Origin of the sequence: Burkholderia sp. SIMBA_062, from assembly GCF_046534765.1 — a bacterium.
In the GTDB taxonomy this organism is placed as follows: domain Bacteria; phylum Pseudomonadota; class Gammaproteobacteria; order Burkholderiales; family Burkholderiaceae; genus Burkholderia; species Burkholderia ambifaria.
Genome location: NZ_JAWRYD010000001.1, coordinates 225,074 through 282,744, shown reverse-complemented (window position 1 = coordinate 282,744; position 57,671 = coordinate 225,074). Strand labels below are relative to the sequence as shown.

36 protein-coding genes (2 of these 36 running past the window's edge) are annotated in these 57,671 nt (G+C 67.4%); 16 read left to right on the top strand and 20 right to left on the bottom strand.

The annotated features are described in order from the left end of the window. The 4 genes from SB786_RS01270 to SB786_RS01255 form a co-directional block, all read right to left on the bottom strand. On the bottom strand, positions 1-169 hold the beginning of the coding sequence (locus SB786_RS01270) for a hypothetical protein (RefSeq protein ID WP_410725823.1). It extends 356 nt beyond the left edge of the window; the window shows 169 of its 525 coding nt (coding positions 1-169); its start codon is at positions 167-169; its stop codon lies beyond the left edge, outside the window. Positions 170-171: 2 nt separating this feature from the next. Next, positions 172-1,404 carry a hypothetical protein gene (locus SB786_RS01265; protein ID WP_410725822.1) on the bottom strand — a complete coding sequence of 411 codons (1,233 nt, stop codon included), beginning with the start codon at positions 1,402-1,404 and terminating at the stop codon, positions 172-174. A gap of 394 nt (positions 1,405-1,798) precedes the next feature. Next, positions 1,799-16,417: a LysM peptidoglycan-binding domain-containing protein gene (locus tag SB786_RS01260; protein WP_410725821.1), complete on the bottom strand. Its 14,619-nt coding sequence runs from the start codon at positions 16,415-16,417 to the stop codon at positions 1,799-1,801. A gap of 20 nt (positions 16,418-16,437) precedes the next feature. Continuing rightward, positions 16,438-16,761, bottom strand: coding sequence for a hypothetical protein (locus SB786_RS01255; protein ID WP_410725820.1), 324 nt, complete (start codon positions 16,759-16,761; stop codon positions 16,438-16,440). Positions 16,762-16,815: 54 nt separating this feature from the next. Here SB786_RS01255 and SB786_RS01250 point away from each other — a divergent pair, with 54 nt between their 5' ends. Then, positions 16,816-17,967 (top strand): tetratricopeptide repeat protein, encoded by a 1,152-nt coding sequence (locus SB786_RS01250; RefSeq protein WP_410725819.1) that lies wholly within the window; start codon positions 16,816-16,818, stop codon positions 17,965-17,967. 229 nt (positions 17,968-18,196) lie between these two features. Beyond that, the gene (locus tag SB786_RS01245; protein ID WP_410725818.1) at positions 18,197-19,837 is read left to right on the top strand and encodes an ABC-F family ATP-binding cassette domain-containing protein; all 1,641 of its coding nucleotides are present in this window, start codon (positions 18,197-18,199) and stop codon (positions 19,835-19,837) included. A gap of 7 nt (positions 19,838-19,844) precedes the next feature. On the opposite strand, the gene SB786_RS01240 is transcribed toward SB786_RS01245, so the two are convergent. The 3 genes from SB786_RS01240 to SB786_RS01230 form a co-directional block, all read right to left on the bottom strand. After that, the gene (locus tag SB786_RS01240) at positions 19,845-20,099 is read right to left on the bottom strand and encodes a DUF6429 family protein (RefSeq protein WP_410725817.1); all 255 of its coding nucleotides are present in this window, start codon (positions 20,097-20,099) and stop codon (positions 19,845-19,847) included. A 28-nt stretch (positions 20,100-20,127) separates the two neighbouring features. Beyond that, positions 20,128-21,912, bottom strand: coding sequence for an SWIM zinc finger domain-containing protein (locus SB786_RS01235; RefSeq protein ID WP_410725816.1), 1,785 nt, complete (start codon positions 21,910-21,912; stop codon positions 20,128-20,130). Positions 21,913-21,983: 71 nt separating this feature from the next. Then, positions 21,984-23,060, bottom strand: a complete 1,077-nt coding sequence (locus SB786_RS01230; protein ID WP_410725815.1) for an MBL fold metallo-hydrolase — start codon at positions 23,058-23,060, stop codon at positions 21,984-21,986. Between the two features lie 351 nt (positions 23,061-23,411). On the opposite strand from SB786_RS01230, the gene aceK reads away from it, so the two are divergent. The 9 genes from aceK to bioB all read left to right on the top strand — a co-directional run bounded on the left by aceK (position 23,412) and on the right by bioB (position 33,841). Beyond that, complete coding sequence (gene aceK, locus SB786_RS01225) at positions 23,412-25,232, top strand: bifunctional isocitrate dehydrogenase kinase/phosphatase (RefSeq protein ID WP_410725814.1); 1,821 nt, start codon at positions 23,412-23,414, stop codon at positions 25,230-25,232. Positions 25,233-25,300: 68 nt separating this feature from the next. Next, positions 25,301-26,071: a carbonate dehydratase gene (gene can / locus SB786_RS01220; protein WP_410725813.1), complete on the top strand. Its 771-nt coding sequence runs from the start codon at positions 25,301-25,303 to the stop codon at positions 26,069-26,071. Between the two features lie 134 nt (positions 26,072-26,205). Further along, positions 26,206-26,883, top strand: a complete 678-nt coding sequence (locus SB786_RS01215; RefSeq protein ID WP_410725812.1) for an SDR family oxidoreductase — start codon at positions 26,206-26,208, stop codon at positions 26,881-26,883. A 39-nt stretch (positions 26,884-26,922) separates the two neighbouring features. Beyond that, positions 26,923-27,360, top strand: coding sequence for a YchJ family protein (locus SB786_RS01210; RefSeq protein WP_410725811.1), 438 nt, complete (start codon positions 26,923-26,925; stop codon positions 27,358-27,360). Positions 27,361-27,467: 107 nt separating this feature from the next. Next, a complete protein-coding gene (locus tag SB786_RS01205) occupies positions 27,468-28,727 on the top strand; it encodes a dienelactone hydrolase family protein (protein WP_410725810.1) in 1,260 nt (419 codons plus the stop codon). 626 nt (positions 28,728-29,353) lie between these two features. Continuing rightward, positions 29,354-30,700 (top strand): adenosylmethionine--8-amino-7-oxononanoate transaminase, encoded by a 1,347-nt coding sequence (gene bioA / locus SB786_RS01200; protein ID WP_410725809.1) that lies wholly within the window; start codon positions 29,354-29,356, stop codon positions 30,698-30,700. Further along, positions 30,697-31,938 carry an 8-amino-7-oxononanoate synthase gene (bioF, locus tag SB786_RS01195; RefSeq protein ID WP_410725808.1) on the top strand — a complete coding sequence of 414 codons (1,242 nt, stop codon included), beginning with the start codon at positions 30,697-30,699 and terminating at the stop codon, positions 31,936-31,938. The genes bioA and bioF overlap by 4 nt, the downstream gene beginning before the upstream one ends. Positions 31,939-32,065: 127 nt before the next feature. Then, positions 32,066-32,785 carry a dethiobiotin synthase gene (bioD, locus tag SB786_RS01190; protein WP_410725807.1) on the top strand — a complete coding sequence of 240 codons (720 nt, stop codon included), beginning with the start codon at positions 32,066-32,068 and terminating at the stop codon, positions 32,783-32,785. A 36-nt stretch (positions 32,786-32,821) separates the two neighbouring features. Then, entirely contained in the window at positions 32,822-33,841 is a 1,020-nt protein-coding gene (bioB, locus tag SB786_RS01185; protein WP_410725806.1) for a biotin synthase BioB, read from the top strand. Between the two features lie 148 nt (positions 33,842-33,989). Here the strand turns inward: bioB and SB786_RS01180 are convergent, their stop codons facing one another. Both SB786_RS01180 and SB786_RS01175 read right to left on the bottom strand, forming a co-directional pair. After that, positions 33,990-34,715, bottom strand: coding sequence for a copper homeostasis protein CutC (locus tag SB786_RS01180; RefSeq protein WP_410725805.1), 726 nt, complete (start codon positions 34,713-34,715; stop codon positions 33,990-33,992). A 76-nt stretch (positions 34,716-34,791) separates the two neighbouring features. Continuing rightward, positions 34,792-36,078: an EAL domain-containing protein gene (locus SB786_RS01175; protein ID WP_410725804.1), complete on the bottom strand. Its 1,287-nt coding sequence runs from the start codon at positions 36,076-36,078 to the stop codon at positions 34,792-34,794. Between the two features lie 291 nt (positions 36,079-36,369). Here SB786_RS01175 and SB786_RS01170 point away from each other — a divergent pair, with 291 nt between their 5' ends. Next, positions 36,370-38,037 (top strand): Na+/H+ antiporter, encoded by a 1,668-nt coding sequence (locus SB786_RS01170; protein ID WP_410725803.1) that lies wholly within the window; start codon positions 36,370-36,372, stop codon positions 38,035-38,037. A gap of 289 nt (positions 38,038-38,326) precedes the next feature. Here SB786_RS01170 and SB786_RS01165 read toward each other — a convergent pair whose 3' ends face one another. Together SB786_RS01165 and SB786_RS01160 are read right to left on the bottom strand one after the other, a co-directional pair. Beyond that, a complete protein-coding gene (locus tag SB786_RS01165) occupies positions 38,327-41,908 on the bottom strand; it encodes an indolepyruvate ferredoxin oxidoreductase family protein (protein ID WP_410725802.1) in 3,582 nt (1,193 codons plus the stop codon). A gap of 2,150 nt (positions 41,909-44,058) precedes the next feature. Continuing rightward, on the bottom strand, positions 44,059-44,616 hold the full coding sequence (locus tag SB786_RS01160; RefSeq protein ID WP_410725801.1) for a sugar O-acetyltransferase: 558 nt from the start codon (positions 44,614-44,616) through the stop codon (positions 44,059-44,061). 444 nt (positions 44,617-45,060) lie between these two features. Here SB786_RS01160 and SB786_RS01155 point away from each other — a divergent pair, with 444 nt between their 5' ends. Continuing rightward, positions 45,061-45,675: a glutathione S-transferase family protein gene (locus SB786_RS01155; protein ID WP_410725800.1), complete on the top strand. Its 615-nt coding sequence runs from the start codon at positions 45,061-45,063 to the stop codon at positions 45,673-45,675. A gap of 89 nt (positions 45,676-45,764) precedes the next feature. On the opposite strand, the gene SB786_RS01150 is transcribed toward SB786_RS01155, so the two are convergent. Both SB786_RS01150 and SB786_RS01145 read right to left on the bottom strand, forming a co-directional pair. Next, the gene (locus tag SB786_RS01150; RefSeq protein ID WP_410725799.1) at positions 45,765-46,733 is read right to left on the bottom strand and encodes an ion channel; all 969 of its coding nucleotides are present in this window, start codon (positions 46,731-46,733) and stop codon (positions 45,765-45,767) included. Between the two features lie 213 nt (positions 46,734-46,946). After that, a complete protein-coding gene (locus SB786_RS01145; protein ID WP_410725798.1) occupies positions 46,947-47,966 on the bottom strand; it encodes a sulfate ABC transporter substrate-binding protein in 1,020 nt (339 codons plus the stop codon). A 453-nt stretch (positions 47,967-48,419) separates the two neighbouring features. On the opposite strand from SB786_RS01145, the gene dapA reads away from it, so the two are divergent. Continuing rightward, positions 48,420-49,313, top strand: a complete 894-nt coding sequence (gene dapA / locus SB786_RS01140; protein WP_410725797.1) for a 4-hydroxy-tetrahydrodipicolinate synthase — start codon at positions 48,420-48,422, stop codon at positions 49,311-49,313. Between the two features lie 52 nt (positions 49,314-49,365). On the opposite strand, the gene SB786_RS01135 is transcribed toward dapA, so the two are convergent. From SB786_RS01135 to SB786_RS01125, 3 genes are all read right to left on the bottom strand, one after another. Next, positions 49,366-49,746: a type II toxin-antitoxin system VapC family toxin gene (locus SB786_RS01135; RefSeq protein ID WP_410725796.1), complete on the bottom strand. Its 381-nt coding sequence runs from the start codon at positions 49,744-49,746 to the stop codon at positions 49,366-49,368. Further along, positions 49,746-49,955 carry a hypothetical protein gene (locus SB786_RS01130; protein ID WP_410725795.1) on the bottom strand — a complete coding sequence of 70 codons (210 nt, stop codon included), beginning with the start codon at positions 49,953-49,955 and terminating at the stop codon, positions 49,746-49,748. The genes SB786_RS01135 and SB786_RS01130 overlap by 1 nt, the downstream gene beginning before the upstream one ends. Before the next feature lie 122 nt (positions 49,956-50,077). After that, positions 50,078-51,124: a LysR substrate-binding domain-containing protein gene (locus SB786_RS01125; RefSeq protein ID WP_410725794.1), complete on the bottom strand. Its 1,047-nt coding sequence runs from the start codon at positions 51,122-51,124 to the stop codon at positions 50,078-50,080. 108 nt (positions 51,125-51,232) lie between these two features. Between SB786_RS01125 and SB786_RS01120 the strand changes: the two genes are divergently transcribed. Next, positions 51,233-52,525, top strand: coding sequence for an MFS transporter (locus SB786_RS01120; protein ID WP_410725793.1), 1,293 nt, complete (start codon positions 51,233-51,235; stop codon positions 52,523-52,525). 191 nt (positions 52,526-52,716) lie between these two features. Here SB786_RS01120 and SB786_RS01115 read toward each other — a convergent pair whose 3' ends face one another. Then, positions 52,717-53,355 carry a glutathione S-transferase family protein gene (locus tag SB786_RS01115; protein ID WP_410725792.1) on the bottom strand — a complete coding sequence of 213 codons (639 nt, stop codon included), beginning with the start codon at positions 53,353-53,355 and terminating at the stop codon, positions 52,717-52,719. Positions 53,356-53,466: 111 nt separating this feature from the next. On the opposite strand from SB786_RS01115, the gene SB786_RS01110 reads away from it, so the two are divergent. After that, positions 53,467-54,387, top strand: coding sequence for a LysR substrate-binding domain-containing protein (locus SB786_RS01110; protein WP_410725791.1), 921 nt, complete (start codon positions 53,467-53,469; stop codon positions 54,385-54,387). Positions 54,388-54,392: 5 nt separating this feature from the next. Here SB786_RS01110 and SB786_RS01105 read toward each other — a convergent pair whose 3' ends face one another. The 3 genes in view from SB786_RS01105 to SB786_RS01095 are tightly spaced (at most 18 nt apart) and all read right to left on the bottom strand, a layout consistent with a single transcriptional unit that may run on beyond the window. Continuing rightward, positions 54,393-56,627 carry a xanthine dehydrogenase family protein molybdopterin-binding subunit gene (locus SB786_RS01105; protein WP_410725790.1) on the bottom strand — a complete coding sequence of 745 codons (2,235 nt, stop codon included), beginning with the start codon at positions 56,625-56,627 and terminating at the stop codon, positions 54,393-54,395. After that, positions 56,624-57,625 (bottom strand): FAD binding domain-containing protein, encoded by a 1,002-nt coding sequence (locus SB786_RS01100; protein ID WP_410725789.1) that lies wholly within the window; start codon positions 57,623-57,625, stop codon positions 56,624-56,626. The genes SB786_RS01105 and SB786_RS01100 overlap by 4 nt, the downstream gene beginning before the upstream one ends. A gap of 18 nt (positions 57,626-57,643) precedes the next feature. Continuing rightward, a protein-coding gene (locus SB786_RS01095; protein WP_410725788.1) for a (2Fe-2S)-binding protein crosses the window boundary here: on the bottom strand, positions 57,644-57,671 show its 3' portion. It continues 728 nt past the right edge of the window; only the last 28 of its 756 coding nucleotides appear in the window; the start codon falls outside the window, past its right edge; it ends in the stop codon at positions 57,644-57,646.

The following is a 57,671-nucleotide window of genomic DNA, read 5'->3' as shown; positions in this document are numbered from 1 at the left end:
ACTTCGCCAATTTTTCCTGGTCGCCCTTTCGCCAAGAAACCTTCGGAATAATATCGAATACCACACCATACTCGGGATCATCTGACGGAAAATTCTCAAGAACCCAGTCAGATGCTTCATTCGGCGCCATGCGCCTCAGTCGCGCACAAATAGAATTGATACTTTCCATCATTACCTCGGTGCAAACGGATTGAATTGACCGAACAACTCGACGGGCAATCCCGCATTACCAATCATCGACGCAGGTGGCTGGTAATGCCCTGAACTATTTGTCCAATTCACAATAGATCCCCGGTTTGGCCCTGTATTATTTGCAAAACGGATAGATCCAGCGAAATCCACCTCTCCACCACCACTTAAACCCAAATATGTAGAGAAGTCTGGATTCAAATTTTGCCGCGCGATCCGGATCGATCCATCCGGCATAGTTACAAAATCATAGGATCCAGACGGAGTAATTTTATTGCCGCCAGGTCCTTGCAACCAATATCGACCGCTTTCATCTTGCACGAGTGCTCGAATAGGGCGTTGTGCGACCGCGGAATCTGTCGGTCGCAAATTAGTCAGGGTACCTCGTTCAGTTAGATTTGCTACGCCTATTGATCGAACATTTGGGCCTTCAATGACATATGACGATCCCCCTGTCCTGCCAAGGTAACTTTCCGCCATCTGAGCCAGATTCGGCCCAAACATCTCGCCGGCCGATCGCAACGCCCCCGGTGCCTTAACAACCAGCGGCGCGGCACTCAGTGCGATCTCCCACGGCCGTGTCGGCACCGCCCCAGGAATCATGTCGCCCAGAGCACGCTGTGCACCAGCCAGGCCACTGAGCCCGACAGCATCCAGCCCTTCGGCCATCATCGCGTTGCCGCGACGAACGGTATCGGCCAGGTGTTCCAGCGGTTGAATCGGCCGATCAAGCCACTGGCCGGCTCGGCTCAGCGGCGATTCTCCACCCCAGCCCCCGCGCCCAAGATCAAACCCGGCCGCATCGTCCGACCAGTCATTCGCACCGCGACCCAAATCGAATCCAACCAGACCGCTGCGAGTCGCTTCTGCTTGACGCGCGACCGCAGCGGCATGTTCGGCGCGCTGCTGAGCCAGCGCCCAATTAGCCGATCCCGCAAACTCCGAGCCGAGTCGCTGCTTCAGGGCTGCACCTTGTGCGCGCGAGGCGGCAAGCGCGTCACTTGCCAATTGACCGAACTGATCTTGGAGTCCGCCAACGAACACTTGCTCCCTAAGACCCGCCTCCAGTTGCAGGTTCCAGTTCGCGCGATTCGCAAACTGCTGTCCGGAATCGCCGCTATAGGCACGTACCGTGTCGACCGTCATTCCGTTGACGTCGCCACCGACACCATACAAAGCACTCGCGCCGGTTTTCCCAACGGAGCCGGCTTGCATCCGGTCTGCGACCATATTGCCAACCGTCGATGCCACCGCATCCGCTGCGATTACCCCGACATTCTTACCATTTCATCCTTACGTTGATGGCCAGTCTAAAGTCCCATTGATGGCGTGCAGATCACAATCAGATTCGCACGCCCCGTGAGGTACGTTCTCCACCGATTACCCAAGCCTCACGATTCGAACGCCCAACTCCTTCAACCTCGAGACGGCCGCATCATAAAGTTCCGGATCATTTATCGGAAGGTCGAATTCTCTCCCCTCTGAATTACGGTAGCAAATCATTTCCGAAACGGGAGTTATTTCAATGAAATAATTTTCGATAGTCAACCCTTTCGCAAACAAGAACTCATCAGCTTTTCCAACAGATTTTGCACTCATCATCTTTCCCTTACCGCGTCATCGGCGATTTACCAAAACCCGGATAGAAAATAGTGTTGTCAGTATTCCCCGGCCCCCAGAAAATTCTAGTAGGCAACGGTGTCGCATTAGGGTTGTTCGTCAACTCTCTAAAATATCTCGCGTTGACCATATTCATATCCTGTGTTGACGGCCACATCTGGAAGGCGTTTTCATTCGGGTGAACATGACCAATCAAGCGCGCATCTCTCGGAACCGGGCTCGTCCAAGCATCGCCGCTGTACAGCTTCTTAACGACGGCACCGTCCATACGCTCGGTCACCAAAGAAAACTCAACTCGTCTCCCTCCGAGAGTCGCTAGATCATAGACATCGCCAAAACGAACTGTGCGATCAGAAAGGATTACACCCTGCTCTCCGGGTAACGCCCCGGTTGTGCGCAATTCGGCCATTGTGGAGTGCGTACCCAAACCTTCGGTTCGCACAAAACGAGCGCTACCCGTACCGCCAGCCTGCGCAGCCATATCTACAGATGTGCCAACAGTGCTTTCGACGGTTCTCGCAAACGCTTGTCGAAGAGCACCGCCCCCTCCCATTAACGCTAGACCAGCCTCCCCAAATGCTTGCAGTTGCTTCGCAGCCGCCGTTCCGTAGCTGCCGTTACTCCATGCAGCACGTGCTGCATCAGCACTCTCGGCGCCAAGCAACTGATAACCGAAATTCTTGAAGCTTTGCGCCGCATCTCCAACGAGCTTTCCGGCATATGCCGCGCCAGGACTCGGATCCAGCACACCAGCATATCCGCCTCGGTAACCACGAATTGCAGCATCGAGAGGTATTTCACCAGCACCCGGACCAGCCACCAGAGCACCCGGCAACGCATCAGGGAACTGTGCGCTGAACGCCTGTCCGGCCAGCTGCGTCGGCGCTGCTGGCACGCCAATGCTCGGACCATACAAGGTCGATGCGCTGCTGTAACTTGTCGGCGTCGTGTCGACCAGACCACCATACGCACCATACAACATTGCGGCATTACTGTATGTCGACTCCGGCGCCACGAACCCACTGCCGGCGCCACCCAATCCACCCGGCAGAATCTGTCCGCCGACCGCTGCGATTGCGTCTTGCGTGCGTCGTGTTGTCGAGTCGACCGAGGCGGCCTGGACGTTACTCACGACCATGTTCCCCACGGTCGATGCCACAGCATCCGCCGCAATCGCCCCGACATTCCGCCCAAGGCTCCCGCCCCGCGCCAGCGTGCTCGCCGAACCGGCCGCGATTCCCGCGCCCGCCGTGCGGACCGCCGTATTGAACGTATCCGCCCGCAACGCTTCTCGCGCCATCGAGTCCCATGCATCACCGTATTGCAACTGCCCGATGGCCTGACTCGCTGCGTACCCCGCCCCCGACGCGATCGCGCTCGCCGCCACGCCCTTCCAGTCGAAACTATGCTGCAGCCCCGTCGCCACGCCGATACCCTGCGTCGCCACCGACCGTGCCGCGCCTTGCGCGATCGCCGACGGCAACGAGTTCACCGCTCCCAGCGCACCTCCCGCGCCAGCCGTCACGCCCGCGCCTACCGCACCCAGCGCCACGCCCTTCCAGTCGAACCCGCTCTGCGCGCCGCCCGCGATCATCACCCCTTGCGCCGCTGCCGCTCCCACCGCGCCGCCCACCGCCGACGCGCCAACACCCGCGAGGCCCGCTCCGCCCGTCAGCGCCGTACCACCCGCCGACATCATCGCGCTGAACGAGGCCCCCGCCGGCGCGGTCAACGCCCCCGCCGTGAACACCGTCGCCACCACCGCCACCACGATCGCGATCACCGGCAGGAACCCGCCGCATCCCCCGCCCCGACCCGGCGGCGGCGGCGGATCCGGCAGCGTCGGCCGCGTGTCGCCGATCGCCTGCCCCGGGTCGTACGGCTTGAACGTGCTCGCCGTGTTGTGCACGTTCGTCACCTTGTTCGGCACCGTCAGCGTCTGCCCCGCCTTCAGCCCGTCCGTGCTCTTCAAACCGTTCGCGTCCGCCAGCACGTACCACAGCGTCTCGTCCCCCCACAGCGACGACGCGATCGACTTCAACGTCTCGCCTTCCCGCACCGTCCATACGCCTGGACTCGTGCCCGGGTACACACCGTTGATCGTCATGAAGCTTTCGTCGAAATCGGCCGTACCGATCGGCGTGAACACCTTGTACTGACTGTCGCTTCCCTTCTGCAGCTTGCCGGCCAGCTCCTTGACGTAGTCAACCTGGTCAATGCCGTCGTTGCCCTGATTCCCAACCCGGTTGCCGTTCAGGTAGTAGTAGTTGTGCTTGCGTTCCCCCGCCGCCCCGACGATCCTCCCGTTGCCATCCACCCGCACGTTGACCAGTTCGTCGCGCCGCTGAACCTGCCCTCTCAGGTCCGTCCAGTACGTAAACGCGCGTGCGTTGCCAGGCTGGTTCCCGCCGTCGTCGTACGTCGATTTCAGGTTGCCGTTGACGTCGTAGTTGAACCACGACGATGCCGGCCGCCATCCCGGCGCATTCGGATTCGTGCCTTGCGCCGTGATCCTCGACTGCTTGGCGCCGTCCCACCATTCGTATTCGTAGACAAACGAACTCCGCGTGCCATTCGCGTTATCTGGCGTCACGTCGACCTTCGCCAAGGTGCCGTCCGTCATCCGCGTATAGTTCGTCGCGTTGCCTGCCACCCGGTCTCGTTCCGACAACAGGATGCTGTCCGCATCCCATGAGCGCGTGACCTCCGACACCACCTGCCCGCTGTCTGGACGTCGCTCCGCCACGCTGATCGCCCGCCCCAGCAGGTCGTTGATACGCTCCTGCGCCACCACGCCGTTGATGGACTGCGTCGCCAGGTAGCCGTTTGCATCGTATGTATACCGCTCGGTGCGGCCGTCCTTCGCGTAAACCGCCAGCACCCGCTCCCCCGCCGCGTTGTAGCCGAGCCGTATGCCTTCGCCGCCGGCCGCGCCCGGCACGATCGCCACGCCGGCGTCGTTCGGATCGACCGGACGTTCACCCGACAGGCTGCCCATCGTCACCGTGAAGCGGTTCAGCGCGTCATATTCGTACCAGTAATCCTGGTTCTTCTCGTGATATCCGACCATGTCGGTATAGGTCGCGAGCATCCGCCGGCGATTGCCGACCGCATCGTATTCGTACGCGACCTGATACGCGTTGTCCTTGATCGACACCACGCGGTTCAGCGCATCGTATTCGACGGCCGATTGCGCAAAGATGTACGAATCTCCAAAGTTCGTGAAGTACTCCGCGGTCCGATTGCCGTCGCCGTCGTATTCGTAGAGCGACTGCGTCTTCGTTGCGTTGTCGACGATCGAGCGCACCATGCCGTGCGAGTAGTACGTGTAATCGACGTCTTGCCCGCTCGACCCGGTTTGCTGCGTCAGCAGGCCGGCCCAGTTGTACGCATACAGGAACACTCGGCCACCGAGATCCACGTGCTTCGTCACCCGACCGAACAGATCTTTTTCGTCCACCATCGTCCGGCCGTTCGCGTCGGTCGTCGTCTTGACCCACCCGCCCGTCACCGACGTTCCGACGGAACGGATCGTACTCGCCCAGCGATAGTCGTAACGTACGTCTCGTCCTGCGGCGCTGACGGTCCGGATAATTCGGCCTTCGCTGTCGTAATAGGTCCGTTGTCGGCCGCCCAGCGCATCGACGCGGGCGATTCGATTGCCCGACGAGTCGTACTCGAAGCGCTCGATGCTGCGCCGACCATTCGTCAGTACCGGCCTCGCTATCTCGATGAGACGATTCTCCGCGTCGTACGCGTACTCGGTCCGGCGATTCAACTCGTCTGTCGACGTGCGCAAATTGCAAAGCCCGTCGTACTGGAACACTTTGCTGTACCCCATCGCGTCCCACGATTTCGCGATAGCAGGCTGCTGCTGCCCATAATTCCATTGCTGGGTGGACAGGTTGCCGTTCGCATCGCGCGTGCCGACGAGATTTCCAAGCAGGTCGTAGTAGAACTTCGTCTCGGGTGCAAGCTGGATTTGCGCGCCATTTGCCAACGTCACCTTGACGGTCGGCTCGCGCTTGAGGGTCAATGCCCCCATCGAGTTGTACGACAGATAGGTCCAGTTGCCTCGGCCATCCCGCTCGGCGGATACCTCCCGGAACGCGTTGTGCGACTGCATCCGGTCGATCGTCATGTCCTTCGCGGTCTGCTCGATCACGCCGACGATGTCGACGTTCGTAATCGGATTGTTGCGCGTGCCGGTCAGCAAATAACTCTGACGCTCGACCAGGACATTGCCGCCGGCGTCCTTGGCCAGATAGCGGTATTCGAATTCCGTGTGCGTCGGCAACGCCGACGCGTCGAACAGGAAACGGCCCTTGGCATCGAGCGTCAACGTCACTTCGGCAAACGGACGATCGTAGGCCTGATCCTTCACCGTGGATTGACGGTAGTACAGCGTAATCGTATTGACGTTCGGCAGCGGCAAGCCATCCGTTCCGGTCGGCTTGAACTCGAAAAGGCTGGGGCGCTCACTGCCCGTCAACGTGACCTGCGAATTGCCCGGCGTGCCGATGGTAATGTCGCCAGCCCCCATCGCGAGCGGCACGCCGGCCGAATCGTAGGCGGTGTATTTGATCGCATAGGTATACGAACCGGGCCGCGGTATCAGGCCTTCCGCCATCACATCCCACGCGAACTCGCCGTTGCCCAGGCGCGTGATGCGCGAGTAGCGCGTCACACCGTCCTGCACCCACGACACCACGAGGTAATCGGTGTCGGCGGGTTGCGAATGAAACACGATCGTCGACTTCAGATCGGCGAGAAAGCTGGTTGAGAGCGACGGCGCGCCGCTGCCGCCTGGCAGGCCGACCGACCCCATCACGACATCGAGCCTCTCGCCGGCTGCGTTGTACAGATCGAACGCCACGTCGAGGTTGCCGGCCCCGTAACCGGACAGATCGATTGCGAACGCACCGGTGACAGGATCGCGCACGACCGTGCGCTCCTCGCTCCAGGCGACGGTTCCCTGCTGGCGAATCTTCGCGACGATGTGATCGGCCAGATGCAGCGCGGAATCGCGCGCCGAATACAGATTCAAGGTTCGTGGCGAAGACCAGATATAACTGCCCGACGCATCAGCCAGGAACCCGGGGCGGCTGCTTTCCCGATCGGCGGGGATGGGCTCGGACGTCACGGATGCATTCCCACCCGGTTCGATGTGAACGCGATAACCATCGCGGCGCAGCAAAGTACCGGCCTCACGCCCGTCACTGCCGTCCGAAACAGCCATGAAGATCATTTCGTAGTCGCCAGCGGGCAGACTGCTCGAATCAACGCTGAACGAGTTGGGTTGACTGGCAGCGGCCTTTGGCAACTGCTGGAAAGTCGAGTTTGAGCCTGCCGGTCGATAGTAGAGTGCGCCTCGAGCGCGCTCCGGGAGCGAGTGCTGCGCAACCGTCAACAGATTGGTCGGAGTGTTCAGTTCGAAAAAGGCTTCGCCGTCTTTCCTCTGCGTTAGGACCACGTGATTGTTAACGGCAGTCAACATCGACACCGTTTGAGTAGTCGAACCAATCAGTTCAGGCGCCCCTTTTCCGCTCTTCGGCTTTGCATAGAGCTCTAGCGTGTATTTGAAGAACGCATCGTTAGTGAAGCGCATGAAGCCACGATTGACCTCGATCGTTGCCGAGCCGCCGCCATCAGAAGGCAACGCGACCGTAAAATTTCCCGTTTCAGGCTTATAGTCGGGCTTGCCCACCAGCCATGAGACACGCGCCTCGAGGTCATAAGCACCGTACGTCCCCTTGAGATCGGGCAATGCTAGGTCAATCGATTTGACGGTAAATCCGATCGCCAACCAGTTCCACGTTTCGGAAGCCCAGTTCAGCCCGACCATTGCCCGCTGAGGGAACGCAAACTGGCTCGTCGGAACACTGAGAAAGACGAGCGACTCACCCGTTCTGGTCGGCGCCAATTCCTGGCCCTCACGCGGCCATGCGAGCTTGACTTGCTGGTCCGTTGACCCGACCAATTCCGTACTGCCGCCACCGCTTTTAGGCGTGGCATAAATTTCCAGCTTGTATTTGAACTGACTCGCGGCGCTGGTTCTACGGATAAAGTCGAGCCCTAGAGGAATCTGTGCTAACCCGCCTTTTGGCGGAAGCATCGACGTCAGGCTGCCTGTCTGCGGAAAGTCACCGCCACTGTCCGTTATTTCCCACGACACGCGCGCTTCAAGGTTGTATTCGCCGGGAAGGTCCTGGAACCTAAGATCAATTGAGTCGACGGAAAAATGCAGATACAGCGGCGACCCATTCTGCGGTCTCCAATTCAGCGCAAGCGATACAGGGCCAAGGCCAGCCGTACCGCTCCCGATAATTGTTCCGGACTCGCTGGGCTGTACCGCCCCCACCACCGGCCGACTCTGCTTCTCGATCCATCCACTGATACTCAACTGCGTATTCGCAAACACCCCGCCGTCGATCGGAATATCGACCGGACTGAAACTGATGCGCGGCACGCTCCCCGACGTCTTCGGCTGGCGAATCTGGATGACCTGGTTACGGGCGTCGTAGCGCGTAAAGGTCTGCATCATGTCGACCTTCTGCAGCAGCTTCTCGAGATCATCCCCCGTCTCGATCACAAGCCCGCGCAAATCGGTCTCCATCGACTCGACCTTCAGCGTCGCATTGCCGTTGCGGTCATGCAGGAACAGCCGCGACACGCCATCGCCGAAATTCGAGCGCACGACCCATCCGGCATTGTTGTAATCCGCATATTCCTGCCATTCGCCATTCGCCCCGCCGCCGCCAGTCCGCCGCCCGACGACTTCGCCGAATGCGTTGTAGCGCTGCTCCCGTGACACGCCGCTCGTCAGCACGCCCCCACCCTTAGGATTGCGCGAACGCGTGATCCGCGACGTCTCGCGCTGCGCGGCGTCATAGCCGATTTCGGTTTCATCAAGCTGCTGCAGCCCGTCCGCATCCGCGCGCAGATAACCGACCAGCACCGTATTGCCCACCGCGTCGTAACCGAACCGCGTGGTCACGCCGAGCGCATTCGTCTTCGACGCAAGCCGCCCGCCTGCGCCATACGCATAGGTCGCGACCTGATCCGCGTCGCCGTGCTTCGTCTCCTTGACGACCTGGTTCAAGCCGTCGTATTCGAACGAAACGCGCGCACGCACCTGACGATTCAGATGATCGACGAACTGCGGCAAGGTCTGACTCGTCTGCCGTCCCAAAGCATCGTATGTGAAATCGAACTGGCTCCCGTTCGCGTCCGTCTTGCGCAGCAAATGGCCTTCGCCGTCGTAGGCATACCGCGTGGTCGATTCGGCCACGCCTTCGGTCAGCCTGCCGTTTCCGTCGACAGTCGCATGCTGAACACCTTGCCGCGTTTCGCTGGTCAGCCGCCCATTGGCATCCCACGTGTAGTGCGTAATCCGGTCGTCGGCGCTCGTCGGCCAGTTCGCCGCGAGCGTCTCGGCCAACGCAGGATTCGGCGCGATCGGATCAGGATAGCGCAACGCGAAACGCGTTTCCGTCAGCACCCGCCCCTCGGCGTCCCGCTCCCAACGAACTCCGTAGCCGGCGCCATCGACCTCGAGCATCTTGCCGCCCATTCGATCGTAGAAACTGAGCGTACGGTTACCGGCCGGATCGGTCTGTTCGATCAAGCGGCCCGCGCCGTCGTAGCGATAACGCGTGACGAGGTCGCTGCCGGTCGTGATGAAGTACTCGCCACGCTGCGTTTCGCCGGCCGACGGATCGAAATATCCGGTCGCCACGCCAAGCACGCGCGACTCGATCAGCCGGTTGTTCTCGTCGTAGCGGTAGCGGGTCTCGCGCACGCGGCTCGCGTCGACCGGAACCGGCGGCTCCGCGCCGTTCGTCGGCGCGACGGGATCGCCGAATACCTGCGCCGCGATCCGGTTGCCCGCCGCGTCATAGGCCCACCGCGTCAGCGTGCTGGTCGCGCTCACTTCGCCCGTCTTGCGATTGGCCGCGTCGTAGTACCAGGTCGTCGTATTGCCGTTCGCATCGGTTTGCCGGATCAGATTGCCACGCGCATCGTATGCGCGGGTTTCAACCGGCTCCACCGTGCGCGTCTCGCCCGACGCTATGCGAACGGTCACCTTGTCGCCTGTCTGGCGAATCAGACGGCCGAGCGCATCGTATTCGAAACGCGTGGTGCGCTGCTCGGCCAATTCGCCCGCCTCGATCGTCGCCGTGCGGCGACCGGCGGCGTCGTACAGGTGAAAATTCTGTACTGGACTGCCGTTGGACGTGACGGGCAGCGTCTCCAATATCAGCTGGCCGCGGTTGTCGTACCCATACCGGAAGACCGCGCCGACCTTGTTCTGATAGAGGATACGGTCGCCGAACCCGTTGTACCCGTAAACCTCGACTCCGCCTTCCGCGTCGGTCGATTTCACGAGCCGGTCGAGCTTGTCGTATTCGAGGAGCGTCACGGCTGCCGGCCGACCATCCTGCAGTCGCGACAGCACCGCGGAGGCATCGCCGTTCGAGGCAAGCGCCGACCAGTCGAGCGTCCCGCGCTCGAAGCGCGCGACGCGAACCGGCTGTCCCGACGCGCTGTATTCGGTCCGGACGGCCGCGCCATCCGGATTCACTTGCGCGACGACACGGCCAAGGCCGTCGTAAAACAGCCTGGCGGCCACGCCTTTCGTCACGCGCTCGACCGCATCGCCGAAAGCGTCGTAGGCAGTTCGATCCGCATGGCCGAGCGGATCCGTTGCCTCGATCAGCCGGCCGGCGGCATCGTAGCGATAACGGGTCGCGTACCGGCCGATCAGCGCATCGCGCTGCGCAGCCGTCAGTGCGGCAGCCGTCAACGCACGATCCTGCGCATCCACGTATCCGAGTGCCTTGCGCTGCGCGAGCGCCCAGTCGCTGTCGGATTCCGCGAGCTCGACGCCACGCGGATCGACGCGAGCAGTCAGGTTGCCGAGCGCGTCGTATCGATACTCGACCGCCGACGCTGCCGACGAGCCAAATGCGCGCACTTCGCGGATCATCCGCCCGGCCGCGTCGAAGCTTGTACGCGTCGACACCTGCTGGCCCGTGCCGGATGCACCGATCGTCTCCACCGCGCGGCCGAGCGCGTCCAGCACGTAGTGCGTCGTGACGCCCGCCGCGTCGATCACGTCCGTTACTCGGCCCGCTCCGTCATGGCGATATTCGGTCACCGCCGTCGCGGCGACCGAAGGTTTGGCGGGCAGCAGTCCTTCGATGACGCCAACCCGCATCGCGCGATCCGGTTCCACCGCCTCACCGTAGCGAATCGTCCTGCGCAGCAGCGCGCCGTCGTATTCGTGACGCGTCAGATAGCCTTCCGCGTCAATACTCTCCATCACCCGATTGGCATTGTCGTAGCGCCAACTCGCGATGCGCGTGTGGACGAATGGCTTTTCGTACTTTATCCATTCGATCATGTCGCTTTCAGTCGACTCGGCGAAGCCGACCATCACCATCCACGCACTACGCCCCACACTGACGCGCTCGAGCAGATTGCCGTTGGCGTCGAAGCAATGCTGCGTCACGTAGCCCTCTGGATCGATGACGAAGGCGGCCCGGTTCGCCGCGTCGTAAACCGTGCGCGTCACGCGACTCGCGCTGCGCGAATCGTTGACGCCGAGGTGCCGGAGGTCGTTGGTAATCACCGCGTCGGTCAACGGCCACGTCGCCTTGAGCACCGTGCCATGCCGGGCGGTAAAAACCGCGTTGCCGTTCTCGTCGTAACGGAATTCGGTCAACGCGCCGAGCGCATCGAACGTGTAGCGCACCCGCCCGTTGACGTCGTACACGTGGCGCGTCGTCCGGTCACGGCCTGGCGACACCGCGACACGCGACTCCAGATCGCCGATCGACAGCGTGGCGCCCACGCCGTCGAGCAATCCCGCGTTTGGCATCGCGTATGCGGTGCGTGCGACGACGCGCCCTTCCTCATCGACGCGGCTCAGCGCGATCGCGCCCGTCGGACCGATCTCGCAGATCTGCCGGTTCTCAGCATCGTAGCCGTAGCGCGTCACGCCGCCCGCCGCGTCGACCACCCGGTTCACGTTGCCGTTGCCGTCGTAGCCATACGCCGTTGCCAGCGCAAGCCCGTTCGGATCGACAACCGTACGGACCCGGCGATTCGCCGCATCGTACTCGTGGCGCGTGGCACGCGCACTCGCCGTACCCTCGCCTTCGGTCACCGTCAGCACGTTTCCGCTGCCATCGTATTCGAACGTGGTGCGCAGGTTGAGTCGCCCGTCTCCCGCATCGGTCACGACGGCAAGCTTGCGCCCGTTGAGGTCATATTCGGTCGTTGTCACGGCGCCCGACGGCTCCGTCGTCCGAATCATCTGCCCTTTCGCGTCGTACGCGTAGCACGTCACGAGATTCAGCCCGTCCGGATCGAGCGTCCGCGTCAGCGTGCGGCCCGCCGCATCGTATGAATAAGTCGTACGCACGCCGCGGCCGTCCACCGTCTCGATCAATTGACCGACCCGATCGTAGCGCTGCCGGGTAACGCCGGTGGCGGTTGTCGTGTCGGTCAACCGACCGTCGCGGTCGTACGCGTATCGCGTCGTGTATCCACGCCCGTCGGTCACCGCGATGGTCTGACCGAATTCATCGTAGAGGGTCGTGGTCTCGATCCCGTCGGGCATCGATACCGTAAGCTGGCGCTTGTCCGGCGCGTACGCGTAGCGCGTCGTCGCGCCGGTACGATCGGTGCGCGTCAGCACGTTGCCGAACGCATCGTAGGTCATCCGGTTCTGCCGCCCGAGGCCGTCGGCGACGACGACCGTGTTGCCGTTGCGATCGTATTCGCGACGCCGGACGACGCCGTTCGCATCGGTGGCTTCGATCTCGCGCCCGAAGGCATCGTATACGGCGCGCGTGACGAGATTCAGGCCGCCAGGATCGACGGTCATCCGTACCGCCCGCCCAAGCCGGTCGTAGCAGGTCGTGCGGATCGACCGCTCGCCCGCGGACCGCTGCTGGCGCGTGACGATCTCGTTGCCGAACGCGTCATAGGCCCGCCAGGTATGGACGGCCTGGGCGTCTGCGCTCCACGCCACGCGGCCCGCGCCGTCATATCCGAACATCGCGCGCGACACCCGATCGTTGCCGAGCGTGGCAACCGCCCGCCGTACGGCATCGGTCAAGATGCCGCCTCGCAACCGGTCGAGCGCATCGCCCTCCATGCGGTTCGCATACGCAAGCGTCTGCGTCACATTGCCGAGCGCGTCGTAGCGCTGCTCGGCCACCTCGCCAAGCGCATTGATCCGATGGGTCGCACGCCCGGTCGCATCGTAGAAGTAAAGGCTGCGATGGCCATCCGCATCCGTCGACGACGTCCGGTGCCCTGCCGCATCGTACGTGTAGTGCTCGGCCCAGGTTCGCCATACCGTGTCGACCTGCGAGTCGGTCGGCTTCGCACCCAGCGCAGCGAGCGCCGCAGCGCCCTCGCCGGACAACTGCGCGACCAACCGCCCCTGTACGTCGTAGCGGTAGTGCCGCGCACGATCGCCAGTCGTCTCGCTCGTCACGCGCCCGTCACTGTCGTACGTGTAGCGCGTCGTGGACGCGCCCCGCATCGTGCTCGTGGCGCGCTCGAGCAGGCGACCCATCGCGTCGTAACGGTATGTGGTGCGCTCCTGTTTCGTCGACGCGGCAAGCCAGCACTTTTCGGTCCCGGCGGCATCGAGCACATAGTTCTGGCCTTTCACGAACGGGCCCGACGGACGCCCGTTCGGCTTCGTGCCCGGCTGTGCGAAGGGCCGGTAGCCGAACATCGCGTTCTGGACCGTTGCCTCGTCCATGAACGAACCGAAGATGAACTCGACGCGATGCTCGGCGGCGGGCACGATGCCCGTAATGTCGACCGCGTAGCGTCGTGCGGTCGTGGACATGACTTCCACCTTGCCGACGTTCCAGCCGTCGACGCGAATCGTAAGTACGGCGCCGGTCAGCTTCGGGCGGTCCAGCTTCGCCTCGAACGCAAGACGCACGGTCTGTGGCGTACGCGATACGTCGGGGTCCGCCCGTTCGGTTCGAGTACGCCGCGCCACGTTGCCGAACTCGTCGTACTCGTAGACAGTAGCGTTCCCCTCACCGTCGATTTCCGTACGCAGCAGCCCGCGCGCATCGTAGCTCGCCTGCTCGCGAATGTCGTTGCCGCTTTCCGCCGGACGGAAATCGCGCACCGATGTCGATGCGCGATCGACGTCCGCAACAGACGTCGCATAACGGATCGTCGCGATGCGCCGACCTGCCATGTCGTACTGGTATTCGGTCAGGTAGCCTTCCGCGTCGAGCTGCCCGCACAAGAGGCCGCCGGCATCGTAGAAATAGCGCGTGCTGCGATCGGCTGCCGCCGCGGCCGGTCTGGCGCCCGCTGTCGGATCGCCATCGCTCGCGCTGACGCGGTTCGCATACTGGATGGTGCGCAGCAACCGCCCGGCATCGTCGTACCGATATTCGGTCAGCGCGCCGTCGCCGTTCACACTGCATGCGAGCCGGCCCGCGCCGTCGTACGCGCGCCATTCGGTCTGATCCGACTTATGCGCGGCAGGGCGCAGACGGTCGAGCATGGCGGGGCCGGCCGCTTCGGCGGCCTCCGCCAATTCCGCTCGCTGCGGGACAGAGAGCGGCGTCGCATAGCGGATCGTGCGCGCAATCCGCCCCGCCGGCGTATAGACGTATTCGGTCAAGCCGCCTTCGGCATCGACCTGTGCGATCTTGCGGCCGGCCGCGTCGTGAAGATGATGCACGCGCTGTCCGACCGCATCGATTTCCATGCGCAACCGGCCTGCGGCATCATAGGTGTAGCCGACCTGGGACAGCAACACGTCCGCCGCGGATTCCGCGACTGCCACCAGCTCTCCCGCCGCATTGAAAGTCGACGTCCGTGTAAGACCGTTCGCGAACGTGACGATGGTCTGGTGACGCGCGTCGTCGTAGCGATAGAGCGTCATCGTCCCGTCGAAACGGCGCGCCGACAGCATCCGCCCCAATCCGTCGTACGCAAACTGCTCGACCTGCTGTTTGCCCGGTGCGCCGACGAAACGCTGCAGCAGACGACCGAACGGATCGTAGACATAGCGCGTCTGCGTCACCTCGCCCACCCCCGCGCGCGCATCGCCCGAGCCATCCCTCAGCAGCCGGCCGTAACGCGTGACGCTCGCGACGTTGCCGCGAAAATCGTATGCGGTATCGGTGCGAGTGCCGGCGCTCTTGTCGGCCAGCCCCGCGACCCAGCGCGTCAGCTCGGCGTCGCCGAACGCCGTTCCGTCATAGCCGGCGCCGGCGTACGTCAGCACCGCGACCTGCTGGCCGACCGCGTTGTAACGATATTCGGTCACCCGCTGCTGCGCATCGACGACGAACCGGAGATGGCGTCGCGCGTCGTACACGTACATTGTGCTGGCGCGTTCGCCGGCCCCCTCTCCCAGATGGGTAATCTCCTCGAGCAATTCGTTGTTCGCGCCATAGCGCCACTCGACGACGCCGCCCGTCGCATCGCGCTGCCACACGCGATTGCCGTTCGCGTCGTAGCGATATTCGATGCCGCCGCCCGCCTCCTCCACCTTCACGACATTGCCGGCCGCATCGTAATGAAACCGCTGCGCGCCGCCGGCGGGCGGCACGCTCTCGACGAGCCGGCCCTGGAGGTCGTACGCCAGCACCGTCGCCGCGCCGAGCGGATCGGTGATCGTCGTCCTGCGCGCGTCGAGATCGTACGCGAGACGCGTGACACGGGCGACGCCGCCGTCGGCGCGCTGCGCGACGCTCGTCACCCGATATTCCCCGCCCAGCAGCGCGTAGGTAAAGGCCAGTTCGGCGCCGTCCGACTGCGCGATCGATGCAACCCGTTCGCTGTTGCCGTCGTAGCGGTAGGTGGTCGTGAATACCCGGCCATCCGCGATGCTGTTGTCGTTCGGCGAGAGATCGACGGTCACCGTCGACAGGCGGCCGGCCGCGTCGTATCCGTAGCGCACTGCGGTTGACGTGCGCTGGCTGTTGTTGTCCGTGTACACGGTGCGCAGACGCGCGAGCCGCCCGCTCACATAATCGAGATAGGTCTGATCTCCGTTCGCGGTCCGCACACGACTTAGCAAGCCTGCTCCGTCATAAGCGTAATCGACCCGGTTGCCGTCGCTGTCGGTTGCCGAGACCAGGCGCCCGCCACGCACTGCGTCATAGCGCTCGGACAGGCGCTTGCCGCCGTCCTGCCAGTCCCACTGCCGCAAGCCCGCGTCATACGCGAGCGTCGCCCGCGCCCCCGTGCCGTTCGCCGCGACGTAAAGCCGCCGTTGCGCATCGTAGCCGTAGGTGATCGTCGAACCGTCCCAATCGGTGCGCGTCACCGTGCTGCCGGCCTGGTTCAGCGTGCCGGTCAACTCGCCGACCGTGCGCGCGCCGCCCGGACGCCAGCCATCCGCGGCCACGCGCCCCTGGCTGTTGTACGCACGATGAATCGCGCCGTTCACGCCTCGTCCGATCAGCATCAGGTCGCGATCCTGGACCATCAGGTTGCCGTTCGCCGCGTTCACGTAGACCTGCTCGCCCGCCTGACCGAACGACGCGGCGCCAAGCTGGCCGCGCGCCCCCAGACCCAATGCCGATGACGACTGCAAACCCAACCCGTTGCCCGTAACGATCGCTACCATGACGCCCCTCGATCCTGTTCGTGATGTGAATCGCGCGCCATCGGAAGCATGGCGTGCGTTGCGAACAGGTTGTCGAAGGATTTCGTCAATGGTTTAGCGACCGATGCCCGGGTGCCGCTCCTTCCGGCCGCTATCACCATCAGACAAGTTCGAACGGCAATGCGCTCGAACCTGAAATAGTCCGAATGGAAATCCACTTCGTTTCCCCAATCAATTTCGAGATGAAGATTGAACGTCGGGCGGCTTGGTCGATGCACATACACGCTGTTATGCTGAGTCGGCGCCGCATGCCGCGTGCGCCGTTCATCGCGAGTCATCGCGTTTCGCAATCGCGCTTCCGCAACCTGTCGATCGATCCGGAATCCACGACGATGTCGCTTCACGCTTCCTCTACCGCCCCTTCTTCCGCAACAGCGGCGACGGCCCGTGTCGAGCGGCTGCTTTCGTTCCTGGATGCCGACCCCGGCAATCTCAATCTGCTGGCCGATGCGGCACATGCCGCATTCGACGCGCACGGCTTCGCCCTGTGCGACGAGCTGCTCGACCGGTACGCTGCCCGCGCACCGCTGCCGCCTGCGCTCGCGCACCTGCGGGGTCTGGCCGCACTGTCGCAGCATCGATTCGACGCTGCGCTACGTGAATTCGTGCCGCTGCTCACGACACACGACGATGGGTCGATCCGCTACAACGCCGCTTACGCGACCGCAATGCTCGGCCGCTTCGACGACGCCCTCGGCATACTCGACGACGCGACGCTGGCCAGCGTCCCCCAAGCGATTCCGCTGAAGCTGCGCGTGCTGCATCATCTGGGCCGGCTCGACGACGCGATCGCTTTCGGCCGGCTCCACGTCGATCGCCCCGGCGCTGGCGCCGAGCTGCACGGCGCACTCGCCACCGCACTCTTCGATGCGGCGAACCTCGACGACGCGCGCCGGTGCGCCGAATCGGCGGCCGACACGGTCGACGGTCTCACGGTGCGCGGCCTGCTCGCGCTCGACGGTGCTTCGATCGACGACGCACGCGAGCTGTTCCGGCGTGCACTCGCGCTTAACCCGGACAGCGCTCGCGCAACGCTCGGCATGGGTCTCGTCGAACTGTCGGAACGGCATTTCGCGGCCGCCTGCGGCTTGCTCGATCATGCAGCCGACAGGCTGAAGGTGCACGCGGGTGCGTGGGCCGCCGCCGCGTGGGGGTATCTGCTCGACGACGCGCCGGATGCAGCGCGCACCCGCTTCGAACGCGCGGTGGAACTGGATCGCGGCTTCGCCGACGCGCATGGCGGCCTGGCCGTGGTCTGCGTTCGCGAAGGCCGCGCCGACGAAGCGAAACGCCATGCGGAGATTGCGCGGCGGCTCGATGCGTCCTGCCTGTCCGCGGCACTGGCCGAAAGCCTGCTCGCCACGCAAACCGGGGACACTCGGACAGCCGACGAGATCCAGCGTGCCGCACTCGAACGACCTCTCGGCCCGAATGGCCGGACGCTGGCTCAGGCTCTGGCAAAGCGCGGCGGGCGCGGGGCGTAATGGACGCAGCGCCCGCGATGGAAGCGAGTTCATCTCGCTGCCGCCGTCGCACGCAAGCGACGGCGTTCGCACCCGTCGCTTGCGGCCCGCGCGCTCCGCTTGCTACACTCCGCTCCTATTCCTCATACCGGACGCCAGCCAAAGTGAACAACTAAGCCTTCCAAAAAATGTTTTCGCCGCCGTGCCACGCACGCCGCGCGAAGGGTTTCACGCATTTTCGGAGGTGCTTATGGCTGCTGCCACGCCCACCGGCGCGCTCGTCGCGCTTCATCACGTTTCCTTCCGCTTCGACGACGGCGTCACGCTGTTCGATTCGCTCGACCTTTCCATCGATCGCACGCCGACGGGCATCGTCGGCCGCAACGGCGTCGGCAAGAGCCTGCTCGCGCAATTGATCGCGGGCCGGCGCACGCCCAGCGCGGGCACGATCGACCGGCATACGCCCGTCGTCTACGTCGCGCAGCAGCACGACGACGCGCCAGCAGGCACGCGCACCGTCGCCGAAATCGCCGCGCTCGATGCGCCGCTCGCGGCTCTTGCGCGCCTCGCGGACGGCCGCGCGCACGCGCTCGACTTCGACCTGATCGGCGATCGCTGGGACCTCGCCGAGCGGCTGCGCGCGGCGCTCGACGCGGCCGGCCTGCACGACGTGCGCGCCGACACGCCGGCGCACGCGCTGAGCGGCGGCCAGCTGGCGCGCGTCGCGCTGATCGGCGCATTACTGTCGGAGGCCGGGCTGCTGGTGCTCGACGAACCGACCAACCATCTCGATGCAGCGGGCCGCGCGTGGCTGCGCGCGGCGCTCGACGGCTGGCGCGGCGGCGTCGTCATCGTCAGTCATGACCGCGCGTTGCTTGCGCACGTGCAGCGTATCGTCGAACTGACGCCACACGGCGTGCGCGCGTATGGCGGCAACTACGCGCTGTACCGCGCCCAGCGCGACGCTGAACAGGATGCCGCGCAGGCCGCGCTCGAGCATGCGCACGCGGAGCGCGGGCGTGTGAGACGCCGGCTCGAACAGGAACACGACACGATCCAGCGCCACGCGGCCGGCGCGCTGCGCGACGCGAAGGCGGCCAATCTGTCATCGATGGCACGTCAGCGTCGCAAGGGCGCGGCGCGCAATATCATGGGGCAGGTCCGGCGTCATCAGAGCGACTTCAAGGCGACGCTCGACGACCGCGTGCAGGAAGCGGCCGCTCGCGTCGAAGCCGACGCGCCGGTGCTCGTGTCGTTGCCGGGCACCGAGGTCAGCGCACGCCGCCAGCTGTTCACGCTCGAGCGTGCGCAGTTGCCGTGGCATGCCGCCGGGCGCGCGGACGCGATCACGTGGTCAGCCAGCGGCCCGGTGCGCATCGCGTTGACAGGCCCGAACGGCTGCGGAAAATCGACGCTGCTGCGCATGCTCGCCGGCGAACTCGCGCCGCGCTCCGGTGCATGCACGACGCATGTGAGCGCCGCGTATCTCGACCAGCGGCTCGCGCTGCTCGACCCCGAGCGCTCGATCGTCGAGCAGTTGGGACTGCTCGATACGCCGCTCGCCGAAGGCGACCTGCGCAGCCGGCTCGCGCTGCTGCAGCTCGATGCCGCACGCGCGACGCAGCCGGTGCACCGCCTGAGCGGCGGCGAACGGCTGAAGGCCGCGCTCGCGTGCGCGTTGTGGCGCGGCACGCCCGCGCAGTTGCTGCTGCTCGACGAGCCGACCAATCACCTCGATCTCGAATCGGTGCGCGCGATCGAAGCCGCGCTGGCCGGCTTCCCCGGCGCGATCGTGGTCGCGTCGCACGACGCCGCGTTTCTCGCGGCGCTCGAACCGACGCACACGATGCAATGGCAGCGCGACGGGTGGCGTTACGAGCCTGCCGCGTGAGTCAAGGTCATGGTCGCTCGCCCGGCCGCGCGTCGTCCGAATCGACGAACAGCCGCATGAAGAGCCGCTCCGATTCCCGCAAGCCTTCATCCGTCAGGATGATGGATTTCACCTTGTTGACCGGATCGCTGATCAACCCGCGCTGATGCAATCGATTCAGCGTATCCCAATCGAAACCCTTCCACGCGCGATTGCCGTCGTGCAACGTCACATAAAGGAGCGCGAGAACGGCGTCATCGACGGCCGATAGATCGATATTCATTCCATCTCCTCCGGTCCCGGCGGCGGGGCTATGCGTCCAGCTTCGCGAGGAGCTTGATGAAGTTGCGCTTCGCGCGGTAAGCCTTGCGAATCTCGTCGAGTTCCGCGTCGAATGCCGCGTGCTGCCGATGCGCGATCCGCAGCGCGCGAATGTCGCGCACGATGCCGAACGCCTCGTCGTATCGCGCATTGCCCGCGCCATGGTCGACCGCGAACGGCAGGTACCGGCGATAGAGCGCGATCGCATCTTCCGGATGCGTCTTCGCGCGCGCCGCCGCCACCGTCGGCCAGACGCCGGTTTCGACCGGGCCGCCGACAAAGATGTCCCACGCGGCGGCCGCGTCGTGCTCCGCAAGCAGCAGCTTCACGAGCTCGGTGCGCGGCGACGGTTCCCAACGCCGCGCGGCCGTGGCGGCCGGCGCCGGCGCTTCCCGCTTCCGCGCGAGCGACAACAGATGGGAAATCGCCCGCTCCCTCACGGCGTCGCATCGCTTCGTCGCCTTCGCGACCTTCATCAACGCACGGAAGGCGTCTGCCGTCGGATGGTGGGCAAAGCGCTGCCACGCGAGTTCGTCGGCCCGGTCGAACGCGCGTCGACGCACATGCTCGTCGATGCAGAAGCCCAGCAAACGATCGTCGTGCCGGTCCTTCATCTCACGCATCCCGCGTTCGGCCCACGCCAGCCCTTCGTCGAAACGTCCGTGCGCCGCGCACAGTTCCGCGATCTGCGCATACCGGTACGACCCGGACAGATCCTTCGACCAGATGCCGATCAGCGCATCGACATCGCCGTCGTGCTTCGCCAGCGACTCCATCGCATGCTCGAGATTCTCGCGCACCGCATCGTACGGGCGCCGGTCGTCCCGCCCCGGCGGCAGCGGGGGCAGCGCGGCCCAATGCTCCTCCACCCGTTTCCTGTAGCAGCTCAACCCCGCGTCGCCCAGCGGCGCCTCGTAGGCCGGCAGTACGTCGCGGAACGTATCCCACTGCCCGTGGGCCTGCAGGCGAAACAGGCGTTCGGCCAGCTTCACCGGGTCCGGCCGCGTCCGGATGCACGCGTCGAGATGCAGCGCGGCGAGTTCGCCGATGCCGGGCGCCACGCTGCCGTCCGAGTCGTCGATCTGCTCGAGGCTCGCTTCCGCCTCGGCGATCGCGAGTTCGGTCAGTTCGACGACCTGCGCGGCATGCGGGCCCGTCAACTGCCGACGCAGCATGTCGGCAAGCTCGAACAGGCCCTCGCCATAGGTGTGCGCCTCGTCCCAGCCGAGCGGCCGCGACACGCGCGCCAGTTGGCGCACGGCCGCACGCAGGCTCGTCACGTCGTCGGCATTCGCGGCGCGCGCCTCGAACAGCAGCCTGTCTCGCAACGACCGGTCGCGCTCGGCCGCATCGAGCAGCCAGTGTCGCAACGCGTGCTCGTCGAGCGACGCCAGGTATTCGCGAACCCGCTGCGCATGGGTCTTGCGCTTGGCCCGCGGCTTCGACGGCTCGCGCTCCGTCTCGTGAAAGACTTCCTCGCCGCTGTTTTCGAGCCACGACAACGCGACGGCCACCGCATGCTTGCAGAACACCTCATCTTCGCCGACGGGACAATTGCACGAATAATCGAGCGTGCCGTCGTCGTCAGCCGTCAGTTCAACGTGGTAGCGGTATGTGCCGCGCACGCTCGCCGACACCAGGCCGTCGCGTTCGGTCAGTCGTGAAACGACGCCGTCGTGGTAATAAGCCTTGCCGCGCTCGAAAGATTTCGGGTCGGCCAGCGCGCGGATTTCCGCGAGGGTGATGACGTCGGCAAGGGAAGCGTGAGAAGGCATGGATCGCTACGGGTATTCAGATCGGGGCTGGAAATCGTACCAAAGCGCGACGCGCGTGCGCCGACGCATGCTCACGGCCGCGTGAAGCGAATCACGCCGTCCGCCGCCTCGACACGCTTGAGCTCGCCCGCGAGCCACAGCAGGTTCAGGTGGGCGAGCGCCTCGCCGAGCGCGAACGTCATCTGGTGGATGTCGAGTTCGCGGCGGCGGAACATGATCGGCACGATGTCGGCGGCGCTCATCGGCTGCTCCGCGCAAGCCGTGCGCACTTCGTCGAGCCGCGCGTCGTGGTGCGCGCGCAGTTGCGCGATGCGCGTGCGCACGCCGCGAAACGGCTTGCCGTGCGACGGCAGCACGAGCGTGTCGGGCGCCATCGTTTCGTAGCGGCCGAGCGATTCCAGGTACAGCGCGAGCGGGTTCGCTTCCGGTTCGAGATCGAACACGGACACGTTGGTCGAGATGCGCGGCAGCACCATGTCGCCGGAGATCAGCACGCCGTCCGCTTCGCTGTGCAGCGCGCAATGTTCAGGCGAATGGCCGTAGCCGGTGACGACGCGCCACGTGCGCGCGCCGATCTTCACCGCGTCGCCTTCGCGCAGGCGCCGGTAGCGCGGGGGCACGGCCGGCACGAGATCCGCGTAGTAGCTGCGGCGGCTGCGCAGCTTGTCGAGCGCGGCCGGATCGGTCAGGCCGTGGCGCGCGAAGTGATCGGCCGCGGCCGCGCCGCCGGCGTTCGAGCCGTTGCCCGCCGCCATCAGGCAGCCGAACATGTATTCGCCGAGCGTCATCCACAGCCGCACGTTCCAGCGGCCTTGGTCACCGCCTTCGCACAGCCAGTTCGCGAGGCCGAAGTGATCGGGATGGCAGTGCGTGACGAGCACGCGCAGCACCGGCAGCCCGTCGAGATGCCGATCGAAGATCTGTTCCCAGTGCGTACGGATCGCATCCGACGAGATCCCGCAGTCGACGATCGTCCAACCGGCCTGCCCGTCGATCTCGTCGCGCAGCAGCCAGAGATTGATGTGATCGAGCGAAAACGGCAGCGGCATGCGCAGCCAGCGCACGCCGGGCGCGACCTCGAACGTGTCGCCCGCGGCAGGCAGCGTGTCGGCGAAGGGATAGTCGAGTTGGTGTTCCAGTGCGTTCATCGGTCGGGTGTCTCGTCGTTGTCGTTGCAAATGCAGCTGCAAATGCGGGTACGCATGCGGGGTGAATAGCGAGTGCGTGAGCCGCGGGCGGCAGGCCGCGGCGGGCATCGCGTCGATTCTATCGCCGTCGCGCGAAACGTGTGCCCGGCGGGCATCGGCCGGGCAAAAAAGTTCGTGTCAGAATCGGTTCCGTACCCGTATCTTTACGCGAAGATGCACCGAACGGCATGCAACCGCGCACAACCCGCGCATTGACGGCGCTCGGGCGCGGCCCCCGAAAGTCCTTGAAATGCCGACTTGGGCGCTAAAATGGCGAGTGCTTACAGTCCCTCTCGAACGAGCCTGCACGCAATGAATCACTTCCCCAAACTGCTGTCGTCGCAGATCGGTTTCGACGTCGCGCAGACGATGCTCGAAAACTTCGACCGTCACTACCGGATCTTCCGGGAAGCCGCGGTCGACGCGAAGACGCTATACGAGCGCGCCGACTGGCACGGGCTGCAGCGGCTCGCGCGCGAGCGGATCACGTCGTACGACGATCGCGTGCAGGAATGCGTCGAGGTGCTGCAGGACGAATACGACGCGGAGAACATCGACGACGAGGTGTGGCAGCAGATCAAGCTGCACTACATCGGCCTGCTCACGTCGCACCGCCAGCCCGAATGCGCGGAAACGTTCTTCAATTCGGTGTGCTGCAAGATCCTGCACCGCTCGTATTTCAGCAACGATTTCATCTTCGTGCGGCCCGCGATCTCGACCGAATACCTCGAGAACGACGAGCCGGCCGCGAAGCCGACCTATCGCGCGTACTACCCGGGCACCGACGGGCTCGCGGCCACGCTCGAGCGCATCGTCACGAACTTCCAGCTCGAGCCGCCGTTCGAGGATCTCGCGCGCGACATCGGCTGCGTAAGGCAGGCAATCACCGACGAATTCGGCGAGTTCGACGCCGCGCCGAATTTCCAGATCCACGTGCTGTCGTCGCTGTTCTTCCGCAACAAGAGCGCGTACATCGTCGGCCGCATCATCAACGCCGATCGTGTGCTGCCGTTCGCGGTGCCGATCCGCCACGTGCGTCCGGGGCTGCTCGCGCTCGACACCGTGCTGCTGCGCCGCGACCTGCTGCAGATCATCTTCAGCTTCTCGCACTCGTATTTCCTCGTCGACATGGGCGTGCCGTCCGCGTACGTGGAGTTTCTCGGCACGATCATGCCGGGCAAGCCGAAGGCCGAGATCTACACGTCGGTCGGCCTGCAGAAGCAGGGCAAGAACCTGTTCTACCGCGACCTGCTGCACCATCTGTCGCATTCGAGCGACCGTTTCATCATCGCGCCCGGGATCAAGGGCCTCGTGATGCTCGTGTTCACGCTGCCGTCGTTCCCGTACGTGTTCAAGATCATCAAGGATCGATTCCCGCCGCCGAAGGAAACGACGCGCGAGCAGATCATGGAGAAGTACCAGCTCGTGAAGCGCCACGACCGTCTCGGACGGATGGCCGACACGCTCGAGTATTCGAGCGTCGCGCTGCCGCTCTCGCGGCTCGACCATGCGCTGGTGCGCGAGCTGGAGAAGGAAGTGCCGTCGCTGCTCGAATACGAGGACGGCAACCTCGTGATCAAGCATCTGTACATCGAGCGCCGGATGATCCCGCTCAACCTGTACCTGCAGAACGGCACCGACGCCGAGATCGAGCACGGCGTGAAGGAGTACGGCAACGCGGTGAAGGAGTTGATGAAGGCCAACATCTTCCCCGGCGACATGCTCTACAAGAACTTCGGCGTCACGCGCCACGGCCGCGTCGTGTTCTACGACTACGACGAGATCGAGTACCTGACCGACTGCAACGTGCGGCGCGTGCCGCCGCCGCGCCACGAGGAAGACGAACTGTCCGGCGAACCGTGGTATACCGTGGGCCCGCATGACATCTTCCCGGAAACCTACGGACCGTTCCTGCTCGGCGACCCGCGCGTGCGGGCGGTCTTCATGAAGCATCACGCGGACTTTTTCGAAGCCTCGCTGTGGCAGGCCAGCAAGGACAAGCTGCTGCAGGGCGAGTTGCCCGATTTTTTCCCGTACGACGTGTCGCTGCGTTTCAGCGTGCGCTACCCCGATCGCTTCGACGCGACGCCGGACGCCGACGACGGTGCGGGCGACGCGCAGCGCGCCGCCTGACGCACGACCGGATCCAATCGAATCGAACCCGTTATCGACCCGCTTTCCGCCAACGGAATCCACACCCGATGAATACTCAAGACAATCCGCTTTCACACCTGTTTGACAACAACGACGCCTGGGTCAAGCGCCAGCTCGCCGACGATCCCGATTTCTTCGCGCGTCTCGCCGACCAGCAGGCGCCGGAATATCTGTGGATCGGCTGCTCGGATTCGCGCGTGCCCGCGAACCAGATCATCGGCCTGCCGCCGGGCGAAGTGTTCGTGCACCGCAACATCGCAAACGTCGTCGTGCACAGCGACCTGAACTGCCTGTCGGTGATCCAGTTCGCGGTCGACATCCTGCGCGTGAAGCACATCATGGTCGTCGGCCACTACGGCTGCTCGGGCGTGAACGCAGCGCTGCACAACCGCCGCGTGGGCCTCGCCGACAACTGGCTGCACCACGTGCAGGACGTACGCGAACGCCACGCGGCGCTGCTCGACGAATGGCCGGTCGGCGAGGCGCGCTATCGCCGCCTGATCGAGCTGAATTCGATCGAGCAGGTCGTCAACGTGTGCCGCACGACGATCGTCAACGACGCGTGGGCGCGCGGCCAGTCGCTCACCGTGCACGGGCTCGTGTACGGCGTGCACGACGGGCGGATGCGCAACCTCGGGATGGCCGTGTCGAACTTCGACGCGCTCGACCAAACCTACAAGCGCTGCGTCGCGGCGCTCACCGCGCGCGGCCAGCATGCGCCCGACAACGACATGGTCGCGGCGGACGCCGCGCGGCTCGACGACGTCGCGCAGGCGGTGGCCGACACGATCAAGCCGTCGTGCGGCGACGCGAAGTAACCGGCGCCGGCGCGGCGCGCACGCGCCGCGCGTCCTCCGGCTGAAGTTGCACGCGAGCCTGGGCGCGACGGGTATCGAACTGATCTGACACCGACACTGCCGCGACGGCGGTGCAACGCAAAGGAGCGGCGAACATGAAAACCGTACTGATCGTCGGCGCATCGCGCGGCTTGGGGCGCGAATTCGTCCGGCAATACCGCCGCGACGGCTGGAACGTGATCGCGACCGCGCGCGACGACGCATCGCTCGCCGCGCTGCGCGAACTCGGCGCGCAAGCCTATGCGCTCGACATCGCGCAACCCGAACAGATCGCGGCGCTCGGCTGGAAGCTCGACGGCGAACGGCTCGACGCGGCCGTGCTCGTGTCGGGCGTGTACGGGCCACGCACCGAAGGCGTCGAGACGATCGGCACCGAGGATTTCGACGCGGTGATGCATACCAACGTGCGCGGGCCGATGCAGCTGCTGCCGATCCTGCTGCCGCTCGTCGAGGACGCGCGCGGCGTGCTGGCCGTCATCTCGAGCCGGATGGGCAGCATCGCGGAAGCGACCGGCACGACCGGCTGGCTGTACCGCGCGAGCAAGGCCGCGCTGAACGACGTGCTGCGCATCGCGTCGCTGCAGACGCGCCACGCCGCGTGCATCTCGCTCCATCCCGGCTGGGTGCGCACCGACATGGGCGGCGCGCAGGCCGCGATCGATCCGGAAACCAGCGTGACGGGCATGCGCCGCGTGATCGCCGAAGCCGGCGCGGACGTGTCGCAGGCCAACGGCCGCTTCTTCCAGTACGACGGCGTCGAGCTCAGCTGGTGAGCCGGCATGACAACCCGGCGTCGTTAATTCACAATTGGCATGATTTTGAACCGACCTGACGCGTGCCCGTGCGGCGGCGCGTCCCCCACCCCTGGCGGCAAAGCCGCGGCCCCTCGCTATGCGGCCTGCTGCGGCCGCTTTATCGACGGCGGCGAAGCCGCGCCCACCGCGCTGGAGTTGATGCGCTCGCGGTACAGCGCGTACGTGCTCGGCGCGACCGACTACCTGCGCGCGACCTGGGACGCGCGCACCTGCCCGGCCGATCTCGATGCCGACCCGAATGCGCCCGACGCGCCGCGCTGGCTCGGCCTCGCGGTCAAACGCCACGCGCCGCTCGACGAACGGCACGCGGAGGTCGAATTCGCGGCCCGCTACAAGGTCGGCGGGCGCGCGTACCGGATCCACGAGACGAGTCGCTTCGCCCGCGACGAGCACGGTTTCTGGCGTTATGTCGACGGCGAAGTAAGTGAACGCTGACAAATAGTTGCCGTGTCAGACGCCGGGTAATTCCCGCATTGCACAACTTGAATTTGTCGGGCTACGATGGCCCTCGGATCGGTCATGTTGCATGGCGGGGCTTACGAATGGCGTTCAGCAAAGTGTTGGTGGGATGGATGGCGGCCTGTGCGCTGTCGGCCGCTCAGGCCGGTGCGCTGCCGAACGCACATGCCGGCGCGGCCGCGGCCGCCGGCTCGCTCGCCCATGCCGAGCGCTTCGATTACGGCGATTCGCGCCTCCCGCAAGTCGCCGCGAACCTCAACGAACAAGTCATCGGCATTCCGGCCGATGCTTCGGGCACCGTGATGCTCGAGGCCACGCTGTTCAAGCCGGACGGCCCCGGCCCGTTCCCGCTCGTCGTCTTCAACCACGGCAAGAACACCGGCGATCTTCATCAGCAGCCGCGCAGCCGCCCGCTCGCGTTCGCCCGTGAATTCGTGCGCCGCGGCTATGCGGTGATCGCGCCGAACCGACAAGGCTTCGCCGGGTCGGGCGGCACGTACCAGCAGGAAGGCTGCAACGTCGGCAAGAACGGCCTCGCGCAGGCCGCCGACGTCGCCGCGACGGTCCGCTACATGTCGCGTCAGTCGTACATCGATGCGTCGCGCATCGTCGTCGCCGGCACGTCGCATGGCGGCCTCGCGTCGGTCGCGTACGGCACCGAAGCGGCGCCCGGCGTGCGCGGCATCATCAACTTCTCCGGCGGGCTGCGCCAGGATCTCTGCGACGGCTGGCAGCGCAATCTCGTCGACGCATTCGGCCAATACGGCGCGCATACGGCCGTGCGCTCGCTGTGGCTGTACGGCGAGAACGATTCGGTGTGGACGCCCGCGCTCGTCGCGCAGATGCACGACGCGTACGTGTCGCACGGCACGCAGGCGCAATTCATCGATTTCGGCCGCTACAAAGATGACGCGCACCGGCTGATCGTCGACCGCGACGGCGTGCCCGTGTGGTGGCCGGCCGTGCATGCGTTCCTCGCGGAACTGAGCCTGCCGACCTCGGTGCGCTATGCGGTCGCGAACCCGCACGAACCGAATGCGACCGGCTATGCGTCGATCGATGCGGTCGATGCGGTGCCGTTCCTCGACGCGGCCGGCCGCGAAGGCTATCGCCGCTTCCTGAGCCAGCATCCGAGCCGCGCGTTCGCGGTGTCCGCCGAAGGCGCGTGGTCGTGGGCCGAAGGCGGCGACGACCCGATGGCGCTCGCGCTCGACAACTGCGCGAAGCAGGGTGCGGGCGCATGCAGGCTGTATGCGGTCAACGACCGCGTCGTGTGGAACGCGAGCGCGACGCAGACGGCCGACAACGGCGACGCCGATACGCACGCGCTGGCTTCGCGCTGACGCGCAGATCGCGACGCCCGGGATCGGGCGTTGTCGGCATCGTCTCCTTCGCTTCTGTCCCTGCTCCCTGTACTGAACGCTGAACGCGCGCGGCCCGCAGCGGCGTTTGCATATCGCGACGGCCGGCATCCGGGGCCTTCGGCATCGTCCCCTTCTGGCTCCTGTCCGTGTACTGAATGCTCGCGCGGCTCGCAGCGGCGTTCGCGCCCGGTCGCCGCATCATGTGAGCTGAGCCGCGGAAGCGTGCGCGCCCGCAAACCCCGTGAAGCGATTTTCCCGGCGCCTTTCCCGCCCCCTGCGCCCGCCCCATGCATCGGCGTCGCGCCTCGCGTCCCTTTTCCCTTCCCGCCCCGATTTTTGATCGACGGGCGCCGGTCCGCCACACGATTTTTTTCTGTCAGGGGGTCTCACTCGACCGTCGTCATCTGCGCTCATTTCGGGCCATCTGGCGCGTACCGTTCCGAGCACCCCGGATCTGCGGCGAACTCCCGCCCGCCAAGGCTTTGCGGCGTTTGTAACCGGTAGTGCAACGCGCGGCGGAACACGCTAATCTCAGCGCGTTTTCCGTCTGTCGCCGCGCGGCATCCCGTTCGATGCCCGCCGCCGTTTTACCCCCCGGAGTCGCCTTGAGTACGCCAGCCACCGACGACTGGGTCGCGCGCAGCCTGCGCGCGGTCTGGCATCCCTGCACCCAGATGAAGCACCATGAGCGCCTGCCGCTCATTCCCGTCGCGCGCGGCGCGGGCGTATGGCTGTACGACCGCGACGGCCGCCGCTACTTCGATGCAATCAGCTCGTGGTGGGTGAACCTGTTCGGCCATGCGAACCCGCACATCAACGCGGCGCTGAAGCACCAGCTCGACACGCTCGAGCACGCGATGCTCGCCGGCTGCACGCACGAGCCGGCAATCGAGCTCGCCGAGCGGCTGCATGTGCTCACCGCGCGCACGCTCGGCCATGCGTTCTTCGCGTCGGACGGCGCGTCGGCGGTCGAGATCGCGCTGAAGATGAGCTTCCACGCGTGGCGCAACCGCGGCCGCGCGGACAAGCGCGAATTCGTGTGCGTCGCGAACAGCTATCACGGCGAGACCATCGGCGCACTCGGCGTGACCGACGTGGCGCTGTTCAAGGATGCGTACGATCCGCTGATCCGCAACGCGCACGTGGTCGCGTCGCCCGACGCACGCGGCGCGCAGCCGGGCGAAACGGCGGCCGACGTCGCGGGCCGCGCGCTCGACGACGTGCGGCGCCTGTTCGCCGACCGCGCGGACCGGATCGCCGCGCTGATCGTCGAGCCGCTCGTGCAATGCGCGGCCGGCATGGCGATGCACGATCCGTCGTACGTGCGCGGGCTGCGCGCGCTGTGCGACGAGTTCGGCGTGCACCTGATCGCCGACGAGATCGCGGTCGGCTGCGGCCGCACCGGCACCTTCTTCGCGTGCGAGCAGGCCGGCGTCTGGCCCGATTTCCTGTGCCTGTCGAAGGGCATCAGCGGCGGCTACCTGCCGCTGTCGCTCGTACTCACGCGCGACGACGTGTTCGCGGCCTTCTACGACGACGACACGACGCGCGGCTTCCTGCATTCGCATTCGTACACCGGCAACCCGCTCGCGTGCCGCGCGGCGGTCGCGACGCTCGAACTGTTCGCGCGCGACGACGTGCTCGCCGGCAACGCGCGCAAGTCGGCGGCGATGCGCGCCGCGCTCGCGCCGCTCGACGCGCACCCGCAGGTGCGTCACCTGCGCGAGCGCGGCACGCTGTTCGCATTCGACGTCGCGCTCGACGGCGACGCGGCACGCGGCTTCTCGCGGCGCTTCTTCGAGCGCGCGCTCGAACGCGAACTGCTGCTGCGTCCGATCGGCACGACCGTGTACCTGATGCCGCCGTACGTGATGAGCGACGACGACATCGCGTGGCTCGCGCAACGCACGCGCGACACGCTCGATGCGACGCTCGCGGAGATCATGCAATGACATACACGGCCCCAAACTCACTTCGTTCGCCGCCCGCCGAGCGGAACGCAGCGACGAACCTGCTCGATACGCTGCAACGCGGCCTCGCCGAACTCGACGCGCAAGGGTTGCGCCGCGTGCGCCGCACCGCCGACACCGCGTGCGATGCGCACATGCGCGTCGACGGCCGCGACATCGTCGGCTTCGCGAGTAACGACTATCTCGGCCTCGCCGCGCATCCGGCGCTCGTCGCCGCGTTCGCCGAAGGCGCGCGGCGCTATGGCTCCGGCAGCGGCGGCTCGCATCTGCTCGGCGGCCATTCCCGTGCGCACGCCACGCTCGAGGACGAACTCGCCGGCTTCGCGGGCGGCTTCTCCGACGCGCCGCGCGCGCTGTACTTCAGCACCGGCTACATGGCGAACCTCGCCGCGATGACGGCGCTGACGGCCAAGCACGCGACGATCTTCTCCGATGCGCTGAACCACGCGTCGCTGATCGATGGGATCCGGCTGTCGCGCGCGAACGTGCAGGTCTACCCGCATGCGGACATGGCCGCGCTCGCCGCGCTGCTCGACGCGTCCGACGCCGAAACGAAACTGATCGTCAGCGACACCGTGTTCAGCATGGATGGCGACATCGCGCCGCTCGCCGAACTCGTCGCGCTGGCCGAACGCCACGGCGCGTGGCTCGTCGTCGACGACGCACACGGCTTCGGCGTGCTGGGGCCCCAGGGCCGCGGCGCGCTCGCGGCCGCCGCGCTGCGCTCGCCGAACCTCGTCTACGTCGGCACGCTCGGCAAGGCCGCCGGTGTCGCGGGCGCGTTCGTCGTCGCGCACGAGACCGTGATCGAATGGATGATCCAGCGCGCGCGCAGCTACATCTTCACGACGGCCGCGCCGCCGGCCGTCGCGCATGCGGTATCGGCGAGCCTGAAGGTGATCGCCGGCGATGAAGGCGACGCGCGACGCGCACACCTCGCCGCGCTGATCGAGCGCACGCGCACGCTGCTGCGCATGACGCGCTGGCAGCCGGTCGACTCGCACACGGCCGTGCAGCCGCTCGTGATCGGCAGCAACGACGCGACGCTCGCGGCGATGCGCTCGCTCGACGCGCACGGCCTGTGGGTGCCCGCGATCCGGCCGCCGACGGTGCCGGCCGGCACGTCGCGGCTGCGCATCTCGCTGTCGGCCGCGCATTCGTTCGACGATCTCGCGCGGCTCGAAGCCGCATTACTGGAAGCCAGCAAGGAAGCACGATGAACCGCGCCCACGCTCACAGGCTTTGCATGGGACCGGAGTACGCGCTAAAGCGCTACTCCGGATCGACACGTCCGCTGCCGTCCGAAGCGGCGGTCGCCCCGCTTGGAACAGACAGGCGGGAGGCAGCATGACCGCACCACTCTCCGTCTTCGTCACGGGCACCGACACGGAAATCGGCAAGACCTTCGTCTCGGCCGCCATGCTGCACGGCTTCACGCGGCACGGCCTGCGCGCGGCCGCGCTGAAGCCCGTCGCCGCCGGTGCGTATGAACGCGACGGGGTCTGGCGCAACGAGGACGCCGACCAGCTCGACGCGGCCGCGAACGTCGTGCTGCCGCCCGAGCTGCGCACGCCGTTCCTGCTGAAGGCGCCCGCCGCACCGCACATCGTCGCCGCGCACGAAGGCGTGACGCTCGATATCGACACGATCGTCACGAGCCACCGTGAAGCGCTGACGCCCGCGGACGTCGTGGTCGTCGAGGGCGTCGGCGGCTTCCGCGTGCCGCTCACCGACACGCAGGACACGGCCGATCTCGCGGTCGCGCTCGGCCTGCCCGTGGTGCTCGTCGTCGGCGTGCGGCTCGGCTGCATCAGCCACGCGCTGCTGACGGCCGATGCGATTCGCCAGCGCGGTCTCACGCTCGCCGGCTGGGTCGCGAACCACGTCGACCCGGCCATGTCGTACGCCGACGAGAACGTCGCGACGATTCGCGACTGGCTCGCGCGCGAGCATCGCGCGCCGCTCCTCGGCCGCATCGCGCACCTGCGCCCGGCCGCCCCCGAATCCGCCGCGGCGATGCTCGACATCGCCGCGCTCGTCGACACGCTGCGCCGCGCGCAGCATTGACGCCCCGATCCCCGCATTCACGACAGGAAAACCACCATGACCCAAGTCCAGACCGCCGCCGTGCAACCCGACGCGATCCCCGTGGCTGCGCCGGCGCCGCAGCGCTGGCGCGTCGCCGACGTCGTCGCGCTGTTCGAGCTGCCGTTCAACGACCTGATGTTCCGCGCGCAGCAGGTGCATCGCGAGCACTTCGACGCGAACGCGGTGCAGCTGTCGACGCTGCTGTCGATCAAGACGGGCGGCTGCGAGGAAGATTGCGGCTACTGCTCGCAGTCGTCGCACCATGACACGGGCCTGAAGGCCGAGAAGCTGATGGACGTCGACACGGTGCTCGACGCCGCGCGCGCGGCGAAGGCGAACGGTGCGAGCCGCTTCTGCATGGGCGCCGCGTGGCGCAACCCGAAGGAGCGCCACATGCCGGCGCTGACCGAGATGGTGCGCGGCGTGAAGGAACTCGGCCTCGAGACCTGCATGACGCTCGGCATGCTGGAAAACGAGCAGGCTCGGCAGCTCGCCGACGCGGGCCTCGACTACTACAACCATAACCTCGACACGTCGCCGGAGTTCTACGGCCAGGTGATCTCGACGCGCACGTACCAGGATCGGCTCGACACGCTCGACCGCGTGCGCGATGCGGGCATCAACGTGTGCTGCGGCGGCATCATCGGGATGGGTGAATCGCGCCGCGAACGCGCGGGCCTGATCTCGCAACTCGCGAACCTGAACCCGTATCCGGAATCGGTGCCGATCAACAACCTCGTCGCGATCGAAGGCACGCCGCTCGAAGGCACCGCGCCGCTCGACCCGTTCGAGTTCGTGCGCACGATCGCGGTCGCGCGCATCACGATGCCGAAGGCCGTCGTGCGCCTGTCGGCCGGCCGCGAGCAGCTCGACGACGCGATGCAGGCGATGTGCTTCCTCGCGGGCGCGAACTCGATGTTCTACGGCGACCAGCTGCTGACGACGAGCAACCCGCAGACGCAGCGCGACCGCGCGCTGTTCGAGCGCCTCGGCATCCGCGCGAGCCAGGCCGACGCGCTGGCGGAGAACGCATAAGCGGTAACGGCCGACGCGCCGCACCCGCCAACGAAAAAGCCGGGCATGTCCCGGCTTTTGTTTTACCCGATCGTCTGCATCGGGTCGCCGTGCGCGTCGCGGATCGACGCTCTTCTCGCCGCGCCAACGCGCAGCTTCGGCATGCGCGTCACACGTGCGACGCCGCGCCGTCCAGCGCCGCGCGCACGCGCTCGACGTGCTGGGCGTCGACGGGAGCGAGCACCTCACCGCGCACCCGCACGCCCGAGCCGAAATGCACGGCGCGCACGCCGGTGGCGCGAACGAAATCGCCGACCGCATCGACCTTGAGCCCCGAGCCGGCCAGCACCGTGCAGGTCGTGCCCGCCGCCTGCCGCACGAGCCGCGTGATCGTCGCGACCGCGTCGAGCACCGACGGATGGCCGCCCGACGTCAGCACCGACGTGACGGTCGGCACGCGCAGCAGCGCGTCGAATGCGGCGTTCAGATCGCGGGACACGTCGAATGCGCGGTGGAACGTCAGGTCGCGCCCGTCCGCGGCGGCCGCGATGCGGGCGAGCGCGTCGAGATCGACGTCGCCGCGCGCATCGAGCGCACCGAACACGACGCCGTTCGCGCCGGCCGCGACGGCCGCGCGCACGTCGCGTTCGATCACGCGCAGGTCGTCGGCGTCGTAGACGAACGAGCGGCTGTGCGGACGCACGATCACGTTGACCGGAATCGGCACCGCGGCCACGACGGCCTCGATCAGGCCGACGCTCGGCGTGAGCCCGCCTTCGGTGATCGCGGTCACGAGTTCGAGACGGTCGGCGCCCGCGCGGGCGGCGGCCTTCGCATCGCCGACGGTCGTGGCGATCACTTCGAGGAGGACGGAGGAACGGGCGGTACGGTTCATCGGCGGCTCGCGAATCGTCAGGACAATTCGCGCATCCTAGCCGAGCGGCGTGAACCGCGCCAGCACGGCGCCCGCGCTATGCGCCGCCGGCCTCCTCGTCGAACCAGTCGATATCGCCGCACAGCACGTGCTGCGCGTCGCCGATGCGCACGGCCACCGACAGCGTCACGCACGGCTGCGCCTCGTTGATCGACAGGTACGGGCGCGTCACCTGCACGCGTCCGGGCTCGGCGATCGCCGTGCGGAAATACGGCCGGCGCAGCCAGTTCGCGCCCTGCGCATCCGACAGCGGCGAGAAGCGCGCCTCGGCGAGCGCACGGTCCGCACGCAGCACGACGTTGCGGCCCGACTGGCGGCCCCGCGCGTCGAGCAGGAAGCAGCGCGCGGCGGCGTCGAGCGCGAGGAAGTTCCAGCACACCTCGTCGAGCGGCTCGCCGGCCGCGACCCGTTCGGCCGCGCGTTCGAACGCGCGCAGGTACGGCGCAAGCCGCTGCGCGTCGCGCCGCTCGCGCGCTTCGGTCTGCTCGCGAAAGCGCTCGGTCAGCTCGCCGATGCAGCCGGTCGCCGCCGCGCTGTCGGGCAGCCCGGGCGCCGGCCGGCCGAAGTAATAGCCCTGCACGAAATCGGCCTCGCACGACAGCGCAATCTGCGCGTCGTGCTCGGTCTCGATCCCTTCGACGAGCACCAGCTTGCCGGCCTCGTGCAGCAGCGTGACGAGCCCGTGCAGGATCGCGGTGAGCCCCGTGCGGTGCGCCGCGTGGGACAGCATGATCCGGTCGAGCTTCACGATGTCCGGGTTCAACTGCCAGATCCGCTCGAGGTTCGAGTGGCCGGCGCCGAAATCGTCGAGCGCGATCAGGAAGCCCTGCGCGCGGAACTCGCGCACGGCGTCGGCGAGCCGCTCGACGTCTTCCGCGCGCTGTTCGAGCACTTCGAGCACGACGCGGCGCGGCGGCATGCCGATCCGCTTCAGGTTCGCGAGCAGCGCGGCGGCCTGGAACGGATCGGTGAGCACGCCCGGATGCACGTTGAGGAACAGCCACTCGCGCTCGGCGCCGAGCAGCGCGAAGTTCTCGAGGTGCAGCGCCTGCGCGAGCCGGTCGAGCTGCAGCAACTCGCCCTGGCGCGCGGCCTCGCCGAACACGTCGAGCGGCGACACCGCGCGGTCGAGCGCGTCATGCGCGCGCAACAGCGCCTCGTAGCCCACCGCACGCTGGTGCGACAGGCTGAAGATCGGCTGGAACACGGTCGTGAGCGACAGGTCGTGGTGGCGCGTCGCCAGGCGTTCGAGGCCGGAGCTCATCTCACGCTCGAAACGATACGGCGACGCGGTGGCCGGGCGCTCCTGCTGCACGATCGTCATGGCTTCCTCCTGGCGATGCAGCCGAACGCGGCAGTGGTTCGGAATGGCGCGCGCAATGTCATGGTCGAATCCTCGGTTGCCCGGCCGGTGCCGGACGGTACGCAAGCATCAAGCAAGCTCCGTGCAAGGGCTGAACACGCGCGCCACGCCTGCCTGCGGCGGCGCCGCACCAGTGTGGCGCGGGCCGGATGCACCGTTTGCGTGCATGCGCACCGGCGCACTCGAACGCACCCGTCACACCGTCACGCTAAACTCCGTCCGATCGTTTCATTCTCCACAATTGCCGTATCGATGGAAATCGTCTTCACAGTCCTGATTCTGCTGCTCACCGTCGCGCTGTCCGGCGCGGCCACGCGCGTGCTGCCGTTGCGGCTGCCGCTACCGCTGATGCAGATCGCGTTCGGCGCGATGCTCGCGTGGCCGAAGTTCAATCTGCACGTCACGTTCGATCCCGAAATCTTCATGCTGCTGTTCATTCCGCCGCTGCTGTTCGCGGATGGCTGGCGGATTCCGAAACGCGAGCTGTACCTGCAGCGCCGCGCGATCCTGATGCTCGCGTTCGGGCTCGTGTTCATGACCGTACTCGCAGTCGGCTACTTCGCGCACTGGCTGATACCCGAGTTGCCGCTGCCGATCGCGTTCGCGCTCGCGGCCGTGCTGTCGCCCACCGACGCGGTCGCGCTGTCGGGCATCGCCGGCCGTGGCCGGATTCCGCCGCAGCTGATGCACATCCTCGAAGGCGAGGCGCTGATGAACGACGCGTCGGGCCTCGTCGCGCTGAAGTTCGCGGTCGCGGCCGCGCTCACGGGCGTGTTCTCGTTGCGCGAGGCGTCGATCACGTTCGTGATCGTCGCCGCCGGCGGGCTGGCGACAGGCGCGATCGTCGCGTGGCTGTTCAGCGCGCTGTCGACGCGCTTCCTGAACGCCGAACAGGAAGGCGACCCGGCCCCCGGCATCGTGATGACGCTCCTCGTGCCGTTCGCCGCCTATCTGTTCGCGGAGCATCTCGACCTGTCGGGCGTGCTCGCGGCCGTGTCGGCCGGGATGATGATGAACTACACCAGCTTCTCCCGCAAAAGCACCGTCGCGTCGCGCGTGCGTGCCGAAAGCACGTGGGCGATGATCGAGTTCGTGTTCAACGGCATGGTGTTCATCATGCTCGGGCTGCAGCTGCCGCACATCATCGGCCGCGCGCTCGTCGACGCGCACCACACGAGCGACGTGCTCGTCGGCCGGATGATCTTCAACGTGTGCGCGATGATGCTCGCGCTGTATGCGATCCGCTTCCTGTGGGTCTGGCTGCTGCGCTGGATCGCGAGCCGCCGCGCCGCGCGCCACGGCCTCACGGGCACGATGGCCGGCATCCGCACGATCGCGGTGATGACGGTCGGCGGCGTGCGCGGCGCCGTCACGCTCGCGGGCGTGCTGTCGATCCCCGTCGCGCTGTCCGACGGCGCACCGCTGCCGGGGCGGGACACCGCGATCTTCGTCGCGTCGGCGGTGATACTCGGTTCGCTGATCGTCGCGGTGATCGGGCTGCCGCTGTTGCTGCGCGGCGTGCGCTCGACGCGCAACCCGCTCGCCGACGAGGAGCGCACCGCGCGCGCGGCCGCCGCGCAGGCCGCGATCCGCGCGATCGACTCGTCGCACGACGCGATCTCGGCCGATCTCGACGAATCGGGCGCCGCGCGCTGCGCGGACATCTCCGCGCGCGTAATGGACCAGTACCGGCGCCGCCTCGCCGCACTCGCCGAGGACGGCCCGACGCCGCGCGCGGAAGCAAAGCAGACCGAAACGATGGAACTGCAGATGCGGATCGCGGCGGTGCGCGCGGAACGTTCGGTGCTGTACCGGCTGCGCGGCGAAAGCAAGATTTCCGACGAGACGCTGACGAAGCTGATCCGCGAGATCGACCTGTCGGAAACGGCGCTGTCGACGCGCAAGAAAGGGATCGTCTGACGGTGGGGCCGCGCAGCGGCCTGCTGCGACGCCCGTCGCATGCCGCATCGCCGGCAATCGCGTAGCGTAAGGCGGCGTAGGCAGCTCAGGCGCGCAGGCCGGCCGGCGGGCCGCCTACCCACGGCGCGCCCCGCCAGCCGTCGCGCGGGCGCGTCGTTCCCCTGTCCCCGCAACGAATCGCTGCGCCGGCCCGTTCGCATTACTTCGCGACGACGACCGGAATGCCCTTCAGGCGCGCGGCGCCTCGCCCCCGCTCCCCCGCAACGGATCGCCGCGCCGCGCGTTCGCGTTACTTCGCGACGACGACCGGAATGCCCTTCAGCATCCCCGCACCCTTCATCTCGTCGAGCGCGTGCTGCACGGCCGCGCTCGTCGCCGCGTCGATGCCGAGTTGCAGCGCGAGCTCGCGCTCCGTGCGCTTCACGCCGGCCAGGTTGCGCACCTTCACGTGGCCGAAGCCGCGCACGCGCGCGTGCAGGTCGGCCAGTTGCGCAACCTGCGAGACCTGCGCCGCATTGCCGGCCGTCAGCGCGGCAAGCGCGCGCGTGAGCGTCGTCTCGTAGTCGTCCGCGAGCGCGCGCTCCATCCTGCGCTCGGCCGTGCGGCCGAACGGATCGAGCCACGTGCCGCGCAGGCTGCGCACGCGCGCCAGCATGCCGAACACCGGCCACATCCACTGGCCGAACACGCGCTTCTTCGGCGCGCTGCCGTCGCGTCCCGCCTTCGCGACCGTCGGCGGCGCCAGGTTGAACTTCACGCGATAGTCCTGCCCCGGCACGCCTTCGAACTGCGCTTCGAGCGCCGTGCGGAATGCGCCGTCCGCATACAGCCGCGCGACCTCGTATTCGTCCTTCACCGCGAGCAGCCGGTAGAACGTCGTCGCGACCGCACGCGTCAGCGCGTCGTCGCCCTTCGCGCGCGCCGCCTTCACCAGTGCGCGGTAGCGCTCGACGTAACGCGCGCCGCCGTATGCGTCGAGGCGCGCTTCACGATCGGCGATCAGGTCGGCGAGCGTCTCCGGCGCGGCCTGCGCGGCCCCCGTATGACGCGCGTTCCACAATGCGTCGAGGCCCGCCGCGTCGCCGGCCGCCATCCGGCCGATCGAGAACGCGAGCTTGTTCATCGGCACCGCGACGTTGTTCAGCTCGATCGCGCGCATCATCGCGGCGAGCGACACCGGCACGAGGCCGAGCTGCCACGCGTAGCCGAGCATCAGGATGTTCGCGCCGATCGGGTCGCCGAGGAACTTCGCGGCGAGCGCCTGCGCGTCGCAGCTCGACAGGTAGCCGTCGCCGGCCGCGTGATGCATCTTCTCGAGCAGCGCATCCGCGTGCAGGTTCGCGTCGGGATCCTGCACGAACGACGCGTTCGGAATCCGGTGCGTGTTGACGACGATCCGCGAACGCTCGTGGCGCACCGTCTGCAGCGCCTCGGCACTCGCGCCGACGACCATGTCGCACGCGAGCAGCACGTCGGCTTGCTGCGTGTCGATGCGCACCTGGTTCAGCCACTGGTCGCTCGACGCGATCCGCACGAACGACAGCACCGAGCCGCCCTTCTGCGCGAAGCCCATGAAGTCGAGCACCGACGCGCTCTTGCCCTCGAGGTGCGCGGCCATGCTGATCAGCGCGCCGACCGTCACGACGCCCGTGCCGCCCACGCCCGTCACGAGCATGTCGTACGGCGCCGCGTCGAGATGCGTCGCCGGCACTGGCAGCGCGTCGACGCGCACGGCGAGCGCCGCCTCGTCGAACGCCGCGCCCGCGGCCTTCTTCAGCGCCGCGCCTTCGACCGTCACGAAGCTCGGGCAGAAGCCGTTCACGCACGAGTAGTCCTTGTTGCACGACGACTGGTCGATGCGGCGCTTGCGGCCGAGCGGCGTCTCGAGCGGCTCGACCGACAGGCAGTTCGACTGCACGCCGCAGTCGCCGCAGCCTTCGCACACCGCGTCGTTGATGAACAGGCGCTTGTCCGGGTCGGGGAACTCGCCCTTCTTGCGGCGGCGACGCTTCTCCGCCGCGCAGGTCTGGTCGTAGATCAGCACGGTGACGCCCGGCGTCTCGCGCAGCTCGCGCTGCACCGTGTCGAGCTCGCTGCGGTGATGGAACGTCGTGCCGGCCGGGAACTGCCCGTGATGGCCGTCGTACTTCTCCGGTTCGTCGGACACCACCACGAAGCGCGACACGCCTTCCGCCTCGACCTGCCGCGCGATCTGCGGCACCGAGATGCTGCCGTCGACCGGCTGGCCGCCCGTCATCGCGACCGCGTCGTTGTAGAGGATCTTGTACGTGATGTTCGCCTTCGCGGCGACCGCCTGGCGGATCGCGAGGATGCCCGAGTGGAAGTAGGTGCCGTCGCCGAGGTTCTGGAACACGTGCTTCGTGTTGGTGAACATCGCGTGCGCGGCCCAGTCGACGCCCTCGCCGCCCATCTGGATCAGGCCCGTCGTGTCGCGCTCCATCCACGACGCCATGAAGTGGCAGCCGATGCCGGCCTGCGCGATCGAGCCTTCCGGCACCTTGGTCGACGTGTTGTGCGGGCAGCCCGAGCAGAAGTACGGCGTGCGCTTCACCGCGTCCGCTTCGTTCGACAGGATCCGCGGCGCGACGAGATCGACGACGCGTTCGCGGCGATCGAGCGCCGGCTTGTGGCGCGCGAGCCATTCGGCGAACACCGGCAGGATCCGCGACGGCCGCAGCTCGCCGAGTTCGGACAACAGGCAGGCACCCTGCGCATCGTGCTTGCCGAGCACGCGCGGGCGCGCGCCGTCCGCGCGGTTGTACAGGTAGTCCTTGATCTGCTGCTCGATGACGGGGCCTTTCTCCTCGATCACCAGCACTTCGGCGAGCCCGTCGACGAAGGTCTCGATGCGCGTCATCTCGAGCGGATACGACAGGCCCACCTTGTAGATCCGCACGCCGGCCGCGTCGAGATCGGCCACCGTCAGGTCGAGACGGCGCAGCGCTTCCATCAGGTCGAGGTGCGCCTTGCCGCAGGTGACGATGCCGACGTTCGCCTGCGCGCTCGGGGCGATCCACTTGTCGATGCTGTTGGTGCGCGCGAAGTGGCGCACCGCGTCGAGCTTCGCGGCGAGGCGCGCCTCGATCGTGAGGCTCGGCAGGTCGGGCCAGCGGTTGTGCAGGCCACCCACGGGCGGCGTGAAGCCCGCCGGCGCCGGCCATTGCGTCTGCAATGCATCGAGATCGACGGTCGAGCCGGACTCGACCGTCTCCGAGATCGCCTTGAAGCCGACCCATGCGCCCGAATAGCGCGACAGCGCCCAGCCGTACAGGCCGAACTCGAGCATGTCGGCGATGTTCGACGGGTTCACGACCGGCATGTGCCACGCGATCATCGCGAAGTCGCTCTGGTGCGGCATCGACGACGATACGCAGCCATGGTCGTCGCCCGCCACCACCAGCACGCCGCCGTGCGGCGACGAACCGTATGCGTTGCCGTGCTTGAGCGCGTCACCGGCGCGGTCGACGCCGGGGCCCTTGCCGTACCACATCGCGTACACGCCATCGACGGTGCGCTCCGGGTCGGCCTCGACGCGCTGCGTGCCGAGCACCGCGGTGCCGCCCAGTTCCTCGTTGATCGCGGGCAGGAAGCGCACGCCGCTACCGTCGAGCAGCTTCTTCGCCTTCCACAGCTGCTGGTCGACCATCCCGAGCGGCGAGCCGCGGTAGCCGCTGACGAAGCCGGCCGTGTCGAGCCCCTGCGCGGCGTCGGACGCGCGCTGCATCAGCAACAGGCGGACCAGCGCCTGCGTGCCGGTCAGGAAGATCCGGCCGCGCGTGGCGGTCAGGTTGTCGGTCAGACGATAGTCGGATAGAGCGGGCGTACCGTCGACGGGCAGGCGGGCGGTCATGGGGATGTCTCCTGATTGTGCTGTTCTGGGCCGCGCACCGGGGCGTCGGGCGACGCCGGCCGGAGACGGCTGGATGGCTCTATTTTTTCGCGGGGAGACGAGAAAGTTTTTTCTCATCTTGCTCGGCGTGTGCCGAAGTGAGAAAAACTGCGCAGGTTTCGGGCGGGAATTGAGAGAGTTTTCGCGTGGGGTGGTAGGCGGCGGTGGGGGTGGTCGGGATGGGTGGGCGCTTGCTTCGGAATCGCCGGGGACGAGCGGGACGCAGGCCGCGGGCGTGGCGGGCGGTCGCGGCCGCGGGCGCGACGGCGGGCGTGGCGGCGGGCGTGGCGGCGGGCGTGGCGGCGGGTGCTCGCGGCCCGTGCGACAAGGGTTTCGGCCGGGAAACGGGGGCGTGCTCACCGATGGAATGCACAGCGTTCGGACTGGTTGCGGGCGCGGGATGTCCACAATGTGGGACTGCCGGCCGAATTGGTGATCGTGCTCACCGTTCGATCGCACAGGGTTTCGAGTCGCGTCGGGCGCCGGATATCCACATCGCAATCGGTCCGCAGTTCAGCGGATTCCGACGCTCACCGTTGAAATCCACAGCGCGACGAGTCGATGCCGACAGGAGATATCCACACCGCCGGATCCTCGCCTCGCCGCTGCGACGTTCGCCCTCACCTTCCGGATCCACAGCGTCGTGAGTCGATTCGGCGGCAGGATATCCACACCTCCGTCCGGCCTCGGTGCGCGCCGTTGTGCAGTCGAACGCGACGCCGGTACGGGTGTGGATATCGCCACCCACGGGCACTCGAAACCCTGTGAATTCCAATGGTGACCACCGGCCCGCGCTCGAACAACGCGCCGATTCGGATGTGGTCAGCCCGCCTCGCGACAACCCTGAATGCTGCGAAATTCGACGGTGAGCATCGGCAGCGCTCGAACAACGGTGCCGATTCGGATGTGGACAGCCCGCTCCGCGACGACTCGAAACACTGTGAATTCCGATGGTGAGTGACGGCGCGCGGTCGAACAAGGGTGCCGATTCGGGTGTGAACAACTCGCCCCGCGACGACCCGAAACGCTGTGAATTTCGATGGTGAGTGACGGCGCGCGCTCGAACAATGGTGCCGATTCGGGTGTGGATAGCCCGCTCCGCGACAACTCCAAACGCTGTGAATTTCGATGGTGAGTGACGGCAGACAATCAAACGTGCACGCCGATTCGGGTACGAATCCCTCGACCCGCGTTAACTCCAAACACTGTGAATTCCAACGGTGAGCGACGGCACGACGATCGAACGAGGGCGCCGATTCGCGCGTGGACAAACCCAACCCGAGACCAGTCGAGACGCTGTGAAATTCAACGGTGAGCATGGGCATCCTGTCACACGAAGGCGGCGCTCCGGCGCGAACATCCGCGCCCGCAACCGCTCGGCGGCCCGTGCAGCCGGATTGGCGCAGGCGCGGCCGAGCCGCATGCACGCGCCCCTCACCGCTGAAATACACAGCACGTCGACTGGCTTCCGCGACCGGCTATCCACATCGGCGCACGGACTCGAACGGAACGCGCGATCGCGAGTGCGGTTAGAATGCGCGACCCTCGAAGCCGTGCCGAAGACCGGAAACGGGCACGCGGCTCGATCGGCCGCCGACGCTCACCATTGAAATACACAGCGCTTCGAGTGAATTCGGCTGCGAGATATCCACACCGTGATACGGGTCCGAATCTATCGCCGATCCGCGCGCGCCGTTAGAATGCGCGGCGCCCGGAATTCTCGCACGACACCCGCTCGACTCCCGGAAGCCCACACCAGGCAAGCCTCACGCGCGATCGGCCGTCGACGCTCACCCTTCGAAAGCACAGCATTTTTCGTCGTTCGGAGCGCCGGTTGTCCACACCTTGCATCGCGCTCACCGATGAAAATCACCGCGTGCCGAGTGATTTGGGTGCCGGGATATCCACAACCGACGCCGCGCAGGAATGCGCCACCAGCGCATCGGCAACGTCGGCTCATGCACTTGCCCCCGACCGGTGTCGAATGCCGGGAAGCCCCGCCGATTCAGCCACCGGCCACACACTCACCGTTCGGATCCACAGCGTTTCGAGTGGGTGGAAGGCCCGGTTGTCCACATTTAAGCCGACGCGGGAGAGGCCCGCAGCCACCGTCACTCGGCAATCGAGCGAATGATCCGCGCCGGGTTGCCGCCGACCAGCGTATTCGGCGGAACGTCGCGCGTCACGACGGAACCCGCGCCGACCACCGAGTTCTCGCCGACCGTCACGCCGCCAATGATCGTCGCGCCCGCGCCGATCCACACGTTGTTCCCGATCATGATCGGCCGCGCGACGACGAAGTCGCGCCGGTGGGACGGCTCGACCGGATGGCCCGACGTGATGAGGCTGACGTTCGGCCCGATCATCACGTCGTCGCCGATGTCGAGGCCGCCGAGGTCATAGAACGTGCAGTTCTGGTTGACGAACACGTTGCGGCCGATCCGTGTGTCGGCACCGCCCGTCGCATAGAACGGCGGGATCAGCAGGAAGCCGTCGTCCATCGGCTTGCCGATCAGTTCGCCGAACAAGGCGCGGACCTCGTGCGCATCGTCGAACGTCAGACGGTTGAGCCGGGCGGTGATTGCCATCGTTCGCGCGAGCTCGGCACGCATCGCGGCCGATTCCGGCGTGCGCCGGGGAATGATCGTGGTGCGATCGTCGTTCGCCATTCGTTGCTGTTCTCCGTGTGCGATCGAATCGGCATGCGGCGCATGCGATTCCCTGTCTTGAATTCGATGATTCGAGCGACCCGCGCGAGATGACTGGGTTTCCGCGCTTCGCGGTTCGTCGACGGCCATCGTTGAGGCGCATGCGGCCGTGCGCCGACGCTGCCGCAAGGTCGGGCGGACACTGTCGTCCCGCTCGTTTCAGCCGAACACCCCTCATCAATTCATAACTAGTTAACTTATGACTAGTTAAACAATAAATCGTCGTCGAATGGGGACGCTGCGGGAAATTCTGGCCCATGCGCAACGGCTCGAACCCGCGCGCCGCGCCGCCCGCCGCCCTGCCATGATCGGCCGCTTGCACCGCCCGCCCCTGTCCGAACCTCTCCCGCTCGGGTACGCTTGAGCATCGACCGAACCGGCACGGACACCCAACGCGGAGGCGCGATGAAGCTCTACTACTGGCCCAAAACCCGGGCATTCCGGGCGTTGTGGATGCTGGAGGAAATCGGCGCCGTCTACGAGCTCGTGCCGATCGACCTGCGTTCGCACGAACAGGGGAGCGACGCGTTCGTCCAGGTCAATCCGATGGCCAAGCTGCCCGCGCTCGACGACGGCAGCGAGCCGTTCGCCGAATCCGGCGCGGTGCTGCTCTATCTCGCCGATCGCTGCCCGGGCGCCGGGCTCGGCATCGCGCCCGACGATCCGCTGCGCGGCCGCTTCCTGCAGTGGATGTTCTTCACACCCACCTGCCTCGAACCGGCGATGGCCGAGAAATTCATCGGTGCGTCGGGCAATCCGGTCGCGTTCGGCTGGGGCAACATCACGCGTGTGCAGCGTGCACTCGCGCAAACGCTCGCCCACAGCCGCTGGCTCGTCGGCGACCGCTTCACCGCGGCCGACCTGCTGCTCGCCAGCACGCTGAAGATCGCGTTCGACGCCCACCTGCTGCCGCACGAAGGCGTGCTCGGCGACTACGTCACGCGCGCTGAGGACCGCGACGGCCATCGCCGCGCGGTGGCGGTCGAACAGCGCGAAGCGGCGCGTCTGCTGCATCCGTGACGCGTGCGCGTGTGCGGCGCGGCAGTCGGTTGCGGCGGCGGTCGCGGTCGCGGCCGGGCGTCGGCGCCGGTTCGCGCCGGTCGCCGACGTCAAGCAGCCGGCCCGGACGCCTGCGCCGCCGTGCCGCCGTCGATCACCACACCCGCCGAACCGCGTTCGTCGCTATCGGCGTCGACCGGCACGACATCGTGAAAATGCGTGTAGTCGATATGCGTGATGCCGTCTTCGTCATGCATCAGGTCGACATACCGGTGACGCCAGCGGATGTCCGCATGCGTCCACGAGTAGCGCGCCTGCATGACCTGCGCGGTCGTCTCGTCGGAGCCCTCGATCGTGATCAGCAGCGACGCGTCGTGCGCGGCGAGCGATTCGGCCGTCTCGCCGAACAGCGGGCTCGTTTCGTCGATCACGTGCATCAGGTTCCAGCCGAGCAGGAAGATCGGATGCTCGCTGCGCACGAGCGGCAGATCGTGGATCTTGCGCAGCGTATAACCCTCGTGCGTCCCCTCCACGCGCATCAGCCGCAGCTTCGCCTGCGCTTCGGCGATTACGTTCTGGCGCGCATTCGCGGCACGCACCATCAGCGTCATTCGCCCGTTCAGCGGGCGCACGATCGCCAGCCGCGCGAACAGGATCTTCGCCTGCGGCCGCGAAAACCGCGCGAACACAAGCCCGGTCGCCAGCGCGATGCCCGACATCCCGATGAAGATCTCGAAGGTCGAGACCACGTGCGCGTAGACGGTCTGCGGATGCATGTCGCCGTAGCCGACCGTCGCGAGCGTCTCGACGCTGAAAAAGAACGCGCCGACGAAGCCGGCCGGCGACTGGTTCGCGATCGCGTCGTGGCCGAGCAGGTAGAGCGCCGCGAAGCCGCCGTTGAGCAGCAGGAACAGTATCGCGAGCGACAGGAAGAATACGGGCCAGCTCACCGTCAGCGCGCGGTGATAGAGGTCGCGCCAGCCAAGCGGCGGCATCCCGTATGCGACAACGGGGCGGGTGCCCGACCAGAGCTTGCGGCCACGGCCGCGGGAGGCTGGGGAGGACGAATCGAGGTTCATCGCGCAAGGCCGGAAGCAAGAAGGCGATGAGCGTAGCACGCGGGGCGGCGGCCGGGAATGCGCGGCGATGCAGGGCGATTGGCGGCGGCGTTGCGCGTGCGGCGCGAGCGATGCGCAGCGGCCTTGCGCGCGCCGGCGCGAAAAAAACCGGCCGCATCGGCGGCCGGCTGCGCGGTCATCCTGCCGGCACGCGCGCGGCGTGCGGCGTGCCGCCTACTTGCGGTCGACGATCACGCGATCGAACGTGCCGCCATCGGCGAAGTGGGTTTTCTGCGCGTTCGCCCAGTTGCCGAAAACCTGCTCGACGCTGAACGTCTTCAGCGGCTTGAACTCGGCCGCATGCTTCTTCAGCACGTTCGCGTCGCGCGGGCGCAGATGGTGCTGCGCGATGATCTCCTGCGCCTGCGGCGTGTACAGGTAGTCGAGATACGCCTGCGCGATCTTGCGCGTGCCCTTCTTGTCGACGACCTTGTCGACGACGGCGACGGGCGGCTCCGCCAGAATGCTCGCCGACGGGTACACGGCGTCGAATTCCGCCCCCGACGCGCCCGTGTCCATCAGCGCGACTTCGTTCTCGAACGTGACGAGCACGTCGCCGATGCCGCGCTGCGTGAAGGTCGTCGTCGCGCCGCGGCCGCCCGAGTCCAGCACCGGCACGTTGCGGAAGATCGCCTTCTCGAAGTCGAGCGCCTGCTGGTCGGTCGCGCCCTTCTGCTTCTGGTAGCCCCACGCGGCGAGATACGCGTAGCGGCCGTTGCCGGACGTCTTCGGGTTCGCGATGATCACCTGCACGCCCGGTTTCGCGAGATCGCTCCAGTCCCTGATCGCCTTCGGGTTGCCCTTGCGCACGAGGAACACCATCGTCGTCGAGTACGGCGAGCTGCTGTCGGGGAAGCGCGCGCGCCAGTCCTTCGGCAGTAACTGGCCCCGCTCAGCGAGCAGGTCGATATCGTTCGGCTGGTTCATCGTCACGACATCGGCCTGCAGCCCCTGCAGTACCGACAGCGCCTGCGCGCTCGACGCGCCGTGCGACTGCTTGATCGCCACGGTTTCGCCGGTCTGCTGCTTGTACGCGGCGGCGAAGCTCGTGTTGATGTCCTTGTACAGCTCGCGCGTCACGTCGTACGACACGTTCAGGATCGACGTGTCCGCATGCGCGGCCGCGGCCGCCACGACCAGCGCCGCCGCGGTGCCCGTGTGCAGCCAGCGACCGATCCCCTTGATGCTTGCCATCGTGATATGCCCCGTTTCCAGTGGTGTTGAAGGTGCGTGACGGCACGCGTGCGCGCTGTCATCGAAACGTAAGCGGGCATTCTAGCGGCCGGGCGTCGCGCGCCTTCCAATCTGTCGTGCAAAGCAAATCTCGAATTCTGCTAACCGGCGGCCGCACGCTCGCGTGCGCGCCGGATCCGATGTTAAGATCGCCGCTCAGCCCTTTTCACGGTTCATCCATGTCCGCTGCCCTGCGCTCGTCGTCGATCCTTGCCGCCATCGCGGCAGGTGCGCGCGCGGCCGGGCTGAAACTGAAAAAACGACTCCTCGACTGACGGGGACGTCGCGTCCCGTCAGGCGAATGCCGGACGGGATGCCCGCAGGTCGTTTCTTTTTCCTTGCTCGCACGCCTTGCTCCGGCACATCGCCGGCGGAACGGTTCCTTCCCACTCCGTTTCCACCCTGAGGCTTTGCATGCACACACGTTTCGAAGGTATCTGGCTGCCGCTCATCACGCCGTTTCACGACGGCGAGGTCGACCACGGCGCGCTCGCGCGGCTCGCGCGCCACTATGCGGCCGCGGGTATCGCGGGTTTCGTCGCAGGCGCGACGACCGGTGAAGGCGTGCTGCTCGACGCGCGCGAACAGGACGCCGTGTTCGCGACGCTGCGCGATGCGGTGCCCGACCTGCCGGTCGTCGTCGGGCTCACCGCGAGCGCGACGCACTTCGCGGCCGCCCGCGCACGCGAACTCGCCGCGTTGCGGCCCGACGGGCTGCTCGTCACGCCGCCCGTCTACGTTCGGCCGACGCAGGACGGCATCCGCCGCCACATCGAAGCGATCGTCGACGCGGCCGACCTGCCGGTGCTCGTCTACAACATCCCGTACCGCACCGGCGTGAACGTCGAACTGGAGACGCTGCAGGCGCTTGCGCGCGACCCACGTGTCGCGGGCATCAAGGAATGCGGCGGCACGCTCGAGCGGATGAGCCGGCTCGTGCACGACACGCCGCTCGCGATCCTTTCCGGCGACGACAACCAGAACTTCGCCGCGCTGTGCGCCGGCGCGCACGGCGCGATCGCGAGCAGCGCGCACGTGCTGCCCGAGTGGCACGTGCGCATCCATGCGCTGCTGCGCGACGGCCGGCTCGCCGACGCGCGCGAGCTGTCGGTCGCGCTGCAGCCGCTGGTCGCGGCGCTGTTCGCGGAGCCGAATCCGGCACCGGTGAAGGCTGTGCTGGCCGCGCACGGGTGGTGCGAGGACGGGTTGCGGCTGCCGTTCGTGCCGGCGAGCGACGGGTTGCGGGACAGGCTGGCCGCCATTCTCGCCACGCTCGGGGCAATCGCGCCGGGCAGCGCCGCCGCATAGGCCGCGGCGCGACGCGCGGCTCGAGCGATGGGCGAATCTTCGCCAGATTGTTTCAAACCGTCAGAACGAGAGACAGGCCGTACCGCGCAAGTTGGGCGTCGGCCGTTACGAGTTGCAGCGGTTCATGCCGAGCCTGCGCGACGAGCAAGCGATCGAACGGATCGCGATGGTGGTGCGGTAAGTCACGCAGCGCCGCCCCATGCACGGCGCGAACCGGCAGTTCGCGCACTCCGCTCGTGCTGATTGAGCCGATCAATCTGCCCACATCGATGTCGAGCTTCCCGAGGCCAGCCTTGATGGCAGCCTCCCAGATACTCGCGCTGCTGACGAAGCGTTCGTCCGCCCCCGAAATCAGTTTGCGCGCCCGCGCGCTAAGCTTCGGGTCGTTGGTCACGATCCACAGGAAGATGTGCGTATCGAGCAGCAAGCGCATCAGCGTCCCTCGAACGCGTCCAGCAGATACGCCGGCAACGGTGCGTCGAAATCATCCGCGATCCACGCCTGACCTTGGAGAACGCCGAAGCGAATGGGCAACTTCCCCGACCCGACTGGATCGACGTGAGTATCGTCAGCCGGGCTCGATACGTCGCCTTGCTGCGATGGACCGATCGCAACGCCGTTGGGCAGGTTCGCGTCTTGCATGATGACCTCCGTTTCAGGTGTCCATCACTGTAGTCCCGTTCGCCTGATCGCTCCATTCGGCCGATCGGCAGTGGAGTGCCGACGCATGCCGCGCCGGCGCGCCGGCGCGCCGGAACGCTGCGTCAAGCCGCCAGCGCGCCCACCTCTGCCTGCGTCGCGTCCCGCACCGCCTGCGTGACGATCCGCGCGAGCCGCTCGACGGTCGGGGTCGCCGACGACGTACGCCGCAGCAGCATCAGCGGCAGGCTCGGCAATTCGGGCAGCCCAAACGACGCCGCGTCGAGCACGCGCACCGACGCGGGCAACCCATAATGCGAGCGCACCGTCAGTCCGAGGCCGGCTGCCGCCGCGGCCCACAGCCCGGCCAGGCTCGGCGTCGTGAACGCGACGCGCCACGCCACGCCCGCGCGGTCGAGTGCGTCCGTCGCCGCGCCGAAGAAGCGGCACGGCCGGTCGAACACGACGAGCGGCAGCGGCTCGCCCGACGCGCGCATCACATGAAGACTCGCGTCGCCGTCGTCGGCCGCCTCCGCCGGGCCGCCGCCATCCGGCACGCCGAAGCCCGCCGCGCCGACCGCCGCGATCCACTTCATCGGCACCTGCGCGATCGCGGCGCTGTCGATGCCCGCGCGTGACACGAGCGTCGCCGACGCCGGGTCGCCCCACACCAGCGCGAGATCGAGCTGGTTCGCGTCGAGCCGCTCGAGCAGCTCGGCGTTGCGCGCGACGCGCGCCTCGATCCTCACCTTCGGATGCGCACGCGCGAAACGCCCGAGCACGTCGGGCAGGATCGCTTCGCCGAAATCCTCCTGCAGGCCGACCCGCACCCAGCCGTCGAGATTCACGCCGCGCACGGCCGCGGCCGCTTCGTCGTTCAGTTCGATCATCCGCCGCGCATAGCGCAGCATCGCGTCGCCGGCGTCGGTCAGCGCGAGCCCGCGCCCGGCCTTCATGAACAGCGGCGTGCCGGCCTGCTCCTCGAGCTTGCGGATCTGCGCGCTCACCGCCGACGACGAACGCGCGACGCGATCGGCAGCCTTCGCGAAGCTGCCGAGATCCACGCCCGCCACCAGGCTGCGCAACGCCGCGACGTCGAAGTTCGGCCGGGCCAGCGCGGCGTCGGGTGCCGCGAGCGGCGTCGCACCGTGGGCATTGTGTTGTCCGGACATGTCGATCATCCCGTTTTATCGAACGATTCATCAAAAACTTTCCGATTTTCAGGATGATTGTAGGTCGCCACACTGGCGATGTCAATTTCCCGAACGGGCTCTGTCGCCATGGATACCTCCTGCCTCGCTTCCCCGTCCTCCTCCTCGTCTTCGTCCTCGCCCGCGCACGACGCGCGCGGCCCGGCCCATCGCTGGCGCGTGCTCGCGGCCGGCGTCGCCGCGAACATGAGCTTTTCCGCCGCCGCGGCCGGCATTCCGACCACCGCCGTGTGGATGCGCTCGGCCTACCACCTCGACAACGGCGCGCTCGGCCTCGTGCTCGGCGCGCTCGGCTTCGGCGTCGCGCTGTCGGAGCTGCCATGGGGGATCGCGGCCGACCGTTTCGGCGACCGCCGCGTGTTGCTCACCGGCCTCGTCGCGACGGCCGCGATGCTGGCGCTGATGGTGATCACGATCGTCCCGAACGCACACGCCGTGCCGCCGCTCATGCGCGTCATCGCGGCGATGAGCTGCGTCGGCCTGCTGGGCGGCAGCGTGAACGGCTCGAGCGGACGCGCGGTGATGCGCTGGTTCGGCGAGCGCGAACGCGGGCTCGCAATGAGCATCCGCCAGACGGCCGTGCCGCTCGGCGGCGGCGTCGGCGCGGCGCTGCTGCCGTCGCTCGCGTCGCATGCCGGCTTCGCCGCGGTGTACGGCGCGCTGATGCTGCTGTGTGCGGGATCGGCCGCACTCACGTGGCGCTGGCTGCACGAACCGCCCGACGCGCCGGCCGACGCGCATGGCCCCGCCGCGCACCGCCCCGTCGCACGGCAGCAATCGCCGGCCGCGGCCGCGCGCAGCCCGCTCGCGAGCGCTCGCGTCTGGCGCATCGTGCTCGGCATCGGCGCGCTGTGCGCGCCGCAGTTCGCGGTGCTCACGTTCGCGACCGTGTTCCTGCACGATTTCGGCCGGCTCGGCCTCGCCGGCATCAGCGCGGCGATGGTCGCGCTGCAGGCGGGCGCGATGGTGATGCGGGTCTGGAGCGGTCGTCATACCGACCGGCACGGCAACCGGCGCGCGTATCTGCGCGGCTCGGTGTGCGTCGCGGCCGGATCGTTCGCGCTGCTCGCGGCCGCGACCGCCGGCAGCCCGCACGTGCCGCTCGCCGCGATCGTCGCGATTCTCGTGTTCGCCGGCATCTGCGTGTCGGCATGGCACGGCGTCGCGTACACCGAACTCGCGACGCTCGCGGGCGCGAACCATGCGGGCACCGCGCTCGGGATGGCGAACACGATCGTCTATCTCGGGCTGTTCGCCACGCCGCTCGCGATTCCGCCGCTGCTCGCCGTCGGTTCGTGGAGCGTGGTGTGGCTCGCCGCCGCGCTGATCGCAGGCGCGACGTATCCGCTGTTTGCACGCTAGCGGGCCGGCGCGGCGGCGTCGCGCTCGACTGAATGCAACGGCTCATGTTCACGCCAATCCATTGTCGAGAATGACTTCTCATTACGATGGAATGAGCGCGACAGGGCAATTGGACACGTCCGAACTTCGTCATCCGAACGAACCCTCGGACGCAGCGGCAATCCCGCCGACCGGCCAGCCACGGCCGCGTGTCAGACCTGCTCGCGCGCGAGCGCGCGCTGAGCAGCCGGCCGCTCGGCCTCGCGCTGGGCATGGGCAGTCCATGCCGGATGCCGCGTCATGTCGAGCCCGATCGCGACACCCCAGCGATACAGCACCAGCAGGAACGGATCGACGATCGAATGACCGCCCGGCTCGGCCCACGTGCGGCCGTCGGCGAGCACGGCTTCGATCGATGCGTTCGCGGCGTCGATCAGGCCGCGCCCGTGCGCGCTGATCGCGCCGTGCAGCGCGGCGTCGCCGATGAAGCGCCCCGGCCGCCACAGCGTGCCGTAGCCGACGCCGTGCACCCAGCCGACCAGCCAGGCGAGCCATTCGTGGCAGCGCGCCTCGCGCAGCGGATCGTCGAGCGGCAGCAGCCGCGCGTCCGGATGACGGCGCGCGAGATACGTGAGGATCGCGGGCGTTTCGGTCAGCACGCGCGGCTCGCCCGGAATCGCGAGCACGGGCACCCGCGCCTTCGGGTTGATCGCGAGATAGCGCGCGTCGAGATTCTGCCGCTCGCGCACGGACACGATCTCGACGTCGAACGGCGCGCCGGTTTCCTCGAGCGCGATGTGGGCGGCGAGCGAACACGCGCCCGGCGAAAGATAGAGACGATATGCGTTCATGATGGCGTTGCCCGGCGGGCCCGTTGAAAGACGAACCGAGTGTAGGAGCGCGTGGCCGGCCGCCACAAACGATGAATTGTCGTGCTCGGGCATTAGTGTTACTAATGCGTGATGCGACGCATCCACCTTCCCCCGCTGCAGACGCTGCGTGCGTTCGAAGCCGCCGTGCGGCTGCAGAGCTTCACGCGTGCGGCCGACGAACTCGCGCTCACGCAGGGCGCGGTCAGCCAGCACATCCGCGCGCTCGAAGCGCAGCTCGGCCATCCGCTGTTCACGCGCGAGCGCAACGGCGCCACGCCGACGCATGCCGCGCATGCGCTCGTGCTGCAGGTGCGCCAGGGCCTGAGCGTGCTCGAACGCGCGTTCGAGCCGGCGCTCGCCGTGCGCGACCGCCCGCGCGCGTGCGACGTCACGTTGAACGTGAGCGTGCTGCCGAGCGTCGCCGAGCGCTGGCTCGCGCCGCGCCTGCCGCGCTTCGCGGCCGCGCATCCGCACATCGCGATCGCGCTGCATCCGGACGCGGCGCTCGCGCCGCTGCGCAAGCGCGACCGCATCGACGTCGCGCTGCGCTACGGGCCCGGCACCTGGCCGGGGGTCGTCGCCGAGAAGCTGATGAACGAGACGGTCTTTCCGGTCGCGAGCCCCGCGTACCGCAATCGCGACGGCATCGCGCCGCGCACGCCGGCCGATCTCGTGCGCGCGACCCTGCTGCGCCACCCCGCGCAGCCGTGGGAACCGTGGTTCCAGGCCGCGCGCCTCGACCTCGTCGAATCCGCGCGCGCGCCGCGCTTCACCGATGCGAACGCGTTGATCGACGCGGCGCTGAAAGGACGCGGCGTCGCGCTCGCGCGCCGCTCGCTGATCGAACCCGAACTCGCGGCCGGCACGCTCGTGCGCGTGTCGACGGTGCGCGTGACCGACGTCTATGCGCACTACGTGGTGTGGCGCCCCGGCCATCCGCACGAAGCGGCGATCCGCACGTGGCTCGACTGGCTGCGCAGCGAAGTGCGGCGCAGGACGCCGCGGCGCTGACGCGCTCAGGCCCGCGCCGGCATCGCCACCTTGTCGAGCGTGATCGGCAGATCGCGCACGCGCACGCCCGTCGCGTGATAAACGGCGTTGGCAATCGCGGCCGGCACGCCGGTAATCCCGATCTCGCCGATGCCGCGGATGCCGCGGATGCCGAGCGGATTGAAATGCGTGTCGCTCTCGTCGACGAAGGCCACGTCGAACTCGCCGATATCCGCATTCACCGGCACGTGATATTCGGCGAGGTTCGCATTCGTGAAGCGGCCGTGCCGCACATCGAGATGCGAACCTTCCTCGAGCGCGGTGCCCAGCCCCCACACCATCCCGCCGATCAGCTGGCTGCGCGCGGTCTTCGCATTGAGCAGGCGGCCGACGCTGTACACGCCGACGATGCGCGGCACGCGGATCGTGCCGAGTTCGGCGTCGACGTGCACTTCCGCGAACACCGCGCCGAACGAATGGGATGCGTAGCGCGACTTCTCGTCGCCCGGCTTCGTCGTCGCCTGCGCGTCGATCGGACGGCCGCCCGCCCGCGCGATCACCGCGGCGGCCGGATCGCGCCGCGACGGGTCGCCGCGATGCACGAGCCAGCCGTCGTCGACCGTCACGTCGTCGGCCGCCGCGCCGTGCAGCGGCGAGCCCGGATCGGCGAGCGCCAGCGCGATCAGCTTCGCGCGCGCCTGCAGGGCGGCCTCGCGCACGGCCGGCGCGACGCTCGCCGCCGATTGCGAGCCGCCCGATACCGGCGCGCGCGGCAGGCTCGAATCGCCGAGCAAGAAACGCACGTGTTGCGGCGCGAAGCCGAGCGCGTCGGCGGCGACCTGCGTCATCACCGTGTAGGTGCCCGTACCGATGTCCTGCGTGCCCGACGCCACTTCGGCCGTGCCGTCCGGCAGGATGCGCGCCCGCGCCGCCGCCTCGCTGCGGTTCGCCGGATACGTGGCGGCCGCCATCCCGAGGCCGATCAGCGTGTCGCCGTCGCGCATCGTGCGCGGCGCGCCGGTGCGGCGCGACCAGCCGAAGCGCTGCGCGCCGACGCGGTAGCACTCGCGCAGCTCGTTGCTCGACCACGGCTTGCCGTCCTGCGGATCGACCTCGGCATAATTCGCGAGCCGCAGCGCGACCGGATCCATCCCGAGCCGCCACGCGAGTTCGTCCATCGCCGACTCGAGCGCGAACGAGCCGGACGCCTCGCCGGGCGCGCGCATGAACGTCGGCGTGCCGACGTTCAGCGCCACGATCCGGTGCGTGGTTGCCTGGTTCGGCACCGCATACATGATGCGCGACGGCATCCCGCACATCTCCGTCCAGTCCTCGAAGGTCGACGTGGTGACGATCGAGTCGTGGCACATCGCGGTCAGCGTGCCGTCGTGGCGGGCGGCCAGCACGACGCGCTGTTCGGTGAACGGGCGCCCGCCGACCGGGCCGAACATCTGCGGCCGCGTCAGCGCGAGCCGGACCGGACGACCGACCTGCTTCGCGGCCATCGCGCACAGCGACACGTGCGACCACGACGACCCCTTGCAGCCGAAGCCGCCGCCGAGGAACGGTGAAATCACGCGAACCTGTTCCGGTGCGATGCCGAAGACCGCGGCCACCGCGGTGCTCGCGCCCGACACACCCTGCGTCGCATCATGCAGCGTGAGCGTCGGCCCGTCCCAGTGCGCCATGGTCGCGTGCGGCTCGATCGGGTTGTGATGCTGCATCGGCGTCGTGTAGGTCGCGTCGACGTGCACCGCGCCTTCGCGCAGGCCCGCCTCGACGTCGCCGCGCTGCGTATCCATCGGGCGCCCCTGCTGCTTGGGCGGCACGCGCGCGGCGCCCTTCTCGCGCGCGAAATCGAGCGCGGCATCGCTCGCGCGATAGCGCACGTGCACCGCATTCGCGGCGTCGGTCGCGTGCTCGAGCGTGTCGGCGACGACGACCGCGACGGGCTCGTTGCTGTAGCGCACCGCGTCGTCCTGCAGCAGCGTGAGCCTGCGCCCGGCGGGCGGCGACAGCGGCGGGCGGCCGCCGTTCGGCAGCCGCATCGCATTCTCGTGCGTCATCACGAGCAGCACGCCCGGCATCGCGCGGGCGTGCGCCGTGTCGATCGACGCGATGCGTCCGGATGCAATCGTGCTGGTCACGAGCACCGCATGCGCGAGCCGCGCATCGGCAAACTCGGCCGCGTAACGCGCGCCGCCCGTCACCTTGAGTTCGCCGTCGACCCGGTCGAGCGGCTGTCCCGTCACCGTGTTCATGCGGCACCTCCCGGCGCGCCGGCGGCGATAGTCACCGCGCGCACGATCGCGCGCTGCGCGAGCGCGACCTTGAATCCGTTACCGTCGAGCGGCCGCGCATCGCGCAACTCGAGCGCGGCCGCCTCGCGCAGCGCGGCATCGGTCGGCGCGCGCCCCGCGAGATGCCGTTCCGCGGCCGTCGCGCGCAGCGGCTTGTGCGCGACGCCGCCGAGCGCGATCCGCGCCTCCGCGATGCGCGGGCCGTCCATCCGCAACGCGGCGGCCACGGCCACCAGCGCGAACGCGTAGCTCGCGCGGTCGCGCACCTTCAGATAGTGCGCATGGTCGGCGAAGCGCGGCGGCGGCAGGTCGACCGCGGTGATCAGTTCGCCGGGCTCGAGCGTCGTGTCGAGATCGGGCCGATCGCCGGGCAACCGGTGAAACGACGCGAACGGAATCTGCCGCGCGCCATGCGGGCCGCTCACCTGCACGACGGCGTCGAGCGCCGCGAGCGCGACGCTCATGTCCGACGGGTTCACCGCCACGCACTGCGGGCTCGCGCCGAGTATCGCGTGCATCCGGTTGTGGCCGCCGATCGCCGCGCAGCCGCTGCCCGGCGCGCGCTTGTTGCATTGCGCGAACGCCGGATCGTAGAAATACGGACAGCGCGTGCGCTGCATCAGGTTGCCGCCCACGGTCGCCATGTTGCGCAATTGCGCGGACGCGCCGGCGAGCAGCGCCTGCGACAGCAGCGGATAGTCGGCGCGAATGCGCGGATGGTCGGCCGCGTCGCTGTTGCGCACGAGCGCACCGATGCGCAGCCCGCCGCCGGGCAATGCATCGACCGTATCGAGGCCCGCGATGCGCGTGATGTCGATGAGCGCGACGGGCCGCGCGACGCCGCCCTTCATCAGGTCGAGCAGGTTCGTGCCGCCGCCGATGAACACCGCGCCCGGCCGCTGCGCCGCGCGCACGGCAGCGGCGACGTCGGTCGCGCGTTCGTAGGAGATCGCTTCCATTGCGGTGCCCTCCGTCGGCTAACCGTGCGCCGCGTGCGCGGCGCGC

Coding starts and splice junctions, on each gene's coding strand:
- SB786_RS01230 (WP_410725815.1), bottom strand. CDS start 23,060: ATGAACGCACTGGAACACCAACTCGACTATCCCTTCGCCGACACGCTG.
- SB786_RS01115 (WP_410725792.1), bottom strand. CDS start 53,355: ATGAACGCATATCGTCTCTATCTTTCGCCGGGCGCGTGTTCGCTCGCC.
- SB786_RS01170 (WP_410725803.1), top strand. CDS start 36,370: ATGGAAATCGTCTTCACAGTCCTGATTCTGCTGCTCACCGTCGCGCTG.
- SB786_RS01155 (WP_410725800.1), top strand. CDS start 45,061: ATGAAGCTCTACTACTGGCCCAAAACCCGGGCATTCCGGGCGTTGTGG.
- SB786_RS01215 (WP_410725812.1), top strand. CDS start 26,206: ATGAAAACCGTACTGATCGTCGGCGCATCGCGCGGCTTGGGGCGCGAA.
- dapA (WP_410725797.1), top strand. CDS start 48,420: ATGCACACACGTTTCGAAGGTATCTGGCTGCCGCTCATCACGCCGTTT.
- SB786_RS01120 (WP_410725793.1), top strand. CDS start 51,233: ATGGATACCTCCTGCCTCGCTTCCCCGTCCTCCTCCTCGTCTTCGTCC.
- SB786_RS01180 (WP_410725805.1), bottom strand. CDS start 34,715: ATGAACCGTACCGCCCGTTCCTCCGTCCTCCTCGAAGTGATCGCCACG.
- SB786_RS01160 (WP_410725801.1), bottom strand. CDS start 44,616: ATGGCGAACGACGATCGCACCACGATCATTCCCCGGCGCACGCCGGAA.
- SB786_RS01255 (WP_410725820.1), bottom strand. CDS start 16,761: ATGACTCGCGATGAACGGCGCACGCGGCATGCGGCGCCGACTCAGCAT.
- SB786_RS01105 (WP_410725790.1), bottom strand. CDS start 56,627: ATGAACACGGTGACGGGACAGCCGCTCGACCGGGTCGACGGCGAACTC.
- SB786_RS01135 (WP_410725796.1), bottom strand. CDS start 49,746: ATGCGCTTGCTGCTCGATACGCACATCTTCCTGTGGATCGTGACCAAC.
- SB786_RS01165 (WP_410725802.1), bottom strand. CDS start 41,908: ATGACCGCCCGCCTGCCCGTCGACGGTACGCCCGCTCTATCCGACTAT.
- can (WP_410725813.1), top strand. CDS start 25,301: ATGAATACTCAAGACAATCCGCTTTCACACCTGTTTGACAACAACGAC.
- aceK (WP_410725814.1), top strand. CDS start 23,412: ATGAATCACTTCCCCAAACTGCTGTCGTCGCAGATCGGTTTCGACGTC.
- bioF (WP_410725808.1), top strand. CDS start 30,697: ATGACATACACGGCCCCAAACTCACTTCGTTCGCCGCCCGCCGAGCGG.
- SB786_RS01125 (WP_410725794.1), bottom strand. CDS start 51,124: ATGTCCGGACAACACAATGCCCACGGTGCGACGCCGCTCGCGGCACCC.
- SB786_RS01145 (WP_410725798.1), bottom strand. CDS start 47,966: ATGGCAAGCATCAAGGGGATCGGTCGCTGGCTGCACACGGGCACCGCG.
- SB786_RS01235 (WP_410725816.1), bottom strand. CDS start 21,912: ATGCCTTCTCACGCTTCCCTTGCCGACGTCATCACCCTCGCGGAAATC.
- SB786_RS01110 (WP_410725791.1), top strand. CDS start 53,467: ATGCGACGCATCCACCTTCCCCCGCTGCAGACGCTGCGTGCGTTCGAA.
- SB786_RS01210 (WP_410725811.1), top strand. CDS start 26,923: ATGATTTTGAACCGACCTGACGCGTGCCCGTGCGGCGGCGCGTCCCCC.
- SB786_RS01175 (WP_410725804.1), bottom strand. CDS start 36,078: ATGACGATCGTGCAGCAGGAGCGCCCGGCCACCGCGTCGCCGTATCGT.
- SB786_RS01265 (WP_410725822.1), bottom strand. CDS start 1,404: ATGCAAGCCGGCTCCGTTGGGAAAACCGGCGCGAGTGCTTTGTATGGT.
- SB786_RS01130 (WP_410725795.1), bottom strand. CDS start 49,955: ATGCAAGACGCGAACCTGCCCAACGGCGTTGCGATCGGTCCATCGCAG.
- SB786_RS01250 (WP_410725819.1), top strand. CDS start 16,816: ATGTCGCTTCACGCTTCCTCTACCGCCCCTTCTTCCGCAACAGCGGCG.
- SB786_RS01100 (WP_410725789.1), bottom strand. CDS start 57,625: ATGGAAGCGATCTCCTACGAACGCGCGACCGACGTCGCCGCTGCCGTG.
- bioD (WP_410725807.1), top strand. CDS start 32,066: ATGACCGCACCACTCTCCGTCTTCGTCACGGGCACCGACACGGAAATC.
- bioB (WP_410725806.1), top strand. CDS start 32,822: ATGACCCAAGTCCAGACCGCCGCCGTGCAACCCGACGCGATCCCCGTG.
- SB786_RS01150 (WP_410725799.1), bottom strand. CDS start 46,733: ATGAACCTCGATTCGTCCTCCCCAGCCTCCCGCGGCCGTGGCCGCAAG.
- SB786_RS01205 (WP_410725810.1), top strand. CDS start 27,468: ATGGCGTTCAGCAAAGTGTTGGTGGGATGGATGGCGGCCTGTGCGCTG.
- SB786_RS01240 (WP_410725817.1), bottom strand. CDS start 20,099: ATGAATATCGATCTATCGGCCGTCGATGACGCCGTTCTCGCGCTCCTT.
- SB786_RS01245 (WP_410725818.1), top strand. CDS start 18,197: ATGGCTGCTGCCACGCCCACCGGCGCGCTCGTCGCGCTTCATCACGTT.